53 protein-coding genes, 9 tRNA genes and 1 riboswitch (1 of these 63 only partly in view) are annotated in these 54,786 nt (G+C 66.4%); of the genes, 46 read left to right on the top strand and 16 right to left on the bottom strand.

All coding sequences use genetic code 11. The annotated features are described in order from the left end of the window. The first annotated feature begins 333 nt into the window (after positions 1–333). The 8 genes from ppnN to ACVOMM_RS04070 all read left to right on the top strand — a co-directional run bounded on the left by ppnN (position 334) and on the right by ACVOMM_RS04070 (position 9,701). Positions 334–1,722 carry a nucleotide 5'-monophosphate nucleosidase PpnN gene (gene ppnN / locus ACVOMM_RS04035; RefSeq protein WP_053516614.1) on the top strand — a complete coding sequence of 463 codons (1,389 nt, stop codon included), beginning with the start codon at positions 334–336 and terminating at the stop codon, positions 1,720–1,722. 162 nt (positions 1,723–1,884) lie between these two features. Next, entirely contained in the window at positions 1,885–2,403 is a 519-nt protein-coding gene (locus ACVOMM_RS04040) for a GspH/FimT family pseudopilin (RefSeq protein ID WP_111186083.1), read from the top strand. Next, positions 2,400–2,867 carry a type IV pilus modification protein PilV gene (pilV, locus tag ACVOMM_RS04045; RefSeq protein WP_053516615.1) on the top strand — a complete coding sequence of 156 codons (468 nt, stop codon included), beginning with the start codon at positions 2,400–2,402 and terminating at the stop codon, positions 2,865–2,867. Before ACVOMM_RS04040 ends, pilV begins: the two co-directional genes overlap by 4 nt. Then, complete coding sequence (locus ACVOMM_RS04050; RefSeq protein WP_065175861.1) at positions 2,867–4,054, top strand: PilW family protein; 1,188 nt, start codon at positions 2,867–2,869, stop codon at positions 4,052–4,054. Before pilV ends, ACVOMM_RS04050 begins: the two co-directional genes overlap by 1 nt. 7 nt (positions 4,055–4,061) lie before the next feature. After that, on the top strand, positions 4,062–4,550 hold the full coding sequence (locus tag ACVOMM_RS04055; RefSeq protein ID WP_053516616.1) for a pilus assembly PilX family protein: 489 nt from the start codon (positions 4,062–4,064) through the stop codon (positions 4,548–4,550). Next, complete coding sequence (locus tag ACVOMM_RS04060; protein WP_481525916.1) at positions 4,547–9,121, top strand: pilus assembly protein; 4,575 nt, start codon at positions 4,547–4,549, stop codon at positions 9,119–9,121. Before ACVOMM_RS04055 ends, ACVOMM_RS04060 begins: the two co-directional genes overlap by 4 nt. A 23-nt stretch (positions 9,122–9,144) precedes the next feature. Then, positions 9,145–9,558: a type IV pilin protein gene (locus ACVOMM_RS04065; protein WP_053516619.1), complete on the top strand. Its 414-nt coding sequence runs from the start codon at positions 9,145–9,147 to the stop codon at positions 9,556–9,558. 66 nt (positions 9,559–9,624) lie between these two features. Further along, positions 9,625–9,701, top strand: a tRNA-Asn gene (locus ACVOMM_RS04070). Positions 9,702–9,758: 57 nt separating this feature from the next. Here ACVOMM_RS04070 and ACVOMM_RS04075 read toward each other — a convergent pair. Continuing rightward, entirely contained in the window at positions 9,759–10,289 is a 531-nt protein-coding gene (locus ACVOMM_RS04075) for a GspH/FimT family pseudopilin (protein ID WP_065175863.1), read from the bottom strand. 128 nt (positions 10,290–10,417) lie between these two features. Between ACVOMM_RS04075 and uvrB the strand changes: the two genes are divergently transcribed. From uvrB to ACVOMM_RS04090, 3 genes are all read left to right on the top strand, one after another. Next, on the top strand, positions 10,418–12,442 hold the full coding sequence (gene uvrB / locus ACVOMM_RS04080; protein WP_481525917.1) for an excinuclease ABC subunit UvrB: 2,025 nt from the start codon (positions 10,418–10,420) through the stop codon (positions 12,440–12,442). 105 nt (positions 12,443–12,547) lie between these two features. Then, positions 12,548–12,622 (top strand) — tRNA-Val (locus ACVOMM_RS04085). Between the two features lie 97 nt (positions 12,623–12,719). Continuing rightward, positions 12,720–12,794 (top strand) — tRNA-Val (locus ACVOMM_RS04090). Positions 12,795–12,887: 93 nt separating this feature from the next. Here ACVOMM_RS04090 and ACVOMM_RS04095 read toward each other — a convergent pair. Further along, entirely contained in the window at positions 12,888–13,229 is a 342-nt protein-coding gene (locus tag ACVOMM_RS04095; protein ID WP_111186045.1) for a hypothetical protein, read from the bottom strand. Between the two features lie 181 nt (positions 13,230–13,410). Between ACVOMM_RS04095 and ACVOMM_RS04100 the strand changes: the two genes are divergently transcribed. Then, positions 13,411–13,551, top strand: a complete 141-nt coding sequence (locus tag ACVOMM_RS04100) for a hypothetical protein (protein WP_164972405.1) — start codon at positions 13,411–13,413, stop codon at positions 13,549–13,551. Between the two features lie 84 nt (positions 13,552–13,635). On the opposite strand, the gene ACVOMM_RS04105 is transcribed toward ACVOMM_RS04100, so the two are convergent. Together ACVOMM_RS04105 and ACVOMM_RS04110 are read right to left on the bottom strand one after the other, a co-directional pair. After that, complete coding sequence (locus ACVOMM_RS04105) at positions 13,636–13,920, bottom strand: hypothetical protein (protein WP_065175865.1); 285 nt, start codon at positions 13,918–13,920, stop codon at positions 13,636–13,638. A 28-nt stretch (positions 13,921–13,948) separates the two neighbouring features. Further along, positions 13,949–14,716 (bottom strand): MipA/OmpV family protein, encoded by a 768-nt coding sequence (locus tag ACVOMM_RS04110; RefSeq protein WP_053519970.1) that lies wholly within the window; start codon positions 14,714–14,716, stop codon positions 13,949–13,951. Positions 14,717–14,853: 137 nt separating this feature from the next. Here ACVOMM_RS04110 and ACVOMM_RS04115 point away from each other — a divergent pair, with 137 nt between their 5' ends. The 19 genes from ACVOMM_RS04115 to ACVOMM_RS04205 all read left to right on the top strand — a co-directional run bounded on the left by ACVOMM_RS04115 (position 14,854) and on the right by ACVOMM_RS04205 (position 33,295). After that, positions 14,854–15,525, top strand: a complete 672-nt coding sequence (locus tag ACVOMM_RS04115; RefSeq protein ID WP_065175867.1) for a response regulator transcription factor — start codon at positions 14,854–14,856, stop codon at positions 15,523–15,525. 1 nt (position 15,526) lies between these two features. Further along, entirely contained in the window at positions 15,527–16,870 is a 1,344-nt protein-coding gene (locus ACVOMM_RS04120; protein WP_053519968.1) for a sensor histidine kinase, read from the top strand. A 59-nt stretch (positions 16,871–16,929) separates the two neighbouring features. Continuing rightward, positions 16,930–19,329, top strand: coding sequence for a DNA internalization-related competence protein ComEC/Rec2 (locus ACVOMM_RS04125; protein ID WP_459061810.1), 2,400 nt, complete (start codon positions 16,930–16,932; stop codon positions 19,327–19,329). A 3-nt stretch (positions 19,330–19,332) separates the two neighbouring features. After that, entirely contained in the window at positions 19,333–20,001 is a 669-nt protein-coding gene (locus tag ACVOMM_RS04130; protein WP_053519966.1) for a MotA/TolQ/ExbB proton channel family protein, read from the top strand. Between the two features lie 3 nt (positions 20,002–20,004). Then, entirely contained in the window at positions 20,005–20,427 is a 423-nt protein-coding gene (locus ACVOMM_RS04135; protein ID WP_065181236.1) for an ExbD/TolR family protein, read from the top strand. Then, positions 20,424–22,172, top strand: coding sequence for a lipid A export permease/ATP-binding protein MsbA (gene msbA, locus ACVOMM_RS04140; RefSeq protein ID WP_053519964.1), 1,749 nt, complete (start codon positions 20,424–20,426; stop codon positions 22,170–22,172). Before ACVOMM_RS04135 ends, msbA begins: the two co-directional genes overlap by 4 nt. Further along, positions 22,172–23,191, top strand: a complete 1,020-nt coding sequence (gene lpxK, locus ACVOMM_RS04145) for a tetraacyldisaccharide 4'-kinase (RefSeq protein WP_053519963.1) — start codon at positions 22,172–22,174, stop codon at positions 23,189–23,191. The genes msbA and lpxK overlap by 1 nt, the downstream gene beginning before the upstream one ends. Positions 23,192–23,266: 75 nt before the next feature. Beyond that, positions 23,267–24,040 carry a 3-deoxy-manno-octulosonate cytidylyltransferase gene (gene kdsB, locus ACVOMM_RS04150; RefSeq protein ID WP_053519962.1) on the top strand — a complete coding sequence of 258 codons (774 nt, stop codon included), beginning with the start codon at positions 23,267–23,269 and terminating at the stop codon, positions 24,038–24,040. Then, complete coding sequence (locus ACVOMM_RS04155) at positions 24,037–24,525, top strand: low molecular weight protein-tyrosine-phosphatase (RefSeq protein WP_065175871.1); 489 nt, start codon at positions 24,037–24,039, stop codon at positions 24,523–24,525. Before kdsB ends, ACVOMM_RS04155 begins: the two co-directional genes overlap by 4 nt. Continuing rightward, positions 24,522–25,934 (top strand): hypothetical protein, encoded by a 1,413-nt coding sequence (locus ACVOMM_RS04160; RefSeq protein WP_322523491.1) that lies wholly within the window; start codon positions 24,522–24,524, stop codon positions 25,932–25,934. The genes ACVOMM_RS04155 and ACVOMM_RS04160 overlap by 4 nt, the downstream gene beginning before the upstream one ends. Next, on the top strand, positions 25,931–27,775 hold the full coding sequence (gene uvrC / locus ACVOMM_RS04165) for an excinuclease ABC subunit UvrC (protein ID WP_053519959.1): 1,845 nt from the start codon (positions 25,931–25,933) through the stop codon (positions 27,773–27,775). Before ACVOMM_RS04160 ends, uvrC begins: the two co-directional genes overlap by 4 nt. Before the next feature lie 18 nt (positions 27,776–27,793). Continuing rightward, positions 27,794–28,423, top strand: coding sequence for a CDP-diacylglycerol--glycerol-3-phosphate 3-phosphatidyltransferase (pgsA, locus tag ACVOMM_RS04170; RefSeq protein ID WP_053519958.1), 630 nt, complete (start codon positions 27,794–27,796; stop codon positions 28,421–28,423). 113 nt (positions 28,424–28,536) lie between these two features. Further along, positions 28,537–28,612, top strand: a tRNA-Gly gene (locus ACVOMM_RS04175). Positions 28,613–28,790: 178 nt separating this feature from the next. Then, positions 28,791–28,866, top strand: a tRNA-Gly gene (locus ACVOMM_RS04180). A 905-nt stretch (positions 28,867–29,771) separates the two neighbouring features. Continuing rightward, complete coding sequence (locus ACVOMM_RS04185; protein ID WP_481525918.1) at positions 29,772–32,333, top strand: hypothetical protein; 2,562 nt, start codon at positions 29,772–29,774, stop codon at positions 32,331–32,333. Positions 32,334–32,388: 55 nt separating this feature from the next. Continuing rightward, positions 32,389–32,464: transfer RNA gene (locus ACVOMM_RS04190), tRNA-Gly, on the top strand. 155 nt (positions 32,465–32,619) lie between these two features. Further along, positions 32,620–32,695, top strand: a tRNA-Gly gene (locus ACVOMM_RS04195). Positions 32,696–32,762: 67 nt separating this feature from the next. Beyond that, positions 32,763–32,836: transfer RNA gene (locus ACVOMM_RS04200), tRNA-Cys, on the top strand. Between the two features lie 189 nt (positions 32,837–33,025). After that, complete coding sequence (locus tag ACVOMM_RS04205; protein ID WP_053520307.1) at positions 33,026–33,295, top strand: hypothetical protein; 270 nt, start codon at positions 33,026–33,028, stop codon at positions 33,293–33,295. Here ACVOMM_RS04205 and ACVOMM_RS04210 read toward each other — a convergent pair. Together ACVOMM_RS04210 and ACVOMM_RS04215 are read right to left on the bottom strand one after the other, a co-directional pair. Then, positions 33,292–34,371 carry an alpha/beta hydrolase gene (locus tag ACVOMM_RS04210; protein ID WP_459061812.1) on the bottom strand — a complete coding sequence of 360 codons (1,080 nt, stop codon included), beginning with the start codon at positions 34,369–34,371 and terminating at the stop codon, positions 33,292–33,294. The genes ACVOMM_RS04205 and ACVOMM_RS04210 overlap by 4 nt on opposite strands. A 73-nt stretch (positions 34,372–34,444) precedes the next feature. Next, positions 34,445–34,939 carry a DUF6265 family protein gene (locus ACVOMM_RS04215; protein WP_263177899.1) on the bottom strand — a complete coding sequence of 165 codons (495 nt, stop codon included), beginning with the start codon at positions 34,937–34,939 and terminating at the stop codon, positions 34,445–34,447. A gap of 133 nt (positions 34,940–35,072) precedes the next feature. Here ACVOMM_RS04215 and ACVOMM_RS04220 point away from each other — a divergent pair, with 133 nt between their 5' ends. Continuing rightward, positions 35,073–35,906, top strand: coding sequence for an AraC family transcriptional regulator (locus tag ACVOMM_RS04220; RefSeq protein ID WP_128989011.1), 834 nt, complete (start codon positions 35,073–35,075; stop codon positions 35,904–35,906). 4 nt (positions 35,907–35,910) lie between these two features. Here ACVOMM_RS04220 and crcB read toward each other — a convergent pair whose 3' ends face one another. Both crcB and ACVOMM_RS04230 read right to left on the bottom strand, forming a co-directional pair. After that, positions 35,911–36,303 (bottom strand): fluoride efflux transporter CrcB, encoded by a 393-nt coding sequence (gene crcB / locus ACVOMM_RS04225; protein ID WP_053520303.1) that lies wholly within the window; start codon positions 36,301–36,303, stop codon positions 35,911–35,913. A gap of 81 nt (positions 36,304–36,384) precedes the next feature. Continuing rightward, a riboswitch (Fluoride riboswitch) is annotated at positions 36,385–36,448 on the bottom strand. A gap of 22 nt (positions 36,449–36,470) precedes the next feature. Further along, positions 36,471–36,872 (bottom strand): hypothetical protein, encoded by a 402-nt coding sequence (locus tag ACVOMM_RS04230; protein ID WP_053520302.1) that lies wholly within the window; start codon positions 36,870–36,872, stop codon positions 36,471–36,473. 111 nt (positions 36,873–36,983) lie between these two features. Between ACVOMM_RS04230 and ACVOMM_RS04235 the strand changes: the two genes are divergently transcribed. Both ACVOMM_RS04235 and ACVOMM_RS04240 read left to right on the top strand, forming a co-directional pair. Then, complete coding sequence (locus ACVOMM_RS04235) at positions 36,984–37,193, top strand: helix-turn-helix domain-containing protein (protein ID WP_053520301.1); 210 nt, start codon at positions 36,984–36,986, stop codon at positions 37,191–37,193. 349 nt (positions 37,194–37,542) lie between these two features. Then, a complete protein-coding gene (locus ACVOMM_RS04240) occupies positions 37,543–37,779 on the top strand; it encodes a hypothetical protein (protein WP_019337197.1) in 237 nt (78 codons plus the stop codon). 1 nt (position 37,780) lies between these two features. Here the strand turns inward: ACVOMM_RS04240 and ACVOMM_RS04245 are convergent, their stop codons facing one another. Next, positions 37,781–38,827 carry a 4Fe-4S dicluster domain-containing protein gene (locus ACVOMM_RS04245; RefSeq protein WP_481525919.1) on the bottom strand — a complete coding sequence of 349 codons (1,047 nt, stop codon included), beginning with the start codon at positions 38,825–38,827 and terminating at the stop codon, positions 37,781–37,783. Then, positions 38,824–39,111 carry a hypothetical protein gene (locus ACVOMM_RS04250; protein WP_053520310.1) on the bottom strand — a complete coding sequence of 96 codons (288 nt, stop codon included), beginning with the start codon at positions 39,109–39,111 and terminating at the stop codon, positions 38,824–38,826. Before ACVOMM_RS04250 ends, ACVOMM_RS04245 begins: the two co-directional genes overlap by 4 nt. Positions 39,112–39,291: 180 nt before the next feature. On the opposite strand from ACVOMM_RS04250, the gene ACVOMM_RS04255 reads away from it, so the two are divergent. Next, on the top strand, positions 39,292–39,732 hold the full coding sequence (locus ACVOMM_RS04255) for a group III truncated hemoglobin (RefSeq protein WP_065175929.1): 441 nt from the start codon (positions 39,292–39,294) through the stop codon (positions 39,730–39,732). A gap of 44 nt (positions 39,733–39,776) precedes the next feature. Further along, positions 39,777–41,186 (top strand): oxygen-independent coproporphyrinogen III oxidase, encoded by a 1,410-nt coding sequence (gene hemN / locus ACVOMM_RS04260; RefSeq protein ID WP_481525920.1) that lies wholly within the window; start codon positions 39,777–39,779, stop codon positions 41,184–41,186. A gap of 50 nt (positions 41,187–41,236) precedes the next feature. On the opposite strand, the gene ACVOMM_RS04265 is transcribed toward hemN, so the two are convergent. Next, positions 41,237–41,323 (bottom strand) — tRNA-Leu (locus ACVOMM_RS04265). A gap of 131 nt (positions 41,324–41,454) precedes the next feature. On the opposite strand from ACVOMM_RS04265, the gene ACVOMM_RS04270 reads away from it, so the two are divergent. The 4 genes from ACVOMM_RS04270 to ACVOMM_RS04285 all read left to right on the top strand — a co-directional run bounded on the left by ACVOMM_RS04270 (position 41,455) and on the right by ACVOMM_RS04285 (position 45,473). After that, the gene (locus tag ACVOMM_RS04270; RefSeq protein WP_481525921.1) at positions 41,455–41,889 is read left to right on the top strand and encodes a BLUF domain-containing protein; all 435 of its coding nucleotides are present in this window, start codon (positions 41,455–41,457) and stop codon (positions 41,887–41,889) included. 135 nt (positions 41,890–42,024) lie between these two features. Beyond that, positions 42,025–43,311: a nucleotide sugar dehydrogenase gene (locus tag ACVOMM_RS04275; RefSeq protein ID WP_481525937.1), complete on the top strand. Its 1,287-nt coding sequence runs from the start codon at positions 42,025–42,027 to the stop codon at positions 43,309–43,311. Positions 43,312–43,366: 55 nt separating this feature from the next. Then, entirely contained in the window at positions 43,367–44,989 is a 1,623-nt protein-coding gene (locus ACVOMM_RS04280) for an FMN-binding glutamate synthase family protein (protein ID WP_053519800.1), read from the top strand. Positions 44,990–45,011: 22 nt separating this feature from the next. Continuing rightward, positions 45,012–45,473, top strand: coding sequence for a GNAT family N-acetyltransferase (locus ACVOMM_RS04285; protein WP_481525922.1), 462 nt, complete (start codon positions 45,012–45,014; stop codon positions 45,471–45,473). Positions 45,474–45,525: 52 nt separating this feature from the next. Here ACVOMM_RS04285 and ACVOMM_RS04290 read toward each other — a convergent pair whose 3' ends face one another. After that, positions 45,526–46,773 (bottom strand): TIGR03862 family flavoprotein, encoded by a 1,248-nt coding sequence (locus ACVOMM_RS04290; protein WP_481525923.1) that lies wholly within the window; start codon positions 46,771–46,773, stop codon positions 45,526–45,528. Continuing rightward, complete coding sequence (locus ACVOMM_RS04295) at positions 46,760–47,194, bottom strand: FKBP-type peptidyl-prolyl cis-trans isomerase (protein ID WP_065174917.1); 435 nt, start codon at positions 47,192–47,194, stop codon at positions 46,760–46,762. Before ACVOMM_RS04295 ends, ACVOMM_RS04290 begins: the two co-directional genes overlap by 14 nt. A 69-nt stretch (positions 47,195–47,263) precedes the next feature. Here ACVOMM_RS04295 and ACVOMM_RS04300 point away from each other — a divergent pair, with 69 nt between their 5' ends. From ACVOMM_RS04300 to ACVOMM_RS04315, 4 genes are all read left to right on the top strand, one after another. Beyond that, positions 47,264–47,629, top strand: a complete 366-nt coding sequence (locus tag ACVOMM_RS04300; RefSeq protein WP_053519804.1) for a DUF6164 family protein — start codon at positions 47,264–47,266, stop codon at positions 47,627–47,629. 68 nt (positions 47,630–47,697) lie between these two features. Continuing rightward, a complete protein-coding gene (locus ACVOMM_RS04305) occupies positions 47,698–48,465 on the top strand; it encodes a sulfurtransferase (protein WP_481525924.1) in 768 nt (255 codons plus the stop codon). Positions 48,466–48,613: 148 nt separating this feature from the next. Then, positions 48,614–49,609: an LLM class flavin-dependent oxidoreductase gene (locus ACVOMM_RS04310; RefSeq protein WP_253119733.1), complete on the top strand. Its 996-nt coding sequence runs from the start codon at positions 48,614–48,616 to the stop codon at positions 49,607–49,609. A gap of 68 nt (positions 49,610–49,677) precedes the next feature. Then, entirely contained in the window at positions 49,678–50,175 is a 498-nt protein-coding gene (locus ACVOMM_RS04315; RefSeq protein ID WP_053519807.1) for a pyridoxamine 5'-phosphate oxidase family protein, read from the top strand. Between the two features lie 10 nt (positions 50,176–50,185). Here the strand turns inward: ACVOMM_RS04315 and ACVOMM_RS04320 are convergent, their stop codons facing one another. Both ACVOMM_RS04320 and ACVOMM_RS04325 read right to left on the bottom strand, forming a co-directional pair. Beyond that, positions 50,186–50,839, bottom strand: a complete 654-nt coding sequence (locus tag ACVOMM_RS04320) for an exopolysaccharide biosynthesis protein (protein ID WP_180876675.1) — start codon at positions 50,837–50,839, stop codon at positions 50,186–50,188. Then, on the bottom strand, positions 50,823–52,127 hold the full coding sequence (locus ACVOMM_RS04325; protein WP_053519809.1) for a hemolysin family protein: 1,305 nt from the start codon (positions 52,125–52,127) through the stop codon (positions 50,823–50,825). Before ACVOMM_RS04325 ends, ACVOMM_RS04320 begins: the two co-directional genes overlap by 17 nt. Positions 52,128–52,419: 292 nt before the next feature. Between ACVOMM_RS04325 and ACVOMM_RS04330 the strand changes: the two genes are divergently transcribed. Further along, a complete protein-coding gene (locus ACVOMM_RS04330; protein WP_004152833.1) occupies positions 52,420–53,046 on the top strand; it encodes a DUF47 domain-containing protein in 627 nt (208 codons plus the stop codon). Positions 53,047–53,059: 13 nt separating this feature from the next. Beyond that, positions 53,060–54,181 carry an inorganic phosphate transporter gene (locus ACVOMM_RS04335; protein ID WP_053519810.1) on the top strand — a complete coding sequence of 374 codons (1,122 nt, stop codon included), beginning with the start codon at positions 53,060–53,062 and terminating at the stop codon, positions 54,179–54,181. 252 nt (positions 54,182–54,433) lie between these two features. On the opposite strand, the gene ACVOMM_RS04340 is transcribed toward ACVOMM_RS04335, so the two are convergent. After that, on the bottom strand, positions 54,434–54,786 hold the 3' end of the coding sequence (locus tag ACVOMM_RS04340) for a S10 family peptidase (RefSeq protein WP_481525925.1). It continues 1,144 nt past the right edge of the window; only the last 353 of its 1,497 coding nucleotides appear in the window; its start codon lies off the right edge, out of view — the gene reads right to left on this strand; its stop codon occupies positions 54,434–54,436.

The following is a 54,786-nucleotide window of genomic DNA, read 5'->3' on the forward strand; positions in this document are numbered from 1 at the left end:
ACCCCTAAAACAACCCCCCACACGCCAAACCGTCCGGGGGGGGGTGGGTGTTTTCTGTTCCCCCTCAATACCATGTCCCCACCGTGCTAAACCCCCCCCCTACCCCGAACCCGCCGGGGGTAACCGGGCGGTTTTCCGTTCGGGTGAAAGTTCTTGCAGTGGCCACGACATCGGCGTAGCATCCGGGTTCGTGCGCGGCGCCGATGCCGCAGATGCGGTCCCGGAATGGCGAACGCGGTCAGCACATATCCAACGGTCGGGATTCCCGGCCGTTTTGCTTTTTAAGGGGGCGGCAGTACAGTCGGAAACCTTGAAGGAAGCGAAACGTTGGATATGACCACGAACGAAAAGGCGGCCCGTGCGCTGCCGGTACAGGACGCGCGGATCTACCCGCGCGGGGGGCTGGATGTGCTGTCGCGGGCAGAAGTGGCGCGCCTGCGCGACGCCTCCGGCGGCGGCATGCACGAGCTGCTGCGCCGCTGCGCGCTGGCTGTGCTGACCAGCGGCAGTGCGTCGGATGATCCGCGCGCGGCGCGCGATCTCTATCCCGACTTCGACATCCAGGTCGCGCAGCAGGATCGCGGTGTGCGCATCGACCTGGTCAACGCGCCGGCGATGGCCTTCGTCGATGGCGAAATCATCCGCGGCGTGGCCGAGCTGCTGTTTGCCGTGGTCCGCGACCTCGCGTACATGGCCATCGAAATGGGCCCGGCCTACGCGGCCGAACTGGAGTCTTCCGAAGGCATCACCAACGCGGTGTTCGGCCTGCTGCGCAACGCGCGCATCCTCAACCCCGGTGACCCGAACCTGGTGGTCTGCTGGGGCGGTCACTCGATCTCGCGCGATGAATACCTGTACACCAAGCAGGTGGGCTACGAGCTGGGCCTGCGCGGCCTGGACATCTGCACCGGTTGCGGACCGGGTGCGATGAAGGGCCCGATGAAGGGGGCCACGATTGCCCACGCCAAGCAGCGCAAGACGGTGACCCGCTACATCGGCCTGACCGAGCCGGGCATCATCGCCGCGGAATCGCCCAACCCGATCGTCAACCATCTGGTGATCATGCCGGACATCGAGAAGCGCCTGGAGGCGTTCGTCCGCATCGGTCACGGCATCATCGTGTTTGCCGGTGGTGTCGGCACCGCCGAGGAGATCCTGTACCTGCTCGGTATCCTGCTGCGCGACGAGAACAAGGACCTGCCGTTCCCTCTGATCCTGACCGGCCCGACCGTGGCTGCGCCGTATTTCGAACAGATCGACCGCTTCATCCGGCTGACCCTGGGCGATGCCGCCGCAGAGCGTTACGAGATCATCATCGGCGACCCGGTTGCCGTGGCCAGGAAGATGTCCGCCGGCATCAAGCGCGTGCGCGAGCATCGCCTGGCGCAGAAGGATTCGTTCTTCTTCAACTGGTCCATTGAGATTCCGTGGGAGTACCAGCAGCCCTTCGTGCCGACGCATGAGGCCATGGCTGCACTGGATCTGCACCATGGGCGTGCGCCGCATGCCCTTGCGGCGGACCTGCGTCGTGCCTTCTCCGGCATCGTTGCCGGCAATGTGAAGGAGGATGGCATGCGCCGCATCGAGCAGTTCGGGCCGTTCCAGATCCACGGTGACCCGGACATGATGCAGGCCCTGGATGCGCTGCTGCGCGCCTTCGTCGAGCAGCGCCGGATGAAGATCTCCGGCGAGTACCAGCCCTGTTACCAGGTGCTGGCCTGAGACCGTGCCGGCGCGATGGGGATCGCGCCGGTAGCGGTGGGGAAGGGCGGTTCGTCAAGCCTTTGACGCCCGTCGCCCCGGATTGACCGTTCATCCTGCCGCCGCTTGCTGGCGGCAGGGCGATGGCCCATGGTGGCGATCAATACGCTGGGGAGCGTCCACATGTCTTTGCGCCGGCAGAACGGCTTCACGCTGGTTGAGTTGATGATCACGGTGGTCGTGCTGGGCGTGCTGGCGACGATCGCGTTTCCGAGCTTCCAGAGCACCATCCGCTCCAACCGCATCGCCACCACCAGCAATGACCTCATCGCGTCGATGGCGCTGGCCCGCAGTGAAGCGGTCAAGAACCGCAGGGGCGGCGGCGTGTGTGCCTCTGCCGGAGGCACGTCCTGTGATGGCGACAGCTGGACCGATGGCTGGCTGGTCTGGGCCGACAGCAACGGCGACGGCGCGCTCAGTGCCGGCGAAACCGTCCTGCGCTACAGCCCCGGGCGTTCGGCGCTGGTCGCCGTCGGTACGCCCGACCTGTCGGTGAGTTTCGACCCGCGGGGCCGCAATCGCGCCAATGCCACGCTCGACCTGACGCTGCGCCCGGAAAACTGCGGCAAGCAGCCGCTGCAGCGCACGCTTCGCCTGTCCCCGACCGGGCAGGTGCGTCTGTTGAAGGAGGACTGCAAGTGAGAACGCCCCGTTTCCGTTCCCCGCGCAACGCACAGGGCGGCTTCAGCCTGATCGAGGTATTGATCGCGATCCTGGTGCTGGGGGTCGGTTTGCTGGGTTTCGCACTGCTGCAGACGATGAACGTGCGCTTCGTGCAGAGCGCCAACTATCGCACCCAGGCGACCAACCTGACCTACGAAATGCTTGATCAGCTGCGGATGAACCGCTCGATGGCTCCGTCCTACGTGGGCGACTACACCGCGACCACCGCGGCCAAGAACTGCCTGCCACCGGTCGGCAACGACATCGGCAAGGACGCGTTCACCCTGGACTGGACCTGCCGTCTCGGCAAGGCGCTGGGGGATGGGGCCACGGCCAAGGTCGCACGTGCCGGCACCCAGTACACGGTCAGCGTGACGTGGGGTGACGAGCGCTGGAACGCCGACGCCAGCGATACCACCTTCAGTGCCGGGAGCCGCCTGTGATGCGCGCGCCTTCCCCGGCCCGGCGCATGGCCGGCCTGTCCATGGTCGAACTGATGATCGCGCTGACCATCGGCGTGATCGTCATGCTCGGTGTCGTCCAGGTGTTCGCGGCCTCGCGTGCTGCCTATCAGCTGTCCGATGGCCTGGCGCGCGTGCAGGAGAACAGTCGCTTCGCCATGGATACCCTACAGCGCGAACTGCGCATGGCAGGTCATTTCGGCTGCGTCAACGATCAGGCCCGGCAGTCGCCGGATGGCGTCTCGCTGTTTACGACGTTCGCGGCCACGCCTCATCCGGCTCTGGACTTCCAGCGATCCATCCAGGGCTACGAGGCGACCGATACGGCGCCCGGCGATGCGGTGACGCTGCCGGCCACTCCGGCGACGGGCGGCACCGCCTACACACCCGCATTGCCCGATGAATTCGCTGCGGCGCTGCCCAACCGGGTCAACGGCAGCGACATCGTCGCCCTGCGATACCTGATGCCGGACGGCGTGCCGGTCACGGCTTCCGGCGGTACCGTCGCGCAGCCGGTTTTCAGTTTCGACAAGGCGCGACTCGCCGTGCTGCAGAGTGGCGTTGCCGATTCCGGGCTGTACGGCGCTGCCGACTGCGCCAGCGCCACCGTTTTCCAGGCGCGCAGCATCGACAAGGCAGGGGGCACGATCACCTTCGGCGATGCACCGAACAATGCGAGCAACTTCATCCGTCCGGTGACCGCAGGCCAGGCGATGCTGCATCGTGCGGAAAGCGCTGTGTACTACGTGGGCTACGACGCTGCCAGCGCACGTTCCTCACTGTACCGTGTGCGTTTCAACGCCACGCCCAACGGTGCGCTGGTCGCCGGCGCGCCTGAGGCCCTGGTGGAGGGTGTGGAGAACATGCAGCTGCTGTACGGCCAGGATCGTCGCCTGACCAGTGCCTACCCGACCGGCTTCATTGATCGCCAGGGTACCGCTGCCACCGTGCAGGCATCGGCCAATCCCAACATCAACGCCTGGCGGCGCGTGGGCGCCGTGCAGATGGGCCTGGTGATGGCCAGTCCCGATCCCTCGGCAGCCCCTCAGGCCGACCAGAATGCGGTACTGACCTCGATGGGCGTGACGTTCACCGCGCCCGAGGACGGCCGCATGCGCGCTGTTTACCAGACCACCATCGCCCTCCGCAATCGCCTCTTCGGCAACTGAGGCCACCATGCATCCGCGCCCGCGCACCCCCTCCTTCGCATCGCACCGCCAACAGCGCGGCGCGGTGCTGTATGTCGCCCTGATCATGTTGATCCTGCTGGCCCTGATCGGCATCGCCGGCATGCAGGTGACCGGCATGCAGGAACGCATGGCCGCCAACTACCTGCGCTCGAACCAGGCGTTCCAGAACGCCGAGGCCGATGTACGTTCGCAGGAAGCGGCGATCCAGGCTGTCATCGACAGCGGCAAGATCTTCGAGGCCAACCAGGAAGAGTGCAGCCCGGTGTTCGACCCGGCGACCTGGGCCGATGGCAAGACCACGGCAACGGCGATCAATACCCGCCGCCTGGACAAATGCGTGCCGGTGGGGCCGCTGGGCCTGGGGCGGCGCAAGAACGAAGAGACCGAGAACATCTACCAGATCACCGTGTTGGCCAGTGACGATCCGGCCAATCCTTCTTCCAGCGCCGTCATCGACACGATCTTCATTCCATGAATACTCCGCGCCGATTCTCCCGCCTTGTCTCCTCCCCGTGGCTGCGTGCAGGCACCGCCGCTGCCGTGCTGGTGGGCGTGGGCGCACTGGTCTATCCGCTGTTTGCCGCGCTTGGCGACTATGACATCGCGCAGGAGCCGCTCTACAGCAAGAAGACACAGCCGCCGCTGATGATGATGGTGATGTCGCGCGACGAGCAGCTGTTCAACAAGGCCTACAGCGACTACAGCGATCTGGACGAGGACGGCACGCTCGACACCACCTACCAGGACAAATTCGACTACTCCGGGTACTTCGACTCCAATCTCTGCTACACATACAGCAGCAGCCAGTTCAAGGCCACGGCCCAGGCGACCGGCACGCAGAGGCACACCTGCTCGGGTACCTGGTCGGGCAACTTCCTCAACTGGGCGACCATGAGCCGCCTGGATGTGATGCGCTACGTGCTGTACGGCGGCCATCGCATCACCGATACCGCCAGCAAGACGGTATTGGAGCGGGCGCAGATTCCCAACGACCTGCATGCCTGGGTCAAGGTCTACAGCGGCGCCGACATCAACAACTTCACCCCGTACAAGACGACCATGTCGTTCTGCAACGCCAGCATCAGTGCCACCGGCGCGCCGCTGATGCGTGTTGCCAGCGGCAGCTGGGGTGAATGGGCCTCGACTGCCGGGCGGCAGTGCATTACCGGGCGCACGGATGAGGGCAAGGATGACTCCCCCGGTTCGGCGACTGATCTGAATGTACGCGTAGAGGTCTGCGCCACCGGTTCAGGAACTTTCCAGGAGGCGTTCTGCCGCAAGTACAACGACGGCACCCGGGACTACCTGAAACCGGCGGGACTGCTGCAGTCCTATGGTGAAAGTGGCCGACTGCGGTTTGGTCTGGTCACCGGCACCTATGTCAATCCGCGCGATGGTGGCGTGGTCCGCCGCAACATCGGCAAGATCGCCGGCAACGGCACGACCTTCTGCGCAGCCGGCGACGAGATCAACCTGTCCAATGGCCAGTTCTGCAACACGCTGACGGGCGGGGCCGAGGGCATCATCAATACGATCTCCAACTTCCGTATCGACCAGTGGAACTGGAAGGACAACTGGAACGACTGCAACGCCTACAGCATCCTCAATCGGCAGGGTTTCAACGGCAACGGCAATCTGACCGATCCAGGCAATGCGTCCAAGAACTGCAGTGCCTGGGGCAATCCGCTGGCGGAGATGTATGCCGAGGCGCTGCGCTACATCAAGGGTGAAACGAAGGGGATCTACAGTGCCAGCGGTGATCTCAGCGGCCTGCCCAATTCGGTGGCGTGGAAAGATCCGTACCGCTCGCCGAACAACGGCGGCAACTCCTACTGCGCCACCTGCAACATCCTGGTGATGTCCTCGGGCCTGCCGTCCTTCGACAGCGACAACATCGGTACGGTCAACGGCCTGACCACGGCAGCGGCGGCCACCGATGCGATCGGCAACCTGGAGAAGATCACCGGTGGCAGCTACATGGCAGGCCGTGTGGGCCTGACCGAGCGCTATGCCTCGATCAATACCCATGAGGACATCTGCCGGGCGGCCAAGGTCACCGGTCTGTCGCTCGTGCGTGGCATCTGCCCGGACGTGCCGTCCACGGAAGGCAGTTATCTGATCTCGGGGTTGGCCAAAGCTGCTGCCGAGACTGATCTGCGCCCGGGCGTGCAGGACAAACCCAACACCTACAAGCTGACCGCCACCACCTACACCGTGGCCATGGCCGAAAGCCTGCCGAAGTTCGAGATTCCGGTGGGCAACGGCAAGATCACCCTGGCGCCCCTGTGCCAGGCCAACAACAGCGAAGGGGCCGGTATCAACAGTGGCGGCTGGCGCAGCTGCTTCCTCGGCTCGGTCGGCATTGGTACCAAGCGGTCAGCGGTATCGCCGAACTACGTCTATGGCCGTGACTATCGTGCCGATGGCAAGGCCGGCAGCTTCTCGCTGGTCTGGGAGGATTCGCTGTGGGGCAATGACCACGACAACGATGTGGTCTCCATGCTCAGCTACTGCGTAGGCAGCACCTGCAGCGACGGTGGCACGACGCCATTCCGCAACATCTGCTGGCGCTCCAACAGTGGTGAATGCAACAACAACGCCGTTCGCAACAAGGTCGGCGAAGACGAAGTGCTGGTCCGCATCGAGAACCTGTCCGCCTATGCAGGCAACGCGATGCTGACCGGCTACACGATCGTGGGCTCCAATGCGGCTGACAACGTGCAGCGGCTGGTGCTGCGTCCGGGTAACCGCAATGGTTCGGTGTTGAGCACCAGCGCCGATCCGCCGGCTACCTGGACCGGTGCGGTCGTGGTGCGCTACAAGCTGGGTACCGGTCAGGCCGGGCAGCTGGAAAGCCCGCTGTGGTACGCCGCCAAGTACGGCGTGCCGGAAGGCAAGAAGTGGGACAGCAAGGTGCCTGGTGTACCGGACAACTACTTCCTGGCACGCAATCCGGCCAAGCTGAAGTCCGCGCTGGAATCGATCTTCGACAGCGCTGCGGCTGGCGAGGCCCCGGTCGGTGGCAGCGGCACCGGCGCCCGTGTCAACGCCGGCTCCTTCACCGTGTCCGCGCACTACACGGTGCCGTCGGGCTCGAACGACTGGACCGGTGATGTCATCGCCAGCCAGACCACGAGCACCGGAGGCGCCGGCGCTGAACTGTGGCGTGCGTCGACCAAGATGAGCGCCTCCGGGCGGACCATCGTGATGTCGACCGCACCCACCTATGTGAACACGTCCAACCAACTGGTGCCGGTGGCAGCGGCCGATTTCACCGCCGACAACGTTCCCGGGCGTGATCGCGCCGAGAAGCTCGGCAACATGGGGCTCAACACGGTGCCGAACTGGTTCGGTTCGCACACCGTGGCGGATCTGGTCAGTTACCTGCGCGGCTCACCGGTGAGCGGTTTCCGCCCGCGCAGCTCACTGCTCGGCGATATCGTCAATTCCAGCGTGGAGATTGTGTCCAACAAGGACGACTACGGCTTCACCTCGTGGCAGGCGCAGGGGGGAGTGAGCTGGAAGACCACGCTCGGTTTGAGCTATCGGGCCTACCTGGCGACCAAGGTGGCAAACGGTGGCCCACCTTCGATGGTCTACGTCGGTGCGAACGACGGCATGCTGCATGGCTTCAATGCCAGCACCGGCACCTCGGCGGGCAGCGAGCAGTTCGCCTTCATTCCATCGGCTTCGCTGCAGCACATGGCGGAGCTGGCCAACCCCACCTATGGACATCGCTACTACGTGGATGGCGGACTGACCTCGTCGGACGTCTACTACGGCGATGCCTGGCGCACGGTACTGGTCGGTTCGACCGGTGGCGGCGGCGCGTCGCGCGGGCCGTCGGCCACGGCAGTGGGCAACGGTTCGGTGTTCGCCCTGGATATCAGCAATCCGACCGGATTCACCTCCAGCAACGTGCTGTGGGAGATTTCCGGCAAGACCGAATCGGACCTGGGCTTCGTCATGGGCAAGCCGGTCGTGGTGCCCGTCGCCGGGCCCAATGCGGACAGTCCGCCCCGGTTCGTCGCCCTGTTCGGCAACGGTGTCAATTCCAGCACCGGCCGACCGGTGCTCTATGTGGTCGACATCCGCACCGGCGAGATCCTCAAGCGCGTGTACCCCACGGCGGGCAAGTATGCAGTCGCCAATGGCCTCAACCATGTCACCGCGGTAGCGCTGCACAACAGCAGTGGCCTGGCCGATACCGTCTATGGCGGCGACATGCAGGGCAACATGTGGCGCTTCGACCTGCGTGGCGGTGATCCCAGCGCCTGGAATGTGGCCCTCAACGGCACGCCGCTGTTCACTGCGGTGCGCAGCGCTGTCGCTCAGCCGATCACCGGCGCGATCGAAGTCTCGGCGGGGCCGGGCGGTGGCGTCAGCCTGTTCTTCGGTACCGGTCGCTACTTCACCGCTGACGACAATGCAGTGACCCGTAATTCGCCGGTGCAGACGCTGTATGGGCTCTGGGACAACCTCTCCACTGCCATTTCCAGCCGTGATTCGCTGGTGGGGCAGACCGTCAGTGCCAATGGTGCCGGCTTCCGTGACGTGTCGGGCAACGGCGTGGACTACGCGAGCAAGCGCGGCTGGTACGTCGACCTGATCGTGGGTTCCGACGTGGAGGGTGAGCGCTTCTTCGGCTATCCGACGCTGCAGGGCGGCGCGGTGATGTTCACCACCTATGTGCCCGGGCAGGCGGTCTGCGGCACCGGCGGCGGCACCAACTGGCGCTATCGCCTGAACATGCTGACCGGCCAGCCGGCGATGAGCGGCTTGACCGACGAGGTCGGCGGAAACGCGCTGTGCGGCGCCAACTGCGGTGCCGGTGCGCTGACCCGAGGCGGAGACATCGCAACCGGTGCCCCCGTGCTGTCCACCAATGTCAACAGCACCACCTTGAAGGGCTGCGATCCCAGCGATCCGAAGTGCACGGTCGATGGATCGCTGGACCGCTGCATCGTGGCTCTGAACACGCCGGGCGCGGATACTGCGTATGGCCAGCGTGCCTGTGGTCGCCAGTCGTGGCGCCAGATCCGATGACTACCAGGAATACGGGAGCTGCCATGCGCACATCCAGCAGACAACAGCAGGTAACGGGCTTCACCCTGATCGAACTGATGATCACCGTTGCCGTCATCGCGGTGCTTGCGGCTGTGGCGTTGCCTTCCTACCAGCGACATGTGCTGAAGACACACCGCGCGATGGCCAAGGCTGACCTGGTCGAGATCGCGCAGCTGCTCGAGCGGCATCACACCGTGCAGAACAGCTACGACGGATTCTCGCTGCCGTTCAGCCAGTCGCCGCGGCAGGGCTCGGCCCGCTATGCCATATCGTTCGACGGCAAGGCGACCGCCGGGACCTATACCCTGCAGGCGGTTCCGGAAACCGGCCAGGACAAGGACGCGTGCGGCACGCTGACACTCGATCAGGCGGGCCGCAAGACGCCGGACAGCAAGACCAACCCGGAGTGCTGGTAAGACGGCAGCGGCGAGTGTGGAAGGGGCTTGCACCCCACTTCTGGAATTGGCTAGAATGCGCACCCCGCCCGAATAGCTCAGCCGGTTAGAGCACTTGACTGTTAATCAGGGGGTCGTTGGTTCGAGTCCAACTTCGGGCGCCAGTTTCGAGAAAGCCGCGAGCAATCGCGGCTTTTTTCGTTGGGGCAGGCCGCGCCGGATCAGCAGGGCGTAGGCACGCGTGGGCGCAGGCTCCGGATCCGTCCGGGGATGTTGATGATCACGCGGCTGTGTTCCAGGCCCTGCACGCACAGCACGATGGACTGGTTGGTGCCGGCGTTGCGCCCGTCAGCGCGGAATCGGATGTGGGCGCGATGGTCGCTCGCCCGCAGTTCCACATGGCGATGGCGGTTCTCCAGGGTGTGCAGCAGGGTGGTCATTCCCCCGCTGGCCACCCGCGGCTCAACCTGAACGCGCCAGCCCTGGCTCCAGCGGTTGTCGCAGCGGCTGCCGTCGCCGGAGCCGCACACGGTGACCGGGCGTCCCTCGGTGATGGCGGTGCTGCGCGCCAGCGACAGGCTGCCGACCAGCTGGGCACGCAGGGATTCGGCCTGCAGCTGGCGCATCGCGCGCTGCCAGGGGCGCCAGGCCACAGCCAGCAGTACGCACAGGATCATCAGGACCACCAGCATTTCAGGCAGGTGGAGCCCCCGGGCCTTGCGCGCGGGGTGTTTGCAGAGGGTCTGGAGCATGCCCCCAGCCTGCCGGCCCCGCCGGCCGGTCTCCATTGGAGGTTGGCGCGTCGGGGTGTCCGGCTTCCCCTCAGCCGGCCGTCACCGGATGCCCCGTATACTGGCCGTTCCCGGGATCTGGCAACATCATGAGCGACAGTTTTGAACTCGTCTCGCCGTATTCACCGGCGGGCGACCAGCCGAACGCCATCGCGAAGCTGACCAGCAATTTCGAGTCCGGCATCGCCAAGCAGACGCTGCTGGGTGTGACCGGCTCGGGCAAGACCTACACCATCGCCAATGTCATCCAGCAGATCCAGAAGCCGACGCTGATCATGGCGCCGAACAAGACGCTGGCCGCACAGCTGTACGGTGAATTCAAGGCGTTCTTCCCGCACAACGCGGTGGAGTATTTCGTCAGCTACTACGACTACTACCAGCCGGAGGCCTATGTGCCGTCGTCGGACACCTTCATCGAGAAGGACAGTTCGATCAACGAGCACATCGAGCAGATGCGGCTGGCGGCGACCAAAACCCTGCTGTCGCGGCCCGACGCGATCGTGGTGGCCACCGTGTCGGCGATCTACGGCCTGGGTGCGCCCGAGGATTACCTGTCGCTGCGCCTGATCCTGTCCAAGGGCGAACGCATCGACCAGCGCGACCTGATCAATCATCTGACGCAGCTGCAGTACACCCGCAACGAATACGAGCTGCAGCGCGGCACCTTCCGCGTGCGCGGCGAAGTGATCGACGTGTTCCCGGCGGAGTCGGACAGCGAGGCGCTGCGCATCGAGCTGTTCGATGGCGAGGTCGAGAAGATCACGATGTTCGATCCGCTCACCGGCGAAACCCTGCGCAACCTGATGCGCTTCACCGTCTACCCGAAGACGCACTATGCGACGACCCGCGAACGCGTGCTCGCGGCGATCGAGACCATCAAGGTGGAACTGAAGGAGCGGCTTGAGCAGCTCTACGCACAGAACAAGCTGGTCGAGGCGCAGCGTCTTGCCCAGCGCACCCAGTTCGACCTGGAGATGATGGCCGAGGTCGGCTACTGCAACGGCATCGAGAATTACTCGCGGCATCTCACCGGCAAGGGCCCGGGCGAACCACCGCCGACCCTGTTCGATTACCTGCGGGCCGACGCGCTGCTGGTGATTGACGAATCGCACGTGACCATTCCGCAGATCGGCGCGATGTTCAAGGGCGACCGGTCGCGCAAGGAAACCCTGGTCGAGTTCGGCTTCCGCCTGCCCTCGGCGCTGGACAACCGCCCGCTGCGTTTCGAAGAGTGGGAGGCGCGCTCGCCGCGCAGCATCTATGTGTCGGCCACGCCGGGCCCGTATGAAATGCGCGAGTCGGGCGACGAAGTGACCGAGCTGGTGGTGCGGCCGACCGGCCTGATCGACCCGATGGTGGAGATCCGCCCGGTCGCCACCCAGGTCGACGATCTGATGAGCGAGGCCAACGAGCGCATCAAGGCCGGCGACCGCGTGCTGGTCACCACGCTGACCAAGCGCATGGCCGAGAACCTGACCGAGTACCTCACCGAGCATGGCATCCGCGTGCGCTACCTGCATTCGGACGTGGACACCGTCGAGCGCGTGGAGATCATCCGTGACCTGCGCCTGGGCAAGTTCGACGTGCTGGTCGGCATCAACCTGCTGCGCGAGGGCTTGGACATGCCCGAGGTGTCGCTGGTGGCGATCCTGGACGCGGACAAGGAGGGATTCCTGCGCTCCACCGGTTCGCTGATCCAGACCATCGGCCGTGCGGCCCGCAATGTGCGCGGCAAGGCCATCCTGTATGCCGACAAGGTGACCCGTTCGATGCAGGCCGCGATCGACGAGACCGACCGCCGACGCGCCAAGCAGGTCGAGTACAACGAAGAGCACGGGATCATTCCCCGCTCGGTGGCGCGTCCGATCACCGACGTACTGGAGGGTGCCCGATCCGAAGCGGCCGAGAAGGAATCGCGCAAGGGAAAAGGCAAGGGCAGGCCTGGAGTGGCCGAGGATGTGGCCGACTACCGCGCGCTCGGGCCGGCGCAGCTGGCGGCGCGTCTCAAGGCGCTGGAACAGCAGATGTACCAGCACGCCAAGGACCTGGAATTCGAGGACGCGGCCCGCGTCCGCGACCAGATCCGACAGCTGAAGGAGGCCAGCCTGGGCTGAACGCGACAGTGCCGCACGTCTTCACAAAAGTGTTGCGCTTCCGGGCCGGCATCCGTAATATACGCGGCCTGCACCGACGCATTCGCGGACGTTCAGACCCCAAACGGGCGGTTAGCTCAGCGGTAGAGCACTACCTTGACATGGTAGGGGTCACAGGTTCGAACCCTGTACCGCCCACCACGACGTTCTCGAAAGAGGGCGGTCGTGAATTGAAAGCCCGGCCCTGGCGCCGGGTTTTTACGTAAAGAGGCCCGCTGGCGGGCCGCAGTAACACGATGGGCGGTTAGCTCAGCGGTAGAGCACTACCTTGACATGGTAGGGGTCACAGGTTCGAACCCTGTACCGCCCACCACCTGGCTCCCGGCCCTGCCGGTGCAGCGGTGGTAATACGAAAAGCCGGCCATCTCCGGCTTTTTTCATGGGCGCATGCAATGGCCGCGTGATGTCACGTCCGCGCGGCCCGGTGGTCAATGACGAGCGTCCGCCGTATCCGCCAGTGCCCATCGATACGCTCCCACAGCTGGATCATGCGTGCCTCGCCGACGATTTCGCGATGGCCATCGGCCTGTTCCTGCGACAGGCACTGCTGTCCCACCCGCAGCAGTCGATCCTGGCGCAGGTGGAAGAGCCGCAGGCTCGCAGGTTCCAGTTCGCGCTGCATGGCGGGCTGCGCCACCCTCGTCGATGATCCGGACTGTAGGGGCAGATCGACCAGCACGGGCTCGTCGGCACTGGTGGCGTGACCGAACGCGCCAGCGCACAGCAGCAACAGGGCAAGCATCGGCATGGCACGGTGCTCCAGCGGGAAAGTGCAGGCAGACTGGCACTTCGCCGCCGGGACCACAGCCGGCCTGCGACGAACACCCGGATTGAGCCGCCAAACGCAGCCAGGCGCCGATGAATCCGCACCGGGCAGGCGTAGACTTGCGGCGCCCGCGCAATCGCGGCCATCACAAGGAGCAGCTGCAATGAGCGATCACGTTCCCGTTTCCAGGCCCAACCCGCTGCTCGACCTGTTGTTCGGCGGCAACATGCTGGCAGGCACGTTCAAGGCCGTGGTCTGGGTGGCCATCCTGTGTGCCGTGCTGGCCTGGACGACCTGCCGCTGATGGCGCACCTGCGTGCCGGCGTGCCGCACACTCGGACACGCGTGGCCCGCATCGGCTGCGGAAGGGTGCCGTTCTGGGGGGCGGTCAGGCGCTGAAGGCCTGGCGCAGGCTGCGCAGTGTCGCCTGGCGGTGCTCCGTCGTGCAGGGCTCACCCATCTCCAGTTCCTGCAGGCGAAGGCCGATCAGGGTCATCGACAGGGCGTAGCCGCGTGCCGCGTCGGCTACCTTCGACAGGCCCACTGCACGACGGGTCAGTGCATCGACGTGGTCCAGGTCCGGCAGAAGGCCGAGATACGCGCGTTCGGCGCTGTCCAGATCGGGGGCGCGCAGGATCGCGTGCGCATCGGCTGCGGGGCTGGGTGAGGCCATGGGGATTCCTCGTCCGGGGAGCGCTCGGTCAGAACGAACGCATCAGGGAAATGAAGGCGGATGTCTGGCTGCCACGGCGCGCCATCGGGCTGTCCTTGACCGCATCGCCGAACCATTGGTTGGCCACTACGCCGGTGGCGCGCCATCTGCTGCCCAGTGGCGTGCTGACCGCGATCTGCACGCTCGGCGAGGTGGCGCTGCCGGGGCTGTAGGCGGCCAGGCCCGAACGCAGTGCTTCCTCGTCGCTGATGCCGTAGTAGTAATCGAGCAGGCGCGCACTGGAATGCACCACTCCGGCCCTCGGCACCCAGGTGAAACGACCGGCCTGCAGCGGATAGCTGTAGTACAGGCTTGATTCCAGGCCGCCACCATGGCCGCTGATCTCGCGCATCACACTGGCTTCGACGATGCCCCAGTCGGCGCTGTATTCGGCATTGATGCCTCCCATCGCCGACATCTGCCGGCTGTGCAGGCGGCGCAGCTGTGGATCGTTCACGTCATCGGTCTTGAAGCGCAGCGTGTAGGGCGTGAGCGCCGCCGACAGGCGCAGGCCCTCGCCCTTGTACAGGTACATGCCCAGCGAGCCGGGGCTGGCGAAGAAGCGCTCGCCCTGCCAGGAGAGGGCGGGCACGACCAATGGCTTGACGTCGTAGTGCGCGTAGGCGCCCGATGTCGCGCCGACCGTGATCCCGGCCTTCACGCCGGGTGTCTGTTCCGCCGCCTGGGCCAGCAGCGGCATCGACAGCACGGCGGAGAACAGCATCGGGCGCAGCAGGGCAGAGGGCGACAAGGGCATCGATCGACAGCTTTGCAGGGGATGAGGCTGCATGCTGCGGTGTCAACATTGTCGCAACATTGCGTCGATGCATACGGAGCGCGACGGGGCCCTGGCTGGCACAATGATCCGAACCGTTTCCCGCAGCAGAGACCTCCATGCGCATTCTTCTGGTCGAAGATGATCCCGACCTCTCGCGGGCCCTGCAGTCCGGGCTGGAGCGGCAGGGCGTGGTCGCCGACGTGGTCGGCAGCCTCGCCGAAGCCGCCATCGCGTTGCGCGAACCGGTGCACCAGCTGATGCTGCTCGACCGCCAGCTGCCGGACGGCGATGGTGCCACCTTCGTCGCCACCGCACGCACGTTGCGGCCGAATCTGGCGGTGATCATGCTGACCGCCAAGGGCACGCTGTCGGACAAGGTCGAGGGCCTGGATGTCGGTGCCGATGACTATCTGGTCAAGCCGGTGGCGATCGAAGAACTGATGGCACGCATCCGCGCGGTATCGCGTCGGCCATCGGCGATGGTCACCCCCAGCCTGCGGCTTGGGCAGCTGGAATTCGACTTCGAATCGCTGCAGGCGCAGGTGCAGGGCCAGACACTGGCACTGCCGCGCCGCCAGGTGCTGGTGCTGCAGGCGCTGGCGATGAGGCAGGGGCGCACGGTCACGCGCAGCGCGTTGGAGGCGGCGGTCTACGGTTTCGATGACGAGATCCAGTCCAACGCGCTGGATGCGCACATCTCCAAACTGCGCAAGGCGCTGCAACAGGCGGGCGCTGGCGTGGAGATCCATGTCATCCGCGGCGTCGGCTACCTGCTGGCGGAGGCCTGACATGGCGCGACCGATCCGATCGATCACCCTCGGCCTGGCCTGGCGGTTGTTCCTGGCGCAGGCGTTCACCGTGCTGTTCGCCGTGGTCGCACTGATCCTCACCTGGGGTGACAAGGATTCCTGGGGCATGGACATGTTCACCGCCGAGGCGGTGGCCAAGGCCGTGCACAGCCAGGATGGGGGCCTGGCGCTGGACGAGGCACGCTGGCAGAAGCTGGATGCGCGCGCCGGTGGCAACCTCTGGTTCGCCGCCGTCGATGACCGGGGAGCCTGGCTCGAGCGTGGCAAGGTACCGGCGATCCATGCGCCGCTGCTGGCGCGGCTGCCGACGCTGGGTGCCACCGAACTGGGTTCACTGGTGCCGCCCTATCTGGACGTGGCGCGGGTGATGATCCGCAACGAGGACGGGCGGCGCATCACGGTGATGGTGGGGGGCGCACCGAAGGGCGGCCTGCTGGATGGCGCGCTGATGGTGCTGCGCCTGATTGGCCTGTGGTTCTTCCTGCCGCTGATCGTGGTCACCCTGCTGGTGATGCCGACCGTGATCCACCGCGCGATGCGAGGTGTCCGACGCTCCGCGCAGCAGGCCAAGGAACTGGACATCGGCCAGCCGGGCGCGCGGCTGGACGCGCAGCTGGTCTCGACCGAGGTAGCACCGCTGGTGGAGGCGTTCAACGATGCCATCGACAAGGTGCAGCAGGGCTATGCGGCGCGTGACAAGTTTCTTGCTGATGCCGCGCATGAGCTGCGCGTGCCGATTGCCGTGGTGCAGGCGCGCCTGTCGCAGCTGCCGCAGGGCGAGTTGAAATCGCAGTTGCTGACCGACATTGCTCGCCTGGGCAACGTGGCCGAGCACCTGCTGGATCTGCAGCGGCTGGATCGCAACACCAGTGCGATGCAACGGTTGGATCTGGCCCTGGTGGTGCGCGAAGCGGCGGCCGAACTGGCTCCGCTGGTGGTGGGCGCCGGCTACGGTTTCGAGGTGGACGCACCAGAGACGCCGGTGTGGATCCACGGTGACAGCCTGGCGCTGGGGCGGGTCATCGCCAATCTGGTGCACAACGCCATCGTTCATGGCGGCGGGCGTGGCACGATCTGCGTACGTCTTGACCGGACCGGTCTGCTGGAAGTCAGCGACCAGGGCGCGGGCGTGCCGGTCGGCGACCGCGAGGCGATCTTCGAGCCCTTCCATCGACTGCGTGCGGCGGGCAGTGGCAGCGGGTTGGGCCTGCACCTGGTCAAGGAGATCGTCCAGCATCACGGTGGCTCGGTCAGTGTGGGTGAAGCCGTCGGCGGCGGCGCCAGCTTCCGGGTCAATTTCCATCGCGGCAGCGTGCGGCGCTGACCGCTGCGCGGGTCGTTGCCTGATAGGAGGACAGGGGCAGCACGCGGCAGGCTGATGCGATGGCCGCCGATACTCCGTTGCCCGCTCCCATTGGCGGGGTCTGCACTGCCGCGTTCGTCAGCGGCGCCCTGGCGTGCGTGCTGCTGCCCGCGTTGCCACCGCTCTGGAGCTGCGCGCTGGCGAGCACCGTGGCCGGCCTGGGGTGGGCGCTGCCGTGGCGCGGCCGCGCGGTTGCCGCGCTGCTGTTCGGCGCAGCGTGGGCGGCCCTGCATGGTCAATGGACGCTGCAGCAGCAACTGCCGCCGGCCATGCCGGTCCGCGATGCCGTGGTCAGCGGGCGCGTCGTCGATCTGCCGGTAACGGCGGGCGGCCATACCCGTTTCGTCCTGCAGGTCGGCGATGCACCGGGGCATCCCGCACTGGCGGGCAAGCGCCTGCAGATCACCTGGAGCGATCCATGGCCCGGAACCCGCACGCGCGTTGAGGGTGGGGGCCGTCATCAGGTCCGTGCGGGGGCGCAGTGGCGGTTGCCGTTGCGGCTGCGGGCGCCACGCTCGCGGATCAATCCTGGCGGCTTCGACGCGGAACGTCATGCCGTGCTGGCCGGCATTGCCGGTCACGGCACGGTGCGTGCAGCGGGCAGTGCGCGTGAACTGCAGGCGCCGGAGGGGCTGCTGGCCTGGCGCGAGCGCAGCAGCGATGCGATTGCAATGCAGGTTCCCAGCCCCGCATCGCGCTTCATCCGCGCGCTCGCGCTGGGCGATACCCGATGGCTGTCCGACACCGATTGGAATCAGTTGCGTGCGCTGGGGCTGACCCACCTGATCGCCATCTCGGGCTTCCACGTGGGCCTGGTGGGTGGCTGCGCGGCACTGCTGTGCAGCGCAGTGTGGTGGCTGTTGCCGTCGCTGGCCCGTCATTGGCCGCGTCCGCAGGCCGCTGCGTGTTCCGCCGCGCTGGCAGCGGCCGGCTATGCCCTGGTGGCCGGCGCGGAACTGCCGACCGTACGCACGGCGTTGATGATCGGGCTGATCGCCCTGGCACGCGGGGGGCGGCGACCTCCCGACGTGGTCCAGGCCGTGTCACTGGCGGCCCTGGTGCTGCTGTTGCCAGCACCACTGTCCGTGCTGTCGGCCGGCTTCTGGCTCAGCTTCGGTGGCGTGCTCTGGCTGCTGTGGTGCCTGCCGACGGCAAGCGCCGACAGTGTGGGGAGCCGCCTGCAGGCCTTCTTCGCGGCCCAGGGGGTGGCCAGTCTCGGCCTCCTGCCGCTGTGCGTGGCCCTGTTCGGAGGCGCCGCGCGCCTGGGGCCTCTGGTCAATCTGCCGGTCATCCCGTGGTGGAGCCTGCTGGTGGTGCCACTGGCACTGCTTGGCACCGCTCTGGATGCCCTGTACAGCGGGGCGGGACGATGGCCCTGGCGCGCAGCGTCCTGGCTGTTCGACCTCAGCTGGCAGGCCCTGCAGCCGCTGGCAGACCACCCGCAGGCGATGTGGTGGCTGGCCGAGGCTCCGGCGTGGACCGTGCCAGCGGCCTTGGCGGGCCTGTTCTGGTGGTTGCTGCCGCGCGGGGCCGGCGGCGTGCTGGCCGGCGCGCTGCTGTGCCTGCCGCTGTCATGGCCGTCACGTGACATACCGGCTGCCGGGGAGGTGCAGCTGCTGGTGCACGATGTCGGGCAGGGCACGGCGGTGCTGGTGCGCACGGCACGGCATGCATTGTGGTACGACGTCGGCCCTGCGATCGGTGGCGATGGCGACGAACGGGTCCTGCTGCCGGCCGTACGTGCGCTGGGTCAGGTGCCGCCCGGTCGCGTGGTGCTCAGTCATGACCATCTGGATCACACCGGCGCACTGCCGCGGCTGCGCAGGCAGCTGCCGCACCTGGAGCTGCTGGCACCCCCAGGCAGCAGCCTCGACGGTGCCGGCAGCTGCCATCGCGGCGTTCGCTGGCGATGGGACGGGGTGGACTTCGAGGTGCTGCATCCCGGGCCCGACGTGCCGACGGCCGGCAACGAGGACAGCTGCGTGCTGCGCATCGCCAGCGCACATGGCGTGATCCTGCTGGCCGGCGACATCGGCGCGGCGACCGAACGGCGCCTGGTGGAGCGGGCGCCCGGCGAGCTGCGCGCGGACGTGGTCCTGGTGCCGCATCATGGCAGCGGGGGGAGTTCGGATCCGGCCTGGGTGGCAGCGGTGGCTCCCCGGCTGGCCGTGATCTCGGCCGGGCACCAGAACCGTTTTGGCCACCCGAAACGTGACGTGGTGCAGCGCTGGCGCGCGGTGGGCGCCGAAGTGCTGGCCACGGCCGAATCCGGCGCGATCCGCATATGGCTTGGCGCACAAGGCCTGCAGCTGCGTGAACAGCGCATCCACGCGGCCCGGTGGTGGGATGCCGCTGGGCGGGCGCGGTCGGCTGCTATCCTATCGCCGATCGAACAGGCGGCCGCTGGGCCGGAGGGTTGAAACGTGTGGGAACTGGTCAAGGCCGGTGGCTGGCCGATGGTGCCGCTGCTGCTGTTGGGCGTACTGGCTTTGGCAATCGTCCTGGAGCGCTTCTGGTCCCTGCGGCGCGCTGAAGTGCTGCCACCGGGGCTGGGCCAGGAAGTGCGCAACTGGGCTGCGCGCGGCAAGCTCGACCCTGCCCATCTGCAGACGCTGCGTGCCAACTCGCCACTGGGAGCGCTGCTGGCCGCCGCGCTGGAAGCGCGCAATCGTCCGCGCGACCAGATCCGCGAGCGCATCGAGGACACCGGCCGCCACCTGGTACACCGCATGGAGCGGTTCCTCAACGCGCTCGGCACCATTGCCTCGGCCGGCCCGCTGCTGGGCCTGCTCGGCACGGTGATCGGCATGATCCAGATGTTCCTGGGCATCCTCGACCACGGCGTGGGCGATGTGAACCAGTTGGCCGGTGGCATCGGCAAGGCCCTGGTCTGCACGGCTACCGGCATGATCGTGGCGATTCCTGCACTGATGTTCCATCGCTATTTCAAGGGCCGGATCCACGGCTACGTAGTGGAGATGGAACAGGAAGCCAGCGCGTTGCTGGATACGCTCGATGGTCGTCCCGGCGTGATGGCGCCCGCACCGGCATCGGCTGCACGTGCCGCTGCGCCCGCCCCGGCGAAGGCCTGATCGATGCGTATCGGCAACGACCGATCCCAGGATGAGCCGCATATCGATCTGGTACCGCTGATCGATGTCATCCTGGTGCTGATCATCTTCTTCGTGGTCACCACCACCTTCGATGCGCGTTCGACGCTGCAGGTGCAGCTGCCCACCGCCAGCCAGCAGCACACCGATGAACCACCGCGTTCGTTGAGCGTGCTGATCAATGCCGATGGCCGCTATTTCATCAATGACCAGGAAGTGCTGCGCAGCGACGTCGAGTCGGTCAAGCAGACCATTGCCGCTGTGGCGGGCAGTGATCGCGAACAGACCGTGCTGCTGCGTGCCGACGCGCGTACTCCCTACCAGGCCGTCGTGACCGCGCAGGATGCGCTTGGTCAGCTCGGTTTCCGCCGTATTGCAATCGCCACTGCGCCAGAGGTGCGTCCATGAGTTCCAAACACGCGCCGGTGTGGCCGATCTACAAACGCCTGCTGGGCTATACCCGGGCCTATTGGGTGTTCATGGTGGCCGCGGTCATCGCGATGGTGGTCGAGGCACTGGCCGGCTATCACTTCACCAAGCTGATGGAGCCGCTGGTCAACCGGGGCTTCGTCAACCCGGAGCCGCGCATGGCGGTGATCCTTCCGCTGACCATCCTGGGCCTGTTCCTGATGCGCAGCCTGGCCACCTGGGTCAGCGACTACACGCTGGCCAAGACCGGGCGCAGCGTGGTCCGCGACCTGCGCGAGCAGGTTCTGCAGAAGTACCTGCACCTGCCGTCTTCGCACTTCGACAACGAGGCGACGCCGGTCATGGTCAGCCGCCTCAACTTCGACACCGAGCAGGTCACCCAGGCCAGCGCCGACGCACTGAAGACCGTGGTCGCCGACACCCTGACCATCATCGCCATGCTGGTGGTGATGCTGCAGATGAGCGTGAAGGTGACCCTGGCGATGCTGCTGGTGGTGCCGCTGATCGGCGGCATCGTGTCCTATGTCGGCAAGCGCTACCGCCGCATCAGCCGCGGCATCCAGGACGGCATGGGCACGATGGCGCAGACGGCGGAACAGTCGCTCGCCGCGCAGCAGGAAGTGAAGGTGCATGGCACGCAGGCGCATGAGATCGCCCGTTACTCGCGCCTGGCCAACCGCATGCTCGCGCTGAACATGAAAGTCGAAGTGACGCGTGCCGCCGCGTCCAGCGTGGTCCAGTTCCTCGCTGCGCTGGCCCTGGCGGTGATCGTCTGGGTGTCCACCCGCGAAGCACTGGCCGGCAAGCTCAATGCGGGCCAGTTCATGGGCCTGATGACCTCGATGATGGCGATCATCCCTTCGCTGCGGCGCCTGACCAGCGTGCAGACCTCGATCTCGCGTGGCGTCGCGGCGGCCGAGCGCCTGTTCGGCATCATCGACATGCCGGTCGAGCGCGACGACGGCACGCATGTCGTGCAGCGCGTACGCGGTGAACTGTCGTTCGAGCACGTGATGCTGCGTTATCGCGAAGACAGCGGCATCGCCCTGGATGACATCAGTTTCGTTGCCAGGCCCGGAACGGTCACCGCCATCGTTGGTCGTTCCGGCAGCGGCAAGACCAGCCTGATCCGGCTGGTGCCACGGTTCTACGAGCCCAATGGTGGCGTCATCCGGCTGGACGGCGTACCCCTGGATGACTATCCGCTGGCTGACCTGCGCCGGCAGGTGGCGATCGTCGGGCAGAAGGTCATGCTGTTCGACGACACCATCGCTGCCAACATCGCCTATGGCATGGATGCGACCGACGAGCAGATCCGTGCCGCGGCCGAAGCGGCCAATGCCTGGGAGTTCATCGCACGCATGCCACAGCAGCTGCAGACGCCGGTGGGCGAGAACGGTGCGCTGCTGTCCGGTGGCCAGCGCCAGCGCCTGGCGATCGCCCGCGCGATCCTGCGTGATGCGCCGATCCTGATCCTGGATGAAGCCACCGCGGCGCTGGACAATGAATCCGAACGGCTGGTGCAGGACGCGCTGCAGCGACTGATGCCGGAGCGCACCACGCTGGTGATCGCCCACCGCCTGTCCACCATCGAACACGCCGACCAGGTGCTGGTGATGGATCACGGCCGCATCGTCGAACGTGGCACCCATCATGAGCTGCTTGCCATGGGTGGCCTGTACCAGCACCTGCACAGCATGCAGTTCCGCGAAAGGCAGGACTGATGGCAGGCAAGGGTACCCAGACCCCGCCGTACTGGTATGACGGCAGTTCGGTTCCATGGCCCATGCGCCTGCTGGCTCCGTTGTATGCCGGCGTCACCGCGCTGCGGCGACGCCTGTACCAGCGCGGTTGGCGCAAGCGCCACACGTTGCCGGTGCCGGTCATCGTGGTCGGCAACATCACCGCTGGCGGCACCGGCAAGACGCCGTTGACCATCGCCCTGGTCGAGCGGCTGCGCGCGGCCGGCTGGACGCCAGGCGTGGCGAGCCGTGGTTATGGCCGCGAGAACGCCGACAAGGCGCAGTGGGTAAAGGCCGATACGCCGGTTGCAACCGGCGGCGATGAGCCGGTGCTGATTGCCTGGAAGACCGGCGTGCCGGTGCGCGTCGATCGCGATCGGGTGGCGGCGGGCCGTGCGCTGATCGAGGCCGGTTGCGATGTGATCGTCTGCGACGACGGCCTGCAGCACTACCGGCTGGCCCGTGACATCGAAATCGAAGTGGTGGATGCGCAGCGCCGCTACGGCAACGGCCGGATGATCCCGGCCGGCCCGTTGCGCGAGCCGGTCAGCCGCGCTGCCGAGTGCGATTTCCGCGTGGTCAACCTGGGCCAGACGGATGAGGACGGCGCGGCGCAGGCCTGCGGATTCGGTCAATGGCCGATGGCCCTGCATATCGACACCGCACAGCCTCTCGCGGGTGGGCGTGCGCGCCCGCTGGGCTATTTCAAGGGCCAGCGCGTGCATGCCGTGGCGGGCATCGCCCATCCACAGCGCTTCTTCGACATGCTGCGCGCGCGCGGCATCGGCGTGGTGCCGCATGCCTTCGCCGATCACCATGCCTACCAGCCGCAGGAACTGTCCTTTGGTAGCCAGCTGCCGGTGTTGATGACCGAGAAGGACGCGGTGAAGTGCCGCGCGTTCGGCAATGACTGGCATTACGCCGTGCCGTTGCGCGCTGAACTGCCTGCCGCGTTCTGGGTGGCGCTGACCGATCGCCTGGACAAGCTGCGACCGAACTGAGCGGCCGGGCGACGCTTGCAATCAGGCGCCGCTGGCCACATTCCCGTTGTAACGAGCCTGCCGAGTACCGCCCGCATGACTGAATTCGTCGTTGCCATCCCCGCCCGCTATGCCGCCTCGCGGCTGCCGGGCAAGCCACTGCGCCTGCTCGGCGGCGAGCCGCTGGTGCTGCACGTGGCGCGCCGTGCGTTGTTGGCTGGCGCTCGCGAGGTATGGGTGGCCACCGACGATCAGCGGATCGCCGACGCACTGGCGGGCCTGGGCGAAGTGAAGGTGGCGATGACCGCCGCATCGCATGCATCCGGCACGGATCGCCTGGCCGAGTGCGCGCGCATCGCCGGCTGGGACGACGACACCGTGGTGGTGAACCTGCAGGGCGATGAGCCGTTCGCGCCGGCGGCCGGCATCCGCGCCGTGGCCGAGGCGCTGGTCGATGGCGCGGCGCCGATGTCGACCCTGGCTACGACGGTTGAGGACGCCGAGACCTTGTTCGATCCGAACGTGGTCAAGCTGGTGCGCAATGTGCGCAACGAGGCGCTGTACTTCAGCCGCGCCCCGATCGCCTGGCACCGGGACGGTTTCGCACGCAGCCGCGAGGCCCTGCCTGAAGGCCACCAGTGGCTTCGTCACATCGGCATCTACGGTTATCGCGCCGGCTTCCTGCAGCAGGTCGCGGCGATGCCGCCGGGCCGGCTGGAGCAGATCGAAGCGCTGGAGCAGCTGCGCGTGCTGGAAGCCGGCTTCCCGATCAGCGTCGCCATCTCGCCTGAAGCGTTTCCGCCTGGCATTGACACCCCGGAGGACCTGGAGCGGGCCGAGGCGGTGCTGCGGGCCATGACCCCGCAATGAAGCTGCTGGTCGTCTGCCTGGGCAACATCTGCCGCTCGCCGATGGCCGAGGGGGCATTGCGCGCGCGCCTGGAGGCATCCCCATTGGCCGGCCGTGTGCAGGTCGATTCGGCCGGCACGGGCGACTGGCACGTGGGCGAGCCGCCGGACCGGCGGGCGATCGCCTGCGCAGCCGGCCATGGCGTTGACATCAGCGGGCTGCGTGCCCGCCAGCTGCGCGCCGATGACTTCCAGCGCTTCGACTGGATTCTCTGCGCCGATGAGGCCAACCTGCGTGATGCCGGGCGGCTGGCCACCGCGCAGGAGCGCCAGCGCCTGGCCCTGTACCTGCCATGGTCAGGCGGGCAGGGCGCGGCCGCCATTCCGGATCCGTACACCGGTGGCAGCGATCATTTCGAGCAGGTCTGGACCCTGGTTGACCAAGCGGCAGAACGTGCGGTGGCACGACTGTTGCATGACGTCGACTCCGGCATAATCAGGGCATGAACGCCCAGCCTGTCCCGGACCTGCCCGAGTTCGCCACCTGGCTCAATGCCACCCCCTGCACCCTGGCGGAACTGCGCGGCCGGCCGGTCGCGCTGCTGTTCGTCAACGCTGCCTCTGCCTGGAGCGCACAACGCCTGGCCGAGTTCGGCCAATGGCTGTCGCGCCATCCGGGCAAGCTGCAGCCGCTGGTATTGCAGGTGCCGCGCTTCGACTTCGAGCGCGATGCCGATGCCGCGTTGAAACTGCTGCGCCGCCAGGGCCTGACCGCCCCGGTACTGCTGGATGCGGATTGGGACGGCTGGCGCCGTTTCGGTGTCACCGCGTGGCCGACCCTGATCCTTCTCGACGCGCAGGGACGCGAGCGGCAGCGGCTGGTCGGGCAGGGCTCTGCCGGCGAGCTCGAGCGCGCGCTGAACGCGCTGTGCGAGGGTGCACCCTCGGCCCCGCCGCGCGGTGGCAACGAGCTGCACCCCGAGCCGCGGCATGCGTTGCGCTTTCCGCTGGGCCTGGCGGTCAGCACCGAGCGCCTGTACATCGCTGATAGCGGCCATCACCGCATTCTCGAATGCAGCCATGGCGGCCGCGTGCTTCGTCAGTTCGGGCTGGGGACCGCGGATTTCATGGATGGCAATCTGGCCGAGGCCGCCTTCCACAGGCCGCAGGCACTGGTGCTCGAGCGCGACGCCCTGTACGTCGCCGACACCGGCAACCACGCCATCCGCCGGATCAACCTGTTGACCGGTCTGGTCGACACCCTGTGCGGCAATGGGCGCCCGGGCGCGCCGGTGGAAGGGCCTGTCGCCCAGCCGCGACAGGTGCCGCTGGATCATCCGGTCGGCCTCGCCATCGCCGACAACCAGCTGCATATCGCCATGGCGGGTGACAACCGGATCTGGAGCTACCACCTCGGCCAGCGCAGCCTGCAATGGCGCGCAGGCAGTGGCGCGATCGACGAGCGTGACGGCAGTGGGCATCTGGCTGCCTTCGCGCAACCCACCGCGCTTGCCGTAGTACAACAGGTCCTGTACGTGGCCGACGCGCTGGGGTCTTCGATTCGCGCGCTGCAGCTGCGTGGGGATCTGGTGCAGACGCTGCTCGGGCAGGGCACATGGCGCTTCGGTGAAGCCGACGGCCCGCGTGCCCACGCCAGCCTGCAGTTCCCGCAGGCGATTGCACTGAGTCCGGGCGCACCGCTGCTGTGGATTGCCGATACCGGCAACGGTCGCCTGCGCACGCTGCGCCTGGGCGGCGGCGAACTGACCACACAACCGTTGCCACGGCGCCTGCATGGCCCGGCCGGCCTGGCCGTGGGCGCGGGCGCGGTGTGGATCGCCGAGACCGACGCGCACGCCGTGCTGCGTTTCGACCCTGACAGTGGTGTACTCAGCGAAGTACCGATCAGCGAATGACCGACGTTCCCGTCCCGGCCTTCGACGGCAAGGCCTTCGCGGCCCAACTCAGTACCGCCCCCGGGGTGTACCGCATGTACGCCGCCGACGACACCCTGCTGTACGTCGGCAAGGCACGCGCGCTTCGCAACCGCGTGGGCAGCTATTTCAATGGCAGCCCGAAGAACGCGCGGATCATGTCGATGATCTCGCAGATCACGCGGATGGATGTGACTGTCACGCGCTCGGAGGCCGAGGCGCTGCTGCTGGAAAACCAGCTGATCAAGTCGCTGGCACCGCGTTACAACGTCTCCCTGCGTGACGACAAGACCTACCCGCACGTGCTGCTGACCCGCGAGGAATGGCCACGCATCGCCCTGCACCGGGGGCCGCGTGCGATCCCCGGCCGCTATTTCGGGCCGTATCCGGGTGTCACCGCGGTGCGCGAGACGCTGAACCTGATGCACAAGCTGTTCAAGCTGCGCAGCTGCGAGGACAGCGTGTTCCGCAACCGCTCACGGCCGTGCCTGCAGTACCAGATCGGCCGCTGCAGTGCCCCCTGCGTCGAGCTGGTACCGGCAGGCGAGTATGCCGAGTCGGTGCGCCGCGCGGCGCTGTTCCTGGAAGGCAAGAGCGATGAGCTGACCCGGGAACTGGGTGAGCAGATGCAGGCTGCCAGTGAAGCACTGGAGTTCGAGCAGGCCGCGCGCCTGCGTGATCTGATTTCGTCGCTGCGCAGCATGCAGACCCGCCAGTACGTCGATGGCCGCGCCGCCGACCTGGACGTGCTGGCCGTGGCCATGCAGGGATCGCAGGCCTGCGTGCTGCTGCTGGCATTCCGCGATGGGCGCAACCTGGGTACCCGCCCGTTCTTCCCCCGCACCAATGGCGAGGACAGCCCGCAGGAAGTGCTGGCGGCGTTCGTCTCCCAGTACTACATCGAGTTCGAGCCACCGCGCGAGATCCTGCTGGATCGCGAGATTCCGGATGCCGATCTGCTGATGGCCGCGCTGTCTGCTTCGGCCGAGCGCAAGGTGCAGCTGAAGTGGAACGTGCGCGGCGAGCGCGCCGGTTATGTAGAGCTGGCCAGCCGCAACGCGCAGCTGACGCTGGCCACCGAGCTCAACAGCCGCAACGCGCAGCACGTGCGCAGCGAAGCCCTGCGCGAGATGCTGGGCCTGGCCGAGCCGGTCAAGCGCGTGGAGTGCTTCGACATCAGCCACACGCTGGGTGAGGCGACCGTGGCCTCCTGCGTGGTTTTCGATGCGGCCGGTCCGGTGCGTGCCCAATATCGCCGCTACAACATCAGCGGCATCGAGCCGGGCGACGACTATGCCGCCATGCGTCAGGCCATCGACCGCCGCTTCCGCCGTGCCGTGGAAGAGCAGGGCGTACTGCCCGACGTGCTGCTGATCGACGGTGGCGCCGGCCAGCTGGCGCAGGCGCAGGCAGCGCTGGCCGACCTGGGCGTGGAGGGCGTATTGCTGGTGGGCGTGGCCAAGGGCGTGGAGCGCCGCGCCGGTCATGAGGCGCTGGTCATGCCCGACGGCCGCGAGCTGCGCCCCGGTGCCGCCAATCCCGCCCTGCAGTTCATCCAGCAGGTGCGCGACGAGGCGCACCGCTTCGCCATCACCGGTCACCGCGGCCGCCGGCAGAAGGCGCGCATGACCAGCAGGCTGGAAGACATCCCGGGCATCGGCCCGCGTCGTCGTGCCAGCCTGCTGAAGCATTTCGGTGGGCTGGTCGGCCTGAAGGCGGCCGGTGAAGCGGAGATCGCCAAGGTGGAAGGCATCAATGATGCCCTCGCGGCCCGTATCTACGCTAACCTGCACGGGTTGGCCACGCCCGATGCGGCCGATTAGAGAGAGAAGCGCGCAAGCATGAAGTTGACCCTGCCCACCTGGCTGACGCTGTTGCGGATCGTGATGATCCCGGTGCTGGTGCTGGTGTTCTACCTGCCCTACACCTGGACCAACTTCGCTTCGGCGGCGATCTTCGGCTTGGCCGCGATCACCGATTGGCTCGATGGCTGGATCGCCCGCCGCTATCAGCTGGAATCGGCGTTCGGCGCCTTTCTCGACCCGGTGGCGGACAAGTTGATGGTGGCGGTGGCGCTGTTCCTGATCGTGCAGGGGCATCCGACGCCGTGGATGGCGTTCTGGGCCGCCGTCATCGTTGGCCGCGAAATCGCGGTATCGGCATTGCGCGAATGGATGGCCGAGCTTGGCCAGCGTGCCAAGGTGCGGGTGGCGATGATCGGCAAGGTGAAGACAACCGCGCAGATGGTTGCGCTCCTGTGCCTGCTGTACTCGGTCGCGCCCAGCGTGGCGGTCGAGGACATCTGGATGGGCTGGCCGATCTTCCACATCGGTGACTGGACGCTGGCCATCGCGGCGGTGCTGACGCTGTGGTCCGGCCTGCAGTATCTGCACGCGGCCTGGCCGAGCCTGCGCGAGGACGAGCGTGCCGCACGCGAGCGCTCACGACAGAAGAAGCTGGGCAACGGTTGATCGGCGGCACACGGGATGCCCGTCAGGTTGCGAAGCGCGCTGGTTGCTGGATGCGCGCGGTTGAAAAAAGGCCTTGACGCCCCTTCCAGAATGGGTAGAATTTCGCCTCCCAAGCGGGAATAGCTCAGTTGGTAGAGCGCAACCTTGCCAAGGTTGAGGTCGCGAGTTCGAGTCTCGTTTCCCGCTCCAGATTCTGAAAGAGAGGCCTCTGGCCTCTCTTTTTTTATGTTGTGCCGGCCCTGGATTGCCGGGCTTTCCGCTCATCCGAACCTGAACGGAAAACGGGAATCGCCGAGGAGATTTCTGTTGACGCATTGCTGCAATCTCGACACAATAGCGCTCCTTCGACGCAGGTCGAACGGAATCTGCGGGAATAGCTCAGTTGGTAGAGCGCAACCTTGCCAAGGTTGAGGTCGCGAGTTCGAGTCTCGTTTCCCGCTCCAGATTCAAAAAAGAACGCTCCCGCAAGGGGGCGTTTTTCGTTTCCGGTCAGGCCGGACCCTCCTGCCCGCCATTGCGGACCGGGCCGAATGGATATCATCCGCTGTAGTCGTCGGGGTGACGCAGGGAGCGGGGCAAGGGCTGGCAGATGGAGGCTGTGCACGAAACGAGGCAGGACGGTGGGCAGACCGCCTACCGGGCGTACCGTGATCGGATGCTGGAGGGTTGCCGGGGACGATCCGCGGGTGCGTTCCACGACGACATCGACGATGAGCGGACGGATGACCGGCCCGAAGCACCGCGCAACCGCATCCGTGGCTTCCGCATCGCAGTGGCCGATGCGCTGCGCGGGCAAGACCGGACTGTGGTCACCGAGGAAGACATGGCGCGCCGTGCGCTGGGCATTCCGGCGGACATCGCGCTGCATCCTGGCAAGGGCCGCGGGTGGCCGCTTCTGGTGCAGGTGTTCATGCCGTTCCCGTGGGTGCTCAGGTACGTGCGACACGCGCTGTCGCGGATCCGGACGTTCGAGGGCCGCCAGTACGTGTACTGCCAGTTCCACGCACGGCTGTTCCTGCATGCGGAAGCACGCATGTACAGCCGCAGCCTGGACATCGCCCTGCGCCGCTTCGAAGCCACGTCGTGGGAAGAACTGCGGGCGCTGCAGCTGCGGGATGCCGGCTGGCTCATCGCTGCCCATCGCCTGGGCCTCCGTCGGCTGACGGACCTCGACCGGTGTGCTGGACGGTCTGAAGCGCCTGGATGGTTTGCGCGGTGGATGGTGGATGAAGGCATCATCCAGCACAAGGAAGAGCTGCAGTGGCTGCAGTCCGCGCACACCGCGCACAGGGCATGGAGCGTCGGCTGGCGGCCGCGGCGAACGCAGCGCGAGCCGGTGCGTTCCGTTGTGCGCCAGCTGATGCTTGCGGGCGTTGCGCGGCCGCACCTGGCGCGCCTTCATGATGTCGACCTGGAAGAATCTGATGCGGCGCGTCTGGCCGCGAATCTGACACTGCTGGCCGGTGCCGGCATTGCGCCGGTGCACGAGGTATTCGATTCTGCACGTTATCTGTTGTGGCGCACGCCGACGAAGACGTGGGCCTGGGTGCTGGGGGCAGCCGGCGCATGCACACCGGCAGATATCCACACGCTGCGCGGCTACTTGGGGTTTCATGCTCCACCCCCTGACTGGATCGCCCATCATCTGATCGCACGTGGTGCAGGCCTTGATGCACTTGCCACTTGCTGTCGGTTGCTGGCCGAGCTGAGCGATGATGCCCCGGCCGAAGATGTGGAGGCCGCCATCGACCTTCTCCTGGCAGCACCTCATTGCCTCGACTTCACGCAGTTGGGCGCCTGCGGCCAGTATCTGCGACGGCCCGACCGGCTGGATCGATTCCTGCAGGTGCTGGTTCGCCATGATCTCGGTGCAGCGGGCCACGTTGTTGCGTTCCAGGCCTGCTATCGCGTCGGTGACGCCGATCGCCTGGACGCGTGGTTGACCCTCATTGCGGGGCGCACAGCGGGCATGGACGTCGATGTCCTGGTCGAATGGGTGGGTCGAATGCTTGCACAGGGGAGCCTGGACGCATTCCAGTACCTGCATTCGGCCATTGCGCCTGCTGATTTTGCAGAGCTGCGGAAGCTGGAAGTGCTGGCGTCCCTCGGTCCGGGACTGCTGCGTTACCTGGTTGAAGACAAAGGCCTGGATTCGGTAAAAGCGCTGCGCGACTGGTACTTCGCTACCCGGGGCCTGCACGGGGTGACCTGGTGGGGCGGCAGCGATCCCGAACTGTGTCGGCTGCTGGCGGATGACGCCTTCCAGCGCCACAACTTCGGCTTCATGATGCAGAACCATCGATGCGTCCTGGAGGTGGTCGAACGACGGGCACACCAGGTGGTTCCGCGCCCGCAGAGAAACGTCGATGCAGATGCCATGGCGCGCTACTACGATGCGCTGGCCACGCGGCGTCGCGAAGAGATGGCGCGCCTCCTGCCGCAGTTGCCCGCGATGCTGGAGGGAACCGGCGGACTTCTGCTCGCATCGGTCCTTCGCGCAGGCGGAACGTCGATGAAAGCACTGCAGGACAGGCTGGCCCGGTTACAGCCCGCGGTCGAGCAGTTGCTGGCCGGGCAGGGAGCAACGTCAGCCGAGCTGGACGAGGTGGATGCGGAGCTCATTTCGATGGTCTACCGCACGTCCGTCGATGTCGTCCGTGGAAGTTGGGCGGCGGCACGCGGATTCCAGTCGCACCTGGATGGATGGAGGCTGGAGCCGTTCCATCCGATGGCCTGGCAACGCTCGATCAGAAAACGCACAGGCGTGCTGGAGCGCAGCAGCTTGCTGGCACTGAAACGCGCCAGCGAACATGCGACGCGGTTCCAGCACGGCCCGGATGAGGGGCCGCGAACGTTCCGTGACCTGCGATCGAAGCGGTTGCTGGATCCCGCGCGGGATCCGTGGTCGGTCTCCGCCCATCTCGGCCTGCTGCTGGCTGCCGCAGGCAATGATCCGGAGATCCTCCAGTGGCGGCGCAGCACCTTCAGCGAGGTCGCCAGCATGCCGGAGGACGGTGCGCAGACCAGCGCGTACCTGGAGCAGCTGGATCGGTTGTTCAACAGCGCATTGCCGGATGCCCTCGACGAACATGCTCAGCGTTTTCTGCATAGCCTCGCTCCCGATGACGCCAGGCAGCTGCTGCAGCGGCTGCTGCCGCCATCGCCGTCCGCTGACAGCACGGTACCGGTCATGTCACTGGATCAGGCCTTCGCGCAGATGCGCAAGAACGTTCTGGATGTGTGCGTGCGCTGGGTGAAGCGCGAGAAGGGCAGGTATGGCCGCCCGGACCCTTCCGGATCGTGCACGCATCTGCATGCGACGTTGACCAAGCACCCGGCGGCGTACTTCGCCAAGCATGCCGCCAATCTATGCTCACGCGATCGCGTTGCGATGTGGCAGGAGGCGCGCCACGCCCACCTGGTCGTATTCGATCCGAGGCAGCGACGATTGGCGGGCATGGCCATGGTGAACATCGAGGTCGTGCCGTCCCTGCACGCTTCCGGGAGCTGCCTCATCATCCGCGCGATCAATCCCATGGAAGACATGCTTGCGACGCATTGTCTCCGGTCCATCGTGGAGTCCTTCCTGGACATCGCCATCCAGATCGCAGAACGCAACGACCTGGTTGCGGTACTGATGCCCTGGCACAACGGGGCGCATCTGTTGTCGAACCTTCCCGGGATCGAGAAGTACCTCGAGAAGCAGTACCTGCAGAAGGCCCAGACGGCATCTGCCGACCGGTCTGGCGAGCTGATGGCCAGTGACGACCTGCGCCGCCGGCCCCGCAAGGTGAAGGCCAGATTCTCGGCATTCGAGCAGGGAATGGAGATCGTCGGAACGCTGTATGCGATCTGGCAGCGGGCCCCGGTGGACCAAGCCGCGCGTCGCACGCCATCGGAAGACGGTTGACGGCGTGAAGGAACTTCGACACAATGGCGCTCCTTCGACGCAGGTCGAAGAATCTGCGGGAATAGCTCAGTTGGTAGAGCGCAACCTTGCCAAGGTTGAGGTCGCGAGTTCGAGTCTCGTTTCCCGCTCCAGATTCTACAGGGCCCCGGTTGGGGCCTTGTTTTTCTCCCGCCCTTGGCAAGGCGGGGCCCGTTGAGCCACAAGGCTTTTCGCGCAGTCAGAAAAGTGAAATCAGGTGTGAAATCGCTGGTGTGAGTTCCGGGCTTCCGGTATCATGACAGCCTATGCGGGAATAGCTCAGTTGGTAGAGCGCAACCTTGCCAAGGTTGAGGTCGCGAGTTCGAGTCTCGTTTCCCGCTCCATGTTCCGACAGGCCCCATCGCGGGGTTTTGTCATGTCAGGGGCTCCATTCCTGGCGCGCAGTACGTTGGCCTCATGGCAGAGTGGCTATGCACCGGATTGCAAATCCGTTTACAGCGGTTCGATTCCGCTTGAGGCCTCCAATTGAAAAGCCCTGACTTCGGTCAGGGCTTTTTTTTTGCGCCGTCATCCTGCGCTGCCAAACGTGCCTGACGTCCCAGTCTCAGCCGCCTACGACATGGGAAGGGGGTATGGTCAGTGCAGAGGCCTTCGGGCGCGGCAATGGCAGGCAGGGAGACTATGGCGCGTGGCGGACAGGCGGTGGATCGGCAATGAGCAAACCCACAACGGAAGTACGCTGGCTGACATTCCGGCTGATGAACGGACAATCGATCGGACCGGAGCGCCTGCGCGATGGCTGGAGCACCGCTTCGGAAACCCGCCACTGCGGGGTCCGGCGCGAGGCCATCGAGGGGGCTGGTGTGGTCTACGCGCTGTACGGGCCTGCCAACCTGGCATCGCCGCGTCGTGCCGAGATGCGCATGCGTGAGTTCCTGATGAGCAGCGGCTACACCTTCACCATGGGTACGCTGGGCGGCTAGCGCATCGCGGCAGCCTTCAGGGCCGCGACCACCTGTTCTCTGGAGAAGCCACAGTGGCCCGTGCCTGCTGCGGGCAGTACGCGCGGCAACGGCGTCGCGCCCGCATGCGCGGCCAGTTGCGGGTAGCGCTCCTGCATGCGCGGTGCGATGGTGGGATCGTCGTTGTTGAACTGGATCACCAGCGGCCGCTTCAGCGCCCCGGTCAATCCGAGTGTTTCGCGCACACGCGCCTGTGCTGCGGGAACGGCAGCGATGCGCTGCACCCCTGCATTGAACGCGACGTCATCGCCGAATCCACGATAGACGACGCCGATGTTGCCGACTGGCATGCCGCCGCTGCGCTTGGCCAGTTCGTGCAGGACCAGGGCGTGCAGGCTGATCGTTCCGGGCAGCGCATCGGACGCGACCTGCAACTGTGTGGCCAGCAGCGCAGCGGAGTGCGGCGCGCGTTGCAGGGCGTTGGCGATGCCTTGGTACAGCTCGCCCTGTGGTACCGAAGCGGCTTCGCTGGATGCCAGGCCAGCAGCAGGCAGTCCTTCGGCATGCGGGAAGAAGTAGTCGAACGCGACCACGGTGGTGAGCAGGTCGCCGGCCAGCTGCTCGCCTGACAGGTTGGCGCCGCATAGCGAAACACCACCGGCGTAGTGGGCCGGATGCCGTTCGAGACTGGCTACGGTCACCGCACCGCCCATCGAAAAACCGAGCAGCCAGGTGTGGCGCACGCCCTTCAAACCGGCCAGCGTGTGCTGACGCAGGCGTTCCACATCGTTGATGGCATCGGCCACCGCCCACCCCTGGCTCGCGTAGGCGCTCTGTGCGACCGCGTAGCCGGCCGCCAGCAGAGGTGCGGTTGCCTCGTTGGCGGCCATCGGCGATTCGCGTGGCGTGCCCACCGGCTCGTAACCGTGCGCCAGCATCACCAGATCGCCGTTCCAGTCCGCAGGGATGTCCAGGCGCCACGGCGCACCCTGCAGCTCGCCACTGAGCATGCGTGGCGGGGCGGGCGGCGCCGCCAGCAGCGGAACGGAAGGCAACGCCAGGGCCAGTGCCAGGGTCAGTCGGAGAAGGGCGCGCATCGTGTTCATCCGGGCAGGTGATACGCCGAGCATAGAACCGGCCGCGGTGCCGTGCCCGCTGCAATGCGTCAGGTCAGGGGGCCATCACCGGCCCGCCGCAGGCGACGCGGTGCATCGGAAAATCCATGGCCTGTGCCGGATCGTCCTGTGCGATCTCGATACGTGCGTGCAGGCGCTGCCCAGTGATGCGGCGATAGGTGATCCGTTGCGGGAAATCATTGGCCGGATTCTCGAAGACGACCTCGTCGGCCTCCACCCGGACGGCACTGAAATCAGTAGCGTTGCGGCCGGAGGGCAGCGCGGTGAACACCAGCCGCCCATCGTCGTGCTGGCGCAGCTGCATGAACTCGAAACCCACGGTGCGCCCGTCGCGCAGGCTGCGGCTGCTGCCGAACATCGTTCCGCCGGCCACGGTGGACCACTGCTCACCGGCTCCAGGTGGCTGCCCGTCCAGCTGCCAGCAGCCGGAGAGCCAGCCGAGCTGTTCAATGTCTGCGGTTGCAGCGGCGTGCGCATGGGCGGCGAAAAGCAGCAGAGGCAACACGGCGCGGGCGATCCGGTTCGACATCGTGGGCTCCATGCGCGGGACGGTGGCCCCTGTATAGCGCCGCGCAGCGCCGGCGGCCAGCGCCGCACGCAATGACGTCGAATTCGATACGATCTGCGGGTTCCTCCCCCTTCTGCTTGCCCTGGAGTCCGACATGGTGGATCGCCTTGCCGTCCTGCTTGAGCGTTTCGCGGTCACTGCGTCGGTCTTCCACGCCGGTGCACTGTGCGGCATCAACAGCCTGGAAGGGGAGGACGAAGCCGGCCAGCTGCATCTGGTACGGCGTGGACCGGTGCAGGTCAGCCATGGACAACAGACCGTGCAGGTCGAGGTGCCCAGCTTGCTGCTGTACCCGAGGCCGATGCCCCACCGTTTCCAGACCGACCCGCACCTCGGCGCCGACATGGCCTGCGCCAACCTGCATTTCGAAGGCGGCCGGCTCAATCCGATCAGTGCCGCATTGCCTGATTTCATCTGCCTGCCACTGGCGGACCTGCACGGCAGCGATGCGGTGCTGGAATTGCTGTTCGAGGAGGCGTTCGAGCAGCGTTGTGGCCGTGCGGCAATGGTCAATCGTCTGTTCGAGGTGGTGATGATCCAGGTGCTGCGGCAGCTGATGGAAGGCGGTGAGATGCGCGGCGGTCTGTTTGCTGGCCTCGGTCATCCGCGCCTGCGTCTGGCATTGGTCGCGATGCACGAGGCGCCGTCGCAGGCATGGACGCTGGAAGACCTTGCCGACGTCGCAGGAATGTCGCGCAGCGTATTCGCGGCGAGCTTCCGTGAGGCGATGGGCACCACCCCCGGCCAGTACCTGCAGGGCTGGCGCGTAGGCCTGGCGCAGCAGGCCCTGCGCCAGGGCCGACCGCTGAAGCGGATTGCCGACGAGGTGGGCTACGGCAGTGAAGCGGCGCTTTCGCGTGCGTTCAAGGCGCACACCGGGCAATCGCCCCGGCAGTGGCGGGGGCAGGTGCGGACCTCCGCGGCCTGAGCGTTCAGCCCAGCGCGAGGCGGGCCAGCTTCATGCCCACGAACAGGCCGGCCAGTCCCAGTGCGATCGATCCCCCTGCATACAGCGCGGCCAGTCCGTGCTGCCCCCGTTGCAGCAGCAGGCCGATCTCCAGCGAATAGGTGGAGAAGGTGGTGTAGCCGCCCAGGATGCCCGTGGTCAGCAGCAGCCGCAGCTGCGGCGATGCGCCGTTGCGCAGGGCGAAGGCCTCGACGACCGCCCCCATCAGCAGGGCGCCGCTGATGTTGACCAGGAAGGTGGACCAGGGCCATGGACTGCCGACGGCGAACCGCGTGCCGATCAGGTTGCAGGCATGACGCAGGCAGGCGCCGGCGCCGCCTCCCAGGAAGACCAGGACGTAATTGTTCAGTGCTTGCATGGCGGGCCTCGAGTACGTGTTCGCAGATGCGGAGGCGAACGCGATGGCGGGCACGGCCTGCCATCGACGAACGCCCGGTTCGTCACAGCAGGAGCCATCAGCCATGCCTGGCGGTTATCGGGGGAGCCCCATCCCCATCGGTCCCCATGCTACCAGCGCCGACCCGGTCAGGGCAGGGAGGTCATCACCACGCGCGCCACCCTGCTGCGGCTGACGCCATCCATCAACAGTTCAAATGCCAGCAGATCCAGTGCCGCGTGGCGCCGGTGGTCGATCTCCAGGCCCTTCTCGGCGACCAGCACGCTCACCAGTTCATAGGCATCCTGCCAGACATCCAGGTGTGCTTCGCTGGGCATGTAATAGCTGGTGCGTTCGCCGACGCCCCGCCCGTGGATGCCGTACAGCAGTTCGCGTGCATCCAGCTTGGCTGCGTCGGCGATCCGGAACAGCTGTTCGGCCTTCACATGTGAGGGGCTGACGTGGTCGTTGAGCCAGTTGCTGATGGTCGCCGTCGTTGAAGCGGCGGCGCGGGCCAGATCGGCCGGGCGTGGGTGCCCGGCTTTCTTCATGGCAATGGCGAGTCGTTGGCCGAGAGTATTCATCTATGCAAGCCAGCTTAACGCGTGGAAGCGAAAGAATCCTTGCCGCAAGAATAAGTCTGGTTAACGACAGGACCGACCATGACCGATTTCTGGAGCAAACGGCAGGTGCGCACGCGCCTGGGATTCCAGACCGACGCCGAGCTGGCGCAGTTCTTTGGCATAACGCGATCCGCTGTGTCGCAATGGCCCCAGGAAGCGCCCATTCCTCCATTGCGACAGTTCATCCTCCACCAGCGCCATCCCGACCTGTTCCCTTGGGCTGAGGCCTCTGAAGACGAATCAAGCTAGGTTGCGTCTGTAAATGTCGTATTTAGCACGCTTTGCGGTATGTGTTAAGCATGCTTATCAATATAGGGAAAATTGATCGAAACCCGCGTTGCGATTGATCGCGCCACGAAGCTGCCCTGGCGACGGAGGCACCACGGCGTCGGGATCGGCCCCTTCTTTTGCCTGTGCCGATCACAGACCGTTATGTGAACGATTAATAATTTCAATCGAAAAAGTCGCTGCATGTAATTGACCTGTCGTGAAATCTGTGACTAATTGAGGTCAACCGGTCGTGAAGCCCGGGAGTCTTTCAGCACGCAAGTGAGTCGGTAGACCGTCAACGATGCAGGACAAGTCCAACGGAGGTCGTATGGAATACGGCATGCATGGCTTGGCTGAACGGGTACGCCGCGAACTGGAAGCCAGCTATCACAAACACGGATGCGGCCCTGCCTTCTGGGACACGTACCAGCAGGTGCTGGACCGCCTGGTCCCGCAGGGGACCGAGCGCACGGAAGTGACCAATGAAATGGCGCTGATCATCGAGCAGCTCGGAATCGTACGGCGTGCCCAGCTGGTGCCTCCGCACGCCAACGGGTCACGCTGATTCAGAGCAGGTGCCAGGCGCCTGCGGCGAGCAGCGCCAGCAGCAATGACGCCAGGACCACGGTCCGCGGTCGCCACCCGCGTCGCGGCTGCCCTGCCATCGTCTGCGGGCTGCAGTAGCGGATCAGTCCCGGGCCGAAACCGGCCCGGGACTGTTGCTGCTCGCAGGCATCCAGGCAGGCGCCGCACGCCAGGCAGTCGGCCTGCGGGCCCTGGCGGATGTCGAGCTGCATCGGGCAGGCGTGGAGACAGGCCGCGCAATCGGTGCAGTCGCCGAGGCGGTCGGCGCTGAAGGTCGGCATGGGGCCGGCCAGCCATGGGTGCGCGGCGCGGAACACGTAGTCCTGCGCGGAGGTCGGATCGAGCAGGCCGCGACCGCGGCCGATCACGCCGCCAAGGCCAGCGGGCCGGGGCCCGCGGGGTTCGCCGCGGCGCGCGTCATACAGCATCCGGGGGGTCTGCGGGTCGACCAGCAATGGCTGCGCGCGCGCGAAGGGGCACAGCGAACGGCAGACCTGCTCCCGCAGGAAGCCGGCGTTGCCCCATGTGGCTGCCGCGTAGAACAGGACCCAGAAGGTTTCCCAGCCACTCCAGCCGCCCTGGACACTGGCGGTGACGAGGCCGGTGATCGGGCTGAACAATCCCACGAAGGTGATGCCGGTCCATAGCGACAGCAATAACCATGCGGCCTGCGTGGCAGGACGCGCCAGGGCGCGTGGCAGGCGTTGGGCAAGAAAGCTGTCGATCAGGCTGAAGGCGTAGCTCCACACCGTCTGCGGGCAGGCATGGCCACACCAGATGCGGCCGGCGAGGTGGGTCAACAGCGCCAGTGCCATCGCCAGCGCCAGCAGCAGGCCCAGCAGCAGGCCAACGTCGTCGGGCCACAGGGTCCAGCCGAACAGGTCGAAGCGACGTGCGTCCAGGTCCAGCAGCAGCGCCTGGCGGCCGTCCCAGCGCAACCAGGGCAGCCCAAGGAAGCCAACCAGCACACCGAGCCGCAGTGCGCCACGCCATCGCCACGGTGGGGAAGGGGGCCTTAGTGCGTTCATCCCAGAGGCAGCTCATCATCTGCGTCTGCCGGCATCGGCCGCAGCAGATATCCGGTGATCGCGCTGGACAGCGCCGTCACCGCCCAGAACATGAAGAAGCCGACCGTGTAGCCGAGTTCGCGACTGATCGCCGTGCCCGGAAAACTGATGGCCTGAAGGCGCAACGGGTCGACGAAAGCGAAGAACACCACGCTGGCCAGCCCGGCGGCGATGAAACTGGGCCAGAGGATGGCGCCCCAATGCTGGATCAGGCGCTGACGCGGGGACGAAGTGGGTGTATTCATGCGGTCGCGGGTCGGGAAGGGGGCGGCGCGTATACTCCGCCATGGCTGGCGCAGCATCCGCAGGGCATGTTTCCTGCAGGCATGTCAGCCTAGGCGCGCACACGCGCGCCGACATTGATCTGGATCAACGGCGGTGCCGGCCGGTTGGCGCACCCTGCCGGCAATCGCCTGGTGCCTCTGATGAACGCTACGCCATCACTCGTCCCTCCTGTCGCCTCGCCCGCGCTGTGTACCGAAGAGGACGTGACCCGTCTGGTCCACGACTTCTATGCACGCGTGCGTGAGGAGGAGCGTCTGGGCCCCGTGTTCGACGCGCATGTGCACGATTGGCCCGGGCATCTGGCGCAACTGGTGGATTTCTGGTCCGCAATGCTCAGGGGAACGCGTCGCTTCAAGGGATCGCCCATGTCCAAGCACATGGCCATCGCCCTGGACAAGGACCTGTTCGACCGCTGGCTCGCGCTGTTCCGGCGCACCACCGCCGAATGCGGCAATCCACCGATGCAGGCGCTGGCCGATGATGTGGCCGCGCGCATTGCGGAAACGTTCTGGCGCCGGTACCAGATGCTGCGCTGGCCGCAGGTGGCGCTGCCGGTGCTGGGCGTTCCTGCGCGGGATTGATCTGGGTCAAGGCGGCACTGACTGTCCGGCGCGATGCTGGCGGCATGGACACGTTCTCTCCGGCTGCCGGCGGCCTGGCCTGGACCTTCGACCCCGATCTGCTGCGCCGGCATGACCGGCCCGGACCGCGCTACACCTCGTATCCGACCGCTCCGCACTTCCACGACGGTTTCGGCGCGCCCGCACTGCGCCAGGCGATCGCGGACAGCGACCTGCTGGCGCGCGCGCTGTCGCTGTACGTGCATGTCCCGTTCTGCTCCAGCCCGTGCTTCTACTGCGGCTGCAACCGGGTGATCACCCGTGATCGAAGCCGTGGCCACAGCTACGTCTCACGGGTCCTGGCCGAGGCCGATCTGTTGGCGCCGCAGTTCCAGAAGGGCCGTGAGGTGATCCAGCTGCACCTGGGGGGCGGAACGCCGAATTTCCTGGACGCCGAGGCAATGACCACGCTGATCGACGGCCTTCGCCGGCGTTTCGACTTCAGCTGCTCGGCCGAGCGCGATTTCTCGATCGAGCTTGATCCACGCTTCATCGAAACGCGTGACGTGGCGATGCTGGCACGGCTGGGCTTCAATCGCGCCAGCCTGGGCGTGCAGGACTTCGATCCCTCGGTCCAGGCGTCGATCAACCGTGTGCAGGGTGTGCAGCAGACCCTGGAGATCCTGCGTGCCTGTCGTGACAGCGGCATGCGATCGGTCAACGTGGATCTCATCTACGGGCTGCCGGGACAAAGCCAGGAAGGATTCGGCCGCACCCTCGAGCAGGTGCTTGCGCTGCGGCCGGACCGACTGGCGGTGTATGGCTACGCGCACCTTCCGCATCTGTTCCGCGCGCAGCGGCAGATAGACGAGCGCGCGCTGCCCTCCCCGGAGGACAAGCTTGCGCTGCTGGGACTTGCCGTGCAGCAGCTGTCCGCAGCGGGCTACCAGTACATCGGCATGGATCATTTCGCGCTGCCGGAAGAGGATCTTTCGCGCGCCCAGCGCGCTGGCCAGCTGCATCGCAACTTCATGGGCTACACCACCCATGCCGATACCGACCTGCTGGGCCTCGGCGTCAGCGCGATCAGTCATATCGGCGCGACCTACAGCCAGAACCCACGCGACCTGCCGTCCTGGGAGAGTGCGGTCGATCAGGGCCAGCTGCCGGTCTGGCGTGGTGTGGCGCTCAGCGCCGACGATCAGCTGCGCGCAGACCTGATCCAGCAGCTGATGTGCCAGGGAGAGGTCGACGGACGCGCGCTCGGCGATCGCCACGGCATCGTGTTCGACGACTACTTCGCCGAGGACCTGTGTGCCGTGCAACGGCTGCAGGACGATGGCCTGGTCGAGTATCGCGATGGCGTGGTCCGTGCCAGCGAACGCGGCCGGCCGCTTCTGCGCCTGCTGGCGATGTGCTTCGATCCCCACATGCGTGCAGCGCACGAGCAGCCGCGCTATTCGCGCGCGATCTGAAGTGGTTGGGAGGTTCACGCCACTGCGTGTCGCAAACAGCCCGAAAGCCCTGGTGCCCGGAGCCGGAATCGAACCGGCATGACCTTGCGGTCGGCGGATTTTAAGTCCGATGCGTCTACCAGTTTCGCCATCCGGGCCTGCAGTGCGGCGCCGATTGTAGCCCAGCGGGGGCTCCAGCACCGGCGGCCGGGCATCGCACGGCGTGCTTAACTGTATCGCCCATTCATGCCATAGTCCCGACCATCGTTCCCAGGGGGGGAGCCACCTGATGTCGCTCTACGCGATCGCCTACGTCAGCGATGCCCGCGCCGATCTGCGGACATCCGATCTTGACCGCCTGCTGGCCGATGCCACGGCGTTCAATCGCGTGGCTGGCGTCACCGGGGTGCTGATGTTCGACGGTACACGCTTCCTGCAGTATCTCGAAGGTCCGCAGGATGGTATCGATTCGGTGTTCCCGCGCATCCTCAATGCCCGCAGCCATACCCAGCTGAAGGTGCTGTGCCGGGCGCCCGTGCCGCAGCGGGCGTTCCCCCGCTGGAACATGGGGACGCGACGCATCGAGGCGGAGCTGCTGGCACAGATCGTCGGTGAGGCGTGGCCGGGGTTGACGCAGGGCAGCGTGGGGTTCGAGCAGCTGCTGCAGGCCTGGACCGGGGCCGATGGCGAGCTGGAGCCTGCCGCGGTCGCACTGGGCTCCTGACCTTGGCGACAAGGTCCTGACACCGTTACGCTGTAGCCCTCTTGCGAAGACTTCCCGGAGTGGGCAGCGAATGAGCGTGATGGCCGAAGCGGCGGCAGTGGGCGATCCGCCGCTGCCTGCATGGCGGGTACATTGATGAGCGTGGCGGTGTCGGCGGCGGAAGCGCCCCGGTTCGCGGTGATCGGCCTGGGTTACGTGGGCCTGCCACTGGCGGTGGCATTCGGCCGGGAACAGCCGACGCTCGGCTTCGACATCGACCCCGAACGCATCGCCGAGCTGCGCGCGGGCCAGGACCACACGCTGGAGGTGGAGGCCGGGGAACTCGCCGCTGCACGCCAGCTCGAGTACAGCAGCGACCCTGCGCGGCTGGACGAGTGCAACGTGTACATCGTCACCGTGCCGACGCCCATCGATGCCTACGAGCAGCCTGATCTGGAACCCCTGCGCTCGGCGACGCGGTTGATCGCCAGCCATCTGCGCGCCGGCGATCTGGTGATCTACGAGTCCACGGTCTATCCCGGCACGACCGAGGAAGTCTGCGTGCCCTTGCTGGAGCAGGGTTCGGGCCTGCGATTCAACGAAGATTTCTACTGCGGCTACAGTCCGGAGCGGGTCAGCCCGGGGGACCGCCAGCGCCGTCTGGCCGACATCCGCAAGATCACCTCGGGTTCGACACCGGAGGTGGCGTCGGTGGTCGATGGGCTGTACCGCTGCATCATCGACGCAGGCACCTTCCCGGCGCCATCGATGCGCGTGGCCGAAGCGGCCAAGGTGGTCGAGAACATCCAGCGCGACGTCAACATCGCCCTGGTCAACGAGCTGGCGCTGATTTTCGACCGTCTCGGCATCGATACCCAGGACGTGCTGGACGCCGCGGGCAGCAAGTGGAATTTCCTGCCGTTCCGTCCCGGTCTGGTCGGTGGCCACTGCATCGGCGTGGATCCCTACTACCTGCTGCACAAGTCGGAAAGTGTGGGTTACCACCCGGACCTCATCCACACCGCGCGGCAGGTCAACAACCGTGTCGGCGAGCACGTGGCCATGCGCGTCCTGGCCATGTTGGCCGAGCGCGGGCGGACCGCGGCCCAGGCGCGCGTGCTGGTGCTGGGCGTCACCTTCAAGGAAGACTGCCCCGATCTGCGCAACAGTCGTGCGCTGGAGCTGGCGCAGCGCCTGGCAGACGCAGGCGCCCAGGTCGATGTCAGCGATCCATGGGTGGGCCCGGCGGCCTTGGCCGATGCCGGTGTGCGGTGGCTGGCCGAGCCGAAGGCCGGCTGTTACGACGCGGTCGTATTGGCAGTGGCGCATGCCAGTTTCAAGGCGATGGATGAAGCCCGCATCCGCGGCCTGCTGGCGCCCGGCGGCCTGGTGTATGACGTGAAATCGGCCTGGCCGCGCAGCGTGGTCGACGATCGCCTGTAGGCGTTGATGATGGCGGGCGCGGTAGACTCGGCTGCAGTTGCAACCAAGGAACGCCATGCACCGGTATATCGTCTACCTGCTCGCCATCCTGATGTTCCCCGTCTGCCTGTGGCTGGCCACGATATGGCCTGCCTGGTACTGGGGCGTCGGTCTGACCGCCGCGATGGTGGCGCTGGGGACCTGGGATCTGCTGCAGAAGCGCAGCACCCTGCGCCGCAACTATCCGGTGATGGCGCACTTCAGATACGGGCTGGAATCGATCGGCCCGGAGATCCGCCAGTATTTCGTGCAGAGTGATCTGGAAGACGTGCCCTTCTCGCGCCAGCAGCGTGCACTGATCTACCAGCGTGCCAAGAACGAGATGGATACGGTGCCGTTCGGCACGCTGCGTAGTGCATATGCGGTGGACTACGAATGGATCAACCATTCGCTGGCACCGACCACCATCGCCCGGCACGATTTCCGTGTGCTGATCGGCGCAGGCTGCGCCAAGCCCTATTCGGCCAGTGTGTTCAACATCTCGGCGATGAGCTTCGGCTCGCTGTCGGCCAACGCGATCCGCGCGCTCAACGAAGGCGCACGCCGTGGCGGCTTCTATCACGATACGGGCGAAGGCTCGATCTCGCCGTACCACCGTGAGATGGGCGGCGATCTGGTCTGGGAGATCGGCTCGGGCTACTTCGGTTGCCGCGACGAGAAGGGCGGTTTCAGCGAAGAGCGGTTCGTCGCCAACGCCACCCATGACCAGGTGAAGATGATCGAGATCAAGCTGTCCCAGGGGGCCAAGCCCGGTCATGGCGGCGTATTGCCCGCGCCGAAGGTGACGGCCGAGATCTCCGTGACCCGTGGCGTGCCGATGGGGGTTGACTGTGTATCTCCGTCGCGGCACTCGGCGTTTTCCACGCCGGTCGAACTGCTGCAGTTCGTCGCCCGCCTGCGCGAACTGTCCGGTGGCAAACCGGTCGGCTTCAAGCTGGCCATCGGCCATCCCTGGGAGTGGTTCGGCATCGCCAAGGCGATGCAGGAGACCGGCCTGTTGCCGGACTTCATCGTTGTCGATGGCGCCGAGGGCGGCACGGGCGCGGCACCGGCCGAGTTCGTTGATCATGTGGGCGTGCCGATGCACGAGGCGCTGCTGCTGGTCCACAACACCCTGGTCGGGCTGGACCTGCGCGAGCGCATCCGCATCGGTGCGGCCGGCAAGATCACCAGCGCATTCGACATTGCCCGGACCATCGCGCTCGGCGCGGACTGGTGCAATGCCGGTCGTGGCTTCATGTTCGCACTGGGGTGCATCCAGTCGTTGAGCTGCCACACCGACAAGTGCCCGACCGGCATCGCCACGCAGGACCCGGCGCGCTGGAAGCACCTCGACGCGCCTGACAAGGCCACGCGCGTGCACAGCTACCACGAGCACACGCTGCATGCCCTGAAGGAGCTGTTGTGCGCGGCCGGCCTGAATGATCCGGCCGAACTGGGGCCGGAGCACATCCTGCGCCGCGTGTCGCCGGTGGAGATCCGCTCGCTGGCGACGCTGTATCGCTATCTGGAGCCGGGAGAACTGCTGCGACGGGTGCCGGATCACGCGGTATTCCATGCGTTCTGGGCAGATGCACGCAGTGATTCATTCCAGCCGCCGGCGCGGATCCAGGCGCTGAGAGCCAGCAAGTCGCGGTGATGGGGTTCCACACGGAGGTTGCATGCAGTTCAGGACCGGTACGATTGACGATGTCTCGCCGCTGTGGGCCCTGCGCACGCGGTGCGTGCGCGAGACCTGCAGCAGTCACTATCCGCCGGAGGTGATCGCACCCTGGGCGGCGTCGCCGCCGCCGGCGCAGTATCCGCGGCTGTTGTCGCAGGGCGGATGCGTGGTGGCCGAAGGCGGGCAGGGCGAGCTGCTCGGTTTTGGCGTACTTGATATCGATGGAAATGAGGTGGATGCGCTGTTCGTCAATCCGGATCGTGGTGGACAGGGTATCGGCCAGGCGCTGATGCAGCGGCTGCTGGCGCTGGCCGATCCCGGGCGCGAGGTGGTGCTGTCGGCCTCGCTCAATGCCGTGTCCTTCTATCAGCGGCAGGGTTTCATCCGCGAACGCGAGGAAATCTATCCCCATCCCAGCGGGGTACCACTCGCCTCGGTACGCATGCGAAGGCCGTGGTGAAACGCTGTTTCCGGTAGCGCCGAGCCGCACGCCCGGTGCTACCGCAGTCGATTCAGCGTGTGGCCAACCACTGGATCACGCCTTCGGCAGCGCGCAGGCCACTGGCATAGCAGGCCGTCAGCAGGTAGCCGCCGGTCGGCGCCTCCCAGTCCAGCATTTCGCCAGCGCAGAACACGCCGGGCAGGGCACGCAGCATCAGCCCTGCGTCGAGCGCGTCCAGCCTTACCCCTCCGGCCGTGCTGATCACCTCAGCCATCGGCCGCGGGCGCAGCAGTTTCAGCGGCAGGCGCTTGAGCGTCGCTGCGACCGCTGCAAGATCTTGGCCCGCATCCTTGCCGAGGTGCTCGAACACAAGTGCCGCTTTCACTGCGTCCACCCCGGCCTGGCGGCGCAGGTGTTCACCGAAGCTGCGGCCCTTGCGTGGACGCGACAGATCGGCCAGCAGGCGTGCTTCATCGCGACCCGGCGCCAGGTCCAGCCACAATGGCGCACAACCCTTGCGGTTGATGGTTTCGCGCAGGTCGGCCGCCAGCGCGTAGATCAGGCTGCCTTCGATGCCATAGTCGCTGGCGACGCATTCGCCCTGCAGTGACCGTGGTTGGCCTGTCAGGTCGATCCAGTGCGCCACCACTGGCTTCAAGGGGGCACCGGCATTGCGCTGGGCGAACAGGGGCGTCCAGTCAACGTCGAATCCGCAGTTGGCGGCCTGCAACGGTGCGATGTCCACGCCGTGTGCCTGCAGCGGTGCCACCCAGGCACCGTCGCTGCCGAGGTGCGGCCAACTGCCGCCGCCCAGCGCCAGCACGGTGGCATCAGCGTGCACATCGAGGTGGCCGTCTTCGGTGTTGAAGCGCAGCGCGCCGTCGCTGGCCCATCCGCACCAGCGGTGATTCACGTGCAGGCGTACGCCCTGCTCCTTCAAGCGGCGCACCCAGCCGCGCAGCAGGGGCGCAGCCTTGCGATCGACCGGGAACACGCGGCCGGAACTGCCGACATAGGTCTCCACGCCGAGATCGGCGGCCCAGTCGCGCAGTGCCTGCGCGTCGAACCCGTCCAGCCAGCGGCCGACTTCACCGGCCTGCTCGCGGTAGCGGCTGTCGAACAGCGGGCGCGCATCGGAGTGGGTCAGGTTGAGCCCGCCCTTGCCGGCGATCAGGAACTTGCGACCGGGGGAACCCTTGGCTTCATAGAGGTCCACCTCCAGGCCGGCGGCGCGCAGGCGCTCGGCAGCGAACAGCCCTGCCGGGCCGCCACCGACGACAGCCACGCGGCGCGGTGCATGTCGATCAGGGTTGGACATCGAGCAGCTCGACATCGAACACCAGCGAGGAGCCCGGCGGGATCGGGCCGGCGCGACGGCTGCCGTAGCCCAGGTCCGGGGGGATCATCAGGGTGCGCTTGCCGCCGACCTTCATGCCGGCCACGCCTTCATCCCAGCCGCGGATGACCTGGCCGGCACCGAGCACGAAGGTGAACGGCTGGCCGCGTCCGACCGAGCTGTCGAATGTCTTGCCATGCTTGCTCTCGGTGCGGTTGTCGTAGATCCAGCCGGTGTAGTGCACGGTGACCTTCCGTCCCGCCACCGCTTCGGCCCCGGTACCGGGCTGGATGTCGATGCGCTCGAAGGTGGTCAGCGAGCCTCCCGGTGGTGGGCCGGACGGCTCCATCGAGCAGCCGGCAGCAGCAAGGGACAGCAACAGGGGAAGCAGCAGTCGGCGCATCGGGCATCTCCGTCGGGCGCAGGGCGAGGGCGGCAAGGGTAGCGCATCGGCGCCGGGTATCATGGCGCCATGGCCAAACTCCTGCTCAATCTGCGCAATGTCGGCGATGACGAATACGCCGACGTCTGCACGCTCCTGGATCGCCACGGCATCGCCTGGTACCGCACCGAGCCCAGTCCCTGGGGCATTTCCAATGGCGGGCTGTGGCTCCGCGAGGACGGCGATCATGCGCGCGCCAAGGCATTGATGGCCGAGTACCAGGCCGAGCGCGCGCCACGCATCCGGGCCGAGCGTGAGCAGGCCCTGCGTGATGGCACGGCCGAGACCTTCGGCAGCCTGCTGCGGCGCCGGCCGCTGTATGTCGTGCTGGTACTGCTGGCGATGCTGGGCGCTGCTGCCCTGGTGCTGCTGCCGTTCATGCTGCTGCGGGGGTAGGGCGCTCCAGCCGCCGATCATCGACCCCGGGTCCTGACCCGGTGGCGGCCAGGCGCTAAAATGCGCGGATGATCGCCAATACCGCCGCCTATCATTTCACTGCCATCGACGCCCCCGAGGTTCTGTGCGACCAACTGCTGGCGCGTGCCGAAGCGGCTGGGCTGCGCGGCACGATCCTGGTGGCGGGCGAGGGCCTGAATCTGTTCCTGGCGGGCACCCCGGCCGCCATCGAGGGCTTCTACGCGGCACTGCGTGAGGATCCGCGTCTGGCCGGAATGCGGGTCAAGACCAGCTTCAGCGAGCATCAGCCCTTCGCGCGGCTCAAGGCCAGAGTGAAGCCGGAGATCATCAGTTTCCGCCGCGATGACGGCCAGCCGCTGGCCTATCCACGCGCGCCGGCGGTCGATCCGGCCACCGTACAGCGTTGGTTGCGGCAGGGCCACGACGATGCGGGAAAGCCGGTGGTGATGCTCGATACCCGCAATCTGCAGGAGGTGGAGTACGGCACGTTCAAGGACGCGCTGGTGCTGCCGATCCACAAGTTCACCGATCTGCCGGAGGCCCTGGCGCCGCACCGCGACGCATTGAAGGACAGCACCGTGGTCAGCTTCTGCACGGGTGGCATCCGCTGCGAGAAGGCCGCACTGTGGATGCTCAATGACGGCATGGACAACGTGCTGCAGCTCGATGGCGGCATTCTCGGCTACTTCGAGGAGGTGGGCGGCGAGGGCTACGACGGGCGCTGTTTCGTGTTCGACGAACGGGTGGCGCTGGATGCGGAGCTCAGGCCGCTGGTGGATGAGCCGCTGCCGGAACCACGCCCCAGCGCCTTCTGAGCGGCTGTCCCGGGCGCCGGTCGTGCACGGCTGTCCGGTCCACCTGGGGAGCTGACCCGCCCGGCAGGAATCAGCGTCCCGCCACCGGCACTGGCCGCCGTGCCGGGCCGACCCCATGCAGAGGGGATCTTTTGACGGAAACCGCCTGATGATCCCGTTGTCGATCCTCGACCTGGCCCCGGTCTGCGAGGGCAGCGATACCACTGCCGCCTTCTCCAACATGCTGGCACTGGCCCAGCATGCCGATGCGCTGGGCTACCGCCGCTACTGGCTGGCCGAACACCACAACATGCCCGGTATCGCCAGCGCGGCCACCGCCGTGCTGATCGGGCACGTTGCCGGTGGCACGCAGCGCATCCGTGTCGGTGCAGGCGGCATCATGCTGCCCAACCATGCGCCGCTGCAGGTGGCCGAGCAGTTCGGCACGCTGGCCTCGCTCTATCCGGACCGCATCGATCTGGGGCTGGGGCGGGCGCCCGGCACCGACCAGCCGACCGCCCGCGCGCTGCGGCGCTATTTCGACAGCGCTGACCAGTTCCCGCAGGATGTGCGTGAGCTGCTGCATTACTTCGAGCCGGTCCAGCCCGGTCAGGCGGTACAGGCCGTGCCTGGCGGCGGCCTGCGGGTGCCGACGTGGATCCTGGGTTCCAGCCTGTTCGGTGCGCGCATGGCGGCATCGATGGGGCTGCCGTACGCCTTCGCCTCGCACTTCGCCCCGGACGCGATGGATGAGGCGCTGGCAGTCTACCGCCGCGAATTCCGTCCTTCGGCCACGTTGAAGCAACCGCACGCGATGCTGGCATTGAACGTGGTGGCCAGCGACAGCGAAGCCGAATCGCGCCGCCTGTTCACCAGCCAGCAGCAGAGCTTCGTCAATCTGCGCCGGGGGCGTCCCGGCAAGATCCCGGCACCGATCGACGACATCGAATCGTTCTGGGAGCCGCACGAGAAACTGGGTGTCGAGCGGGCATTGGCGTGCACGGTGCTGGGTGATCCGCAGCAGGTGGCCGAGGGTATCGCCGCGTTCGTCGAACGCCATCGACCTGACGAACTGATGCTCACCGCCAATCTGTATGACCATCGCGCGAGGCTGCGCTCGTTCGAGCTGACCATGCGGGCGTGGCACGATCGCCACGCGGGCTGAACGATTGCATCACGGCGCATTGCAGACCTTCCGCGTCTGATGGGGGCTCCCTACCCCTGGAGCTCCCCATGTCGGATTCCCGCGCAGAACACATCGCTCAGCTGGCCGAACTGATCAAGGACGTGGAGGTGGCGATGTTCACCACGGTCGGTGTCGATGGTCGCCTGTACAGCCGTCCGCTTGGTACCCAGCAGGTCGCCTTCGATGGTGACCTCTGGTTCGCTACCGCAGCCGACAGCCCGAAGGTGGCGGAGATCGCACTCAATCCGCGGGTCAACGTGGCCTACGCCTCGACGTCGAAGAACACCTATGTGTCGGTGGCGGGCAACGCGCGCATCGTCGACGATCGAGCCAAGGTGGAAGCGCTGTGGTCGCCAGCGATGAAGCTGTTCTTCCCCGGCGGCAAGGACGATCCGAACCTTCGGCTCATCCACGTGCAGGCTGAATCGGCCGAGTACTGGGATGGACCGGGCACGCTGCTGGGCAGGGCGCTGACGTTCGTGCTGTCTGCGGTACAGGATGAGCCAGGCCAGCTTGCCGACAACGGTTTCGTCGACCTGCGTTGATGGGCCCGGTTCAGAACCAGCGCTGGAACAGTTCGACGGTGTAGCTCACCAGTTGGCCGGAACTGAAACCAAAGAACGCGATTGCCGCCAATGCTCCGATCCAGTTGACCAGCATCAGCGCGCCGTCGCGCTCGAGCAGGGCCAGCGAGAACAGCAGCAGCTGGAAGCCGAACAGATAGTTGGTGAACGGGATCGGCAGCGACAGCAGGATGCCCAGCAGGACCAGCAGTGCGCCGGTGAACGCGTGAGCCGGCAGCGGCTTGAGCAGCTGCGGCAGGCGTGGCTTGAGCATGCGGTCCAAGCGCCGCAGCGGGCGGTCGATGCGGTCCAGGAACCGGTGCATGGTGCCGCGCTTCGGCCCGCGGCGGGCAATGAAGCCCGGCAGCCAGGGGCGCCGCATGCAGCACAGCATCTGCAGGCCGATCAGGATCACCAGGGGGCCACTGACCGCACCGCCCAGCCCCGGAATCGGGATGAACGATGGCAGGATCGCCACGAACAGGAAAACGCCGAAGGCGCTCTGCTGCAGATCCTGCAGGATCTGGCCCAGCTTCATGTGCTGGGCCGGATCACCCCAGGCGAACATTTCCAGCAGCGTGCGGATGCCTTCGTTGCGATAGGCAGGTGCTGCGTCGCGCGGGCGGGACTCAGGCGGTGAGCTCATCGGCCTGCTCGTCCGACAGCGTGCGCAGCAGCAGCTTGTCCACACGTGCACCGTCCAGGTCGACGATCTCGAAGCGCCAGCCGGCCCAGTCGAAGTACTCGCCCGCGTGCGGGATGCGGCCGAAGTAGTGGATGCACATGCCGGCCAGGGTGTAGTAGTCGCCCTCTTCGGCGTCGGGAAGCTCGTTGCTGCCGATCAGCTCGCGGAGGTCGTCCACCGGCAGCGAGCCGTCCACCAGCAGCGAGCCGTCCTCACGGGTCACCACCAGTGCGTCCTCGTCGGCATTCTCCACCGCTTGCAGGCGGCCGACCACTGCGCCCATCAGGTCGCTGATGGTGACCAGTCCCTGGATCTCGCCGTATTCGTCGACGACCAGCGCCATCGACTGCTGTTCTTCCCGGAAGATCTCCAGCAGCTTCATCGCATGGGTGGACTCGGAAACGTACAACGGCTCGCGCAGGGTCTGGAACAGCGCGTTGTCGCCGCGTGCCATGCGGGTCGCCAGCGATTTCAGTTCAAGCACACCGACCACATCCATGTCGTTGTCGCGATAGACCGGATAGCGCGAGAACTCATGCTCGGCCATGATTTCCAGGTTGCGGTCCAGGCCGGCCTGCGTGTCCAGCCAGGCGATCCGGTTGCGCGGCGTCATCAGGCTGTCGGCGGTGCGATCGCCCAGCCGCATCACGCGGTTCATCATGTCGCGCTCATGGGTATCGATCACACCTGCCTCGTGGCTTTCGGCCACCAGCATGCGGATCTCCTCTTCGGTCACCGAGGCGGCTTCGTCCTTGCCCAGGCCAAGTGCCTTCAGCACCAGCTGGGTCGTCCTGGACAGCAGCCAGACGAAGGGCAGGGCCAGTTTGGCCAGCCAGCTCATCGGCATGGCCACCAGGCTGGCAATGGCCTCGGAGCGGGTCAGGGCCAGCCGCTTGGGCACCAGCTCACCAAAGATCAGGGTCACGAAGGTGATGAGGGTCACGGCCAGCGTGGTGCCGACCTGGGAGGCGTAGGCGAAGCCGGGCATCAGGCCCTGCAGCCAGCCGGCAATGGCATCGCCGATGGCGTCGCCGCCCAGGTAGCCGGTCAGCACGCCGATGACGGTGATGCCGATCTGGACCGTGGACAGGAAGCTCTCGGGCTTTTCGGACAGCTCCAGGGCCTTGGCGGCGCGCTTGGAGCTGCCGGCCATCTGCTTGAGACGGCTCTTGCGCGAGGTCATGACCGACATCTCGGACATGGCGAAGAAGCCGTTCAACAGAACCAGCGCGAAGACAATCAGGATCATTTCAAACACGGGCGTCGTCCCCGGTTGGTGGCAGGGAGGGCGGGTGCTTGCGATGGCGGCAGGCGCTCAGGAGCAGAGTCCGGCGCGGCGCTGGGGGATAAGGGTCGTCGTCCATAAGGTGCGCCCGAGGGCGCGCTGGCATCTTAGCAAAGGGCCGTGGCAAGGTGGCAACTGCCTGTTCAGGTTGGCGGGTTCCACCCCCGGAAAGGGGGCGGGGATACCCGAGATGGTCATCTAGCCGTCATAATTCCGTCCGGTGCCGTCCTTCCCGCGACGGCTGACAGGTTTCTCAATGTTCTCTCTGCAGACCATTTTCGGTTCCGGCAAACAGTTCTACACCCTGCTCGATGAGGCTGCCGTCGCGGCCTCCGACGCCGCCAAGGCGCTGCATTCCATGCTGCGCGAGGCCGACCGCCAGCCCGCGCTGGACGCCTTCAAGCTGGCCCGCCTGCGCGAGCGCGCGGCGTCGGACAAGATCAGCCAGGCGCTGGTGGACAGCTTCATGACGCCGATCGAGCGTGAAGACATCGAAGCGCTGGGGTCGGCGCTGTACAAGATCCCCAAGCAGATCGAGAAGTTCGCCGATCGCTATTCGCTGGCCACGACCCACCTGGAGCACATCGACTTCGCGCCGCGCGCGGCGATGCTGGAGCAGGCCGCCGGCGTGGTGGTGGAGATGGTGGCCGACCTGCGCCACATGAACCTGGACCGGATGACCGCGCTCAACGAGAAGCTGCGCTCGCTGGAGAACGAGGCCGACCGGCTGATGCTGGAGCTGTACCGTGACATCTATTCCGGGCGCCTGGACAACCTGCAGATGTTCCTGCTCAAGGAATTCTTCGAGATCCTGGAAAAAGCCATCGACCGCTGCCGCGAGGCCGGCGTGGTGGCGTACCAGATCGTGCTGAAGAACAGCTGACGGACGCCGCCGCATGTTGACCCTCGTCCTGGTGGTGATCCTGGCTGCGCTCGTCTTCGAGTTCATCAACGGCTTCCACGACACCGCCAACTCCATCGCCACCGTGGTGGCGACCAAGGTGCTCTCGCCCGGCTGGGCGGTGATGCTCGCCGCCTTCATGAACCTGATCGGTGCCCTGACCGGTACCGCGGTCGCGCTGACCATTGCGTCGGGCCTGCTCAATACCAACGTGGTCGATGTCACCCCGCAGGTGATCCTGTGCGCCCTGCTGGGCGGCATCATCTGGAACCTGATCACCTGGTGGAAGGGACTGCCGTCCTCGTCCTCGCACGCCCTGATCGGTGGCCTGTGCGGCGCCGGGCTGGCGGCCGCGCACAACAACTGGGATGCGCTGATCTGGTCCGAACGGCTCGGCAGCTGGGCGCAGAACAAGGGCCTGCTGTGGAAGGTGTTCGTGCCGATGATCACCTCGCCGATTGCCGGCTTCCTGCTGGGCATCGTGGTGATGGTGCTGCTGTGGGGCCTGATTGCCGGTCTGGCCAGGATCGGTGGTGCGATTGGCCGCCTGGCCCGTCCGCGCTGGGTCAATGCCTTCTTCGGCAAGGCGCAGATCGTCTCGGCCGCCTACATGGGCTTCGCACACGGGCACAACGATGCGCAGAAGACCATGGGCATCATCGCCATGACCCTGATCGGTGCCGAAGCCACCGGTGCACTGGACAACCTGCCGTCCTGGCTGGCCTTCATGCACCCGGATGCGCAGGCCGGTGACGGCATCGCGATGTGGATCGTGCTGACCTGTGCGGTGGTGATGGCCGCCGGTACCGCTTCGGGTGGCTGGAAGATCATCAAGACGCTGGGCCACAAGATGGTCAAGCTGCATCCGATCCACGGCTTCGCGGCGGAGACCAGCTCGGCCACCATCCTGACCCTGGCCGCCCATTTCGGCATGCCGGTCTCGACCACGCACAGCATCTCCACCGCGATCATGGGCGTGGGCTTTGCCAAGAATCCGCGTTCGCTGAAGTTCGGCGTGATCGAGCGCATCGTCTGGGCCTGGATCCTGACCATCCCGGCGGCAGGCGGCTGTGCGTACCTGATCCTGAAGCTGTTCGAGCTGTTCGGCTGGACCTGATGCCAGCAACCCTGGGGTCAGAGCCCTTTCCCTGCAGATAGGGATCTGACCCCGGAAATGAAAAAGCCCGCCGGATTCCGGCGGGCTTTTTTCATGGGCAGATCGTTTTTCCGTATCCAGCGTGTCGACCAAGGTCGACACCCACCAACAGCAGCAGGAACCTCGCCAGCCCACGGAAACCCGGCTTTTGTCGTTGCCGTTGCCGTTGCCGTTGCCGTCAGCGGGCGCCGGGCCGCGACCCGGCCGAACCCCTCAGTTGCGCTGGAACAGTGCCTGCACATCCTTGCGGAATGCCGCCTGGCTGTCGGCACGGCTGTAGAACATGTGCCCGCCCGGGTAGCTGCGCACCTGCACGCGGTCCGGGTTGCTGCCCATCGCCGGCATCTGGTCCACGGTCAGGATCGAGCCCATGAACGGGCATGACAGGTCATTCCAGCCGTGCGCGATCAGCACCTGCAGATTCGGATCGATCGCCACCGCCTGGCGCAGCTGGGTCACCGCACCCTGGCGCAGGTCGCCGTTGCGGTCCCACAGCCGGTTCACCTCGTAGTTCAATGCCTGGTAGCGCGCATCGACCTTCCAGCCCACCACGCGGGTGACGAAGT

Source organism: Stenotrophomonas sp. STEN009, assembly GCF_056760395.1.

Excerpts from the sequence above, each read along its gene's own strand:
- ppnN (WP_053516614.1), top strand. The coding sequence starts at position 334 with ATGACCACGAACGAAAAGGCGGCCCGTGCGCTGCCGGTACAGGACGCG.
- ACVOMM_RS04040 (WP_111186083.1), top strand. The coding sequence starts at position 1,885 with ATGTCTTTGCGCCGGCAGAACGGCTTCACGCTGGTTGAGTTGATGATC.
- ACVOMM_RS04050 (WP_065175861.1), top strand. The coding sequence starts at position 2,867 with ATGCGCGCGCCTTCCCCGGCCCGGCGCATGGCCGGCCTGTCCATGGTC.
- ACVOMM_RS04055 (WP_053516616.1), top strand. The coding sequence starts at position 4,062 with ATGCATCCGCGCCCGCGCACCCCCTCCTTCGCATCGCACCGCCAACAG.
- ACVOMM_RS04060 (WP_481525916.1), top strand. The coding sequence starts at position 4,547 with ATGAATACTCCGCGCCGATTCTCCCGCCTTGTCTCCTCCCCGTGGCTG.
- ACVOMM_RS04065 (WP_053516619.1), top strand. The coding sequence starts at position 9,145 with ATGCGCACATCCAGCAGACAACAGCAGGTAACGGGCTTCACCCTGATC.
- ACVOMM_RS04075 (WP_065175863.1), bottom strand. The coding sequence starts at position 10,289 with ATGCTCCAGACCCTCTGCAAACACCCCGCGCGCAAGGCCCGGGGGCTC.
- uvrB (WP_481525917.1), top strand. The coding sequence starts at position 10,418 with ATGAGCGACAGTTTTGAACTCGTCTCGCCGTATTCACCGGCGGGCGAC.
- ACVOMM_RS04095 (WP_111186045.1), bottom strand. The coding sequence starts at position 13,229 with ATGCCGATGCTTGCCCTGTTGCTGCTGTGCGCTGGCGCGTTCGGTCAC.
- ACVOMM_RS04100 (WP_164972405.1), top strand. The coding sequence starts at position 13,411 with ATGAGCGATCACGTTCCCGTTTCCAGGCCCAACCCGCTGCTCGACCTG.
- ACVOMM_RS04105 (WP_065175865.1), bottom strand. The coding sequence starts at position 13,920 with ATGGCCTCACCCAGCCCCGCAGCCGATGCGCACGCGATCCTGCGCGCC.
- ACVOMM_RS04110 (WP_053519970.1), bottom strand. The coding sequence starts at position 14,716 with ATGCCCTTGTCGCCCTCTGCCCTGCTGCGCCCGATGCTGTTCTCCGCC.
- ACVOMM_RS04115 (WP_065175867.1), top strand. The coding sequence starts at position 14,854 with ATGCGCATTCTTCTGGTCGAAGATGATCCCGACCTCTCGCGGGCCCTG.
- ACVOMM_RS04120 (WP_053519968.1), top strand. The coding sequence starts at position 15,527 with ATGGCGCGACCGATCCGATCGATCACCCTCGGCCTGGCCTGGCGGTTG.
- ACVOMM_RS04125 (WP_459061810.1), top strand. The coding sequence starts at position 16,930 with ATGGCCGCCGATACTCCGTTGCCCGCTCCCATTGGCGGGGTCTGCACT.
- ACVOMM_RS04135 (WP_065181236.1), top strand. The coding sequence starts at position 20,005 with ATGCGTATCGGCAACGACCGATCCCAGGATGAGCCGCATATCGATCTG.
- msbA (WP_053519964.1), top strand. The coding sequence starts at position 20,424 with ATGAGTTCCAAACACGCGCCGGTGTGGCCGATCTACAAACGCCTGCTG.
- lpxK (WP_053519963.1), top strand. The coding sequence starts at position 22,172 with ATGGCAGGCAAGGGTACCCAGACCCCGCCGTACTGGTATGACGGCAGT.
- kdsB (WP_053519962.1), top strand. The coding sequence starts at position 23,267 with ATGACTGAATTCGTCGTTGCCATCCCCGCCCGCTATGCCGCCTCGCGG.
- ACVOMM_RS04155 (WP_065175871.1), top strand. The coding sequence starts at position 24,037 with ATGAAGCTGCTGGTCGTCTGCCTGGGCAACATCTGCCGCTCGCCGATG.
- ACVOMM_RS04160 (WP_322523491.1), top strand. The coding sequence starts at position 24,522 with ATGAACGCCCAGCCTGTCCCGGACCTGCCCGAGTTCGCCACCTGGCTC.
- uvrC (WP_053519959.1), top strand. The coding sequence starts at position 25,931 with ATGACCGACGTTCCCGTCCCGGCCTTCGACGGCAAGGCCTTCGCGGCC.
- pgsA (WP_053519958.1), top strand. The coding sequence starts at position 27,794 with ATGAAGTTGACCCTGCCCACCTGGCTGACGCTGTTGCGGATCGTGATG.
- ACVOMM_RS04205 (WP_053520307.1), top strand. The coding sequence starts at position 33,026 with ATGAGCAAACCCACAACGGAAGTACGCTGGCTGACATTCCGGCTGATG.
- ACVOMM_RS04210 (WP_459061812.1), bottom strand. The coding sequence starts at position 34,371 with ATGCGCGCCCTTCTCCGACTGACCCTGGCACTGGCCCTGGCGTTGCCT.
- ACVOMM_RS04215 (WP_263177899.1), bottom strand. The coding sequence starts at position 34,939 with ATGTCGAACCGGATCGCCCGCGCCGTGTTGCCTCTGCTGCTTTTCGCC.
- ACVOMM_RS04220 (WP_128989011.1), top strand. The coding sequence starts at position 35,073 with ATGGTGGATCGCCTTGCCGTCCTGCTTGAGCGTTTCGCGGTCACTGCG.
- crcB (WP_053520303.1), bottom strand. The coding sequence starts at position 36,303 with ATGCAAGCACTGAACAATTACGTCCTGGTCTTCCTGGGAGGCGGCGCC.
- ACVOMM_RS04230 (WP_053520302.1), bottom strand. The coding sequence starts at position 36,872 with ATGAAGAAAGCCGGGCACCCACGCCCGGCCGATCTGGCCCGCGCCGCC.
- ACVOMM_RS04235 (WP_053520301.1), top strand. The coding sequence starts at position 36,984 with ATGACCGATTTCTGGAGCAAACGGCAGGTGCGCACGCGCCTGGGATTC.
- ACVOMM_RS04240 (WP_019337197.1), top strand. The coding sequence starts at position 37,543 with ATGGAATACGGCATGCATGGCTTGGCTGAACGGGTACGCCGCGAACTG.
- ACVOMM_RS04245 (WP_481525919.1), bottom strand. The coding sequence starts at position 38,827 with ATGAACGCACTAAGGCCCCCTTCCCCACCGTGGCGATGGCGTGGCGCA.
- ACVOMM_RS04250 (WP_053520310.1), bottom strand. The coding sequence starts at position 39,111 with ATGAATACACCCACTTCGTCCCCGCGTCAGCGCCTGATCCAGCATTGG.
- ACVOMM_RS04255 (WP_065175929.1), top strand. The coding sequence starts at position 39,292 with ATGAACGCTACGCCATCACTCGTCCCTCCTGTCGCCTCGCCCGCGCTG.
- hemN (WP_481525920.1), top strand. The coding sequence starts at position 39,777 with ATGGACACGTTCTCTCCGGCTGCCGGCGGCCTGGCCTGGACCTTCGAC.
- ACVOMM_RS04270 (WP_481525921.1), top strand. The coding sequence starts at position 41,455 with ATGTCGCTCTACGCGATCGCCTACGTCAGCGATGCCCGCGCCGATCTG.
- ACVOMM_RS04275 (WP_481525937.1), top strand. The coding sequence starts at position 42,025 with ATGAGCGTGGCGGTGTCGGCGGCGGAAGCGCCCCGGTTCGCGGTGATC.
- ACVOMM_RS04280 (WP_053519800.1), top strand. The coding sequence starts at position 43,367 with ATGCACCGGTATATCGTCTACCTGCTCGCCATCCTGATGTTCCCCGTC.
- ACVOMM_RS04285 (WP_481525922.1), top strand. The coding sequence starts at position 45,012 with ATGCAGTTCAGGACCGGTACGATTGACGATGTCTCGCCGCTGTGGGCC.
- ACVOMM_RS04290 (WP_481525923.1), bottom strand. The coding sequence starts at position 46,773 with ATGTCCAACCCTGATCGACATGCACCGCGCCGCGTGGCTGTCGTCGGT.
- ACVOMM_RS04295 (WP_065174917.1), bottom strand. The coding sequence starts at position 47,194 with ATGCGCCGACTGCTGCTTCCCCTGTTGCTGTCCCTTGCTGCTGCCGGC.
- ACVOMM_RS04300 (WP_053519804.1), top strand. The coding sequence starts at position 47,264 with ATGGCCAAACTCCTGCTCAATCTGCGCAATGTCGGCGATGACGAATAC.
- ACVOMM_RS04305 (WP_481525924.1), top strand. The coding sequence starts at position 47,698 with ATGATCGCCAATACCGCCGCCTATCATTTCACTGCCATCGACGCCCCC.
- ACVOMM_RS04310 (WP_253119733.1), top strand. The coding sequence starts at position 48,614 with ATGATCCCGTTGTCGATCCTCGACCTGGCCCCGGTCTGCGAGGGCAGC.
- ACVOMM_RS04315 (WP_053519807.1), top strand. The coding sequence starts at position 49,678 with ATGTCGGATTCCCGCGCAGAACACATCGCTCAGCTGGCCGAACTGATC.
- ACVOMM_RS04320 (WP_180876675.1), bottom strand. The coding sequence starts at position 50,839 with ATGAGCTCACCGCCTGAGTCCCGCCCGCGCGACGCAGCACCTGCCTAT.
- ACVOMM_RS04325 (WP_053519809.1), bottom strand. The coding sequence starts at position 52,127 with ATGATCCTGATTGTCTTCGCGCTGGTTCTGTTGAACGGCTTCTTCGCC.
- ACVOMM_RS04330 (WP_004152833.1), top strand. The coding sequence starts at position 52,420 with ATGTTCTCTCTGCAGACCATTTTCGGTTCCGGCAAACAGTTCTACACC.
- ACVOMM_RS04335 (WP_053519810.1), top strand. The coding sequence starts at position 53,060 with ATGTTGACCCTCGTCCTGGTGGTGATCCTGGCTGCGCTCGTCTTCGAG.